The sequence below is a fragment of the Geobacillus thermocatenulatus genome (genome assembly GCF_002217655.1).
Classification (GTDB): domain Bacteria; phylum Bacillota; class Bacilli; order Bacillales; family Anoxybacillaceae; genus Geobacillus; species Geobacillus thermocatenulatus.
The window spans coordinates 519,044-576,270 of sequence record NZ_NEWK01000002.1 but is presented as its reverse complement, the minus strand read 5'-3'; the positions used below and the strand labels follow the sequence as shown (position 1 = coordinate 576,270).

Genomic DNA, 57,227 nt, shown 5'->3' with positions numbered 1-57,227 from the left:
CAAACGGCGGCCTGTTACGAATCGTAACGCAACTGTAATGCAACTGTAAAAAAGCTTGTCCCGCCTTACAGCGCCAATGGATGGACAGCCTCCGGCCGCTTTATGTGGAAAATATATACAGTGACGTTCCCTTCTTTGCCTGCTAATCTAGTAAACAGAAAAAAGCCAAAAGGCAACGATGAGGGGGATGCGCAGAGTGAAAAAGACGATTGCAGCGCTCGCGATCACTTGCTGTATGGCGTTAAGCTCTCATGGGCTGTCGGCGGAAGCGGCTGGCTCGTATACATACTATCAAGTGAAAAAAGGCGATACGTTGTCGAAGATCGCCAAACAATATCATACAACAGTGGCTTCACTAAAATCGCTGAACGGTTTAAAAACGGATATGATCGGCATCGGCGCGAAATTGAAAGTGCCGGCTGCGGCGAAGCGGTCGGCTTCGGCGCCGGCCAAGAAGAAATCGATCTCATTAAGCGCCGCTGACCGGAAGCTGCTCGCCCAGCTTGTGCAAGCGGAGACCGGTTCGAGCGAGCCGTTTGCCGGCAAGGTGGAAGTGGCGCTTGTCGTTTTAAACCGCACCAAACATCCGGAATTTCCAAAGACGGTGCGCGGCGTCATTTATCAAAAAACGGAATCTGGATACGCGTTTGTCCCAGCCAAAACGGGGAAATTGACCCGCATCCAGCCGACCAGGCAAGATTACGAGGCGGTCGACAAGGCGTTGGCCTTATTCCCAAACGATCGCCGCGGCTCGCTTTATTTCTACAATCCGAAAATCACAAAAGACAAATGGATGTTGTCGCGTCCGGTGACGATTCGCATCGGGCACCATGTCTTCACGAGATGAACGGGGTCGAATAAGGCCTCGTTCTTTTGTTTTGTGCATAGCGGCAGCCGGTGGTGACGCTTCTTGTGGTGCATGCCCAAGATCATTCATTTCATGACGGCGATCACGGTCAAGGATTTAGCCGCTGAATTCGTGGAGCTGTATGAAGCGCTCAAGCGGCAAGCAGCCGAATCATAATCGCCGTCGGCCGGCTTGTTCACCGGGTGAGGATGATTCGCTTCAACAGGAATGAACCCAAGGCGGGCGGCAACGGGATGTTCTAGCGGCCGCCCGTTTTTCTAATTTTACAATAATTTTATTATGTAAAAATAATGGCGCCAGCCGTTCAGCCCGCCCGGCTGCCGCCGGTCTCGGCTGAACGGAGAAGGAAAACTCCGCTTGTTTGCGTCACATATCGTGGCTTGTGTTGTGCTTTTGCCGTGTGTGATTGTGATTTTTCACTTTTTTCGAACCGTCAAGCGGCTCCGGCTGTCCAGGGTTGTCGCCTTTCAGGGCGTTTTTGCGCATATCTTTGCCGTCGTTTTTGTTCGTCATGTCCTGTCCCTCCTTTATCCGTTAGCATGTGGCGTTGTGTTTTCGCTTATTCGGCGCATAATTTGCGCTTGGTTTGAAACGATAAGTAGTGAGCGACTGCGATGACTGCGAAGGAGGGACGAGCCATGGTGTACCATAAAACGAAGCAAGAGGCGTTTCAAGCAGCGCAAAAGGCGACGATGGAAGCGAAAGAATGGCACGATCACTTGGTGCGTGATCAAGCCGACTACGGCCACCAGCTGGCCCATCTTCGGCAAGAAGTAAACGAGGCGTTCGCCCAAATTGAAAACGCGCTCGAAGTGGCCTCGGAAACGCAGCGCGTGCAGCTCGAAAAATTCCGCAACGATTTGCAGGCAATTGTGAATGAAGTGAATCAAAACGAGTAAGGGAATGCCGACGGCGGACATTCCCTTTTTGCCTGCTATGGCAGACCGGGATGGCGAAATGGCCGCCACACTATTGGTTCTTTTTTCGTTTTTTGTTGTTTTGGCGCTGTGCTTCTGTCAGCGGTTCATTGGAAAACTCTTCATTGTAGCCGGCGCCCATCCCTTGCGCTTTCGCAGCGTTCATGCCGGGGATGACGTGGTTCGCTTTCCGTTTGCCCATGTTTTGTTCACCTCCGCTTCTAGTTTGCGACGAAACGGCCGCCTTATTCCTCTTTTGCCGCCGTTAAGGAAGCCAGAGCCAGCCCGTGAGACACTGGAAATCATTATTTACAACTTGTGCTGTTCTATAATAAGATAAAGTCGTGCCGAACTTTATGGGGATTGGGAGAATTCATGCTATTTTTTCGACTTTTGTGCGAAAAAATAGTATAGTATTATTGTGAAGTGAAGGGGGTTATACATATGGCGAAACAAGATGTGTTCAACGCCCGCTCTTCATTCGAAGTCAACGGTAAAAAATACAATTATTACCGTTTGCAAGCGCTTGAAGAAGCGGGCATCGGCCAGGTGAGCCGCCTGCCGTACTCGATCAAAGTATTGCTTGAATCGGTGCTTCGCCAAGTCGACGGGCGCGTTATCACGAAAGAGCACGTCGAAAACTTGGCGAAATGGGGAACGCCGGAAATGAAAGACATCGACGTGCCGTTTAAGCCGTCGCGCGTCATTTTGCAAGACTTCACCGGCGTGCCGGCCGTCGTCGATTTGGCTTCGATGCGCAAAGCGATGGCGGATCTAGGCGGCGATCCGTACGAAATCAACCCGGAAATTCCGGTTGATCTCGTCATCGACCACTCGGTGCAAGTCGACCGCTACGGGTCAGACGATGCGCTCGAGTACAACATGGATTTGGAATTCAAACGGAACGCCGAACGGTACAAGTTTTTGAAATGGGCGCAAAAAGCGTTTGACAACTATCGCGCCGTTCCGCCGGCAACGGGGATCGTCCACCAAGTGAACTTGGAATATTTGGCAAGCGTCGTTCACGCGGTCGAAGGGGAGAACGGCGAGTACGAAGCGTTCCCGGATACGCTTGTCGGCACGGACTCGCATACGACGATGATCAACGGCATCGGCGTCCTCGGTTGGGGGGTCGGCGGCATTGAAGCGGAAGCCGGCATGCTCGGCCAACCGTCGTACTTCCCGGTGCCGGAAGTCATCGGCGTCCGCCTGACAGGCAAGCTGCCGGACGGAGCGACGGCCACTGACTTGGCGCTTAAGGTGACGCAAGTGCTCCGGAAAAAAGGCGTCGTCGGCAAATTCGTTGAATTTTTCGGACCAGGAGTGGCGACTTTGCCGCTGGCCGACCGGGCGACGATTGCCAACATGGCGCCGGAATACGGGGCAACGTGCGGCTTCTTCCCGGTCGACGCTGAAGCGCTTGACTATTTGCGCTTAACCGGCCGCGACGAACATCACGTTCAAGTCGTCGAAGCGTATTGCAAAGCGAACGGTTTGTTCTACACGCCGGATGCACCGGAGCCGGTGTTTACGGATGTGGTGGAAATCAACTTGTCGGAAATTGAAACGAACTTGTCTGGCCCGAAACGGCCGCAAGACTTGATTCCGCTCTCGAAAATGAAACAGTCGTTCCGCGACGCGGTGAAAGCGCCGCAAGGCAACCAAGGCTTTGGTTTGACGGAAGCGGACTTGGATCGGGAAATTACGGTCGAGTTAAACGGCGAACAAGTGAAATTGAAAACGGGCGCGGTCGTCATCGCGGCGATCACAAGCTGTACGAACACGTCCAACCCATACGTGCTTGTCGCCGCTGGTTTAGTGGCGAAAAAAGCGGTCGAAAAAGGCTTGCAAGTGCCGAAATACGTGAAAACGTCGCTCGCGCCGGGTTCGAAAGTCGTCACCGGCTACTTGCGCGATTCGGGCTTGCTTCCGTATCTCCAACAGCTCGGCTTCAACATCGTCGGCTACGGCTGCACGACATGCATCGGCAACTCGGGTCCGCTTGCGCCGGAGCTCGAAAAAGCGCTCGCGGAAAGCGATCTGCTCGTGACAAGCGTCCTGTCCGGCAACCGGAACTTTGAAGGCCGCATCCACCCGCTTGTCAAAGGCAACTATTTGGCATCCCCGCCGCTTGTTGTGGCCTATGCGCTCGCCGGCACGGTCGACATTGACTTGCTTAGCGAGCCGATCGGCAAAGGCAAAGACGGCAGCGACGTCTATTTCCGCGACATTTGGCCGTCGATGGAAGAAGTGAAAGACGTCGTCAAACGGGCGGTCGATCCGGAACTGTTCCGCAAAGAATATGAGCGCGTGTTCGACGGCAACCCGCGCTGGAACGCCATCGAAACGACGGACGAGCCGCTCTACCAATGGGATGAAAACTCGACGTACATTCAAAATCCGCCGTTCTTTGAAGGCTTGTCGCCGGAAGTGCGCAAAGTCGAACCTCTCACCGGCTTGCGCGTCGTCGGCAAGTTCGGTGATTCGGTCACGACTGACCATATTTCGCCAGCTGGGTCGATCGGCAAAAACACGCCGGCAGGCCAATATTTGATCTCGAAAGGCGTCGAGCCGAAAGATTTCAACTCGTACGGTTCGCGGCGCGGCAACCATGAAGTGATGATGCGCGGCACGTTCGCCAACATCCGCATCCGCAACCAAATCGCGCCGGGCACGGAAGGCGGCTATACGACGTACTGGCCGACCGGCGAAGTGATGTCGATGTACGATGCGTGCATGAGATACAAACAAGACGGCACCGGGCTTGTCGTCATTGCCGGCAAAGACTACGGCATGGGCAGCTCGCGCGACTGGGCGGCGAAAGGGACGTTCTTGCTCGGCATCAAAACGGTCATCGCCGAAAGCTTTGAGCGCATCCATCGCTCGAACCTCGTGTTGATGGGCGTCCTGCCGCTGCAATTCAAAGAAGGCGAAAATGCGGAGACGCTCGGCTTGACGGGCAAAGAAGTGTTCGAAGTCCACATTGATGAAAACGTCAAACCTCGCGATCTCGTCAAAGTGACGGCGACGAACCCGGATACGGGTGAGACAAAAGAATTTGAAGTGATCGTCCGTTTTGACAGCGAAGTCGAAATCGACTACTATCGCCACGGCGGCATTTTGCAAATGGTGTTGCGCGAAAAATTGGCGAAAGTGAAACAATAACGACAAAAAGCAGGCTTCCATACGGGAAGCCTGCTTTTATTTGGTGTTGAGCTTTTTCGCGGCGTTCTCAAGCTTGCTCTTTGGATCCGGGGTGAACGTTCCGTCTTGGCCAAAGCCTTGCGGGTTGACGCCCGGCGCCTTCGTGCCGCGGTTTCGGCCGCCGTTTTTCGCCATCGTTTTCACCTCCACTCGGATAGTATGGCCGATCGGGGTGAAAATATAAGCAAAGCACGGCCGACAAAGGAGAGAGAAACCATGAACAAAGGATTAAAAACGGCGCTCGCGACGATTGCACTGGCACAATTTTTAAAAATTCCGATCAAGCAGCTTGAGACAGGCCGGTGGGACTGGCGGCTCTTTTTCGAAACAGGCGGAATGCCAAGCTCCCACTCTGCCGGTGTTTCCGCCTTAGCGACATTGATCGCCCTCGAGCGAGGTGTGCGCACGATCGATTTTGCCTTGGCCGCGTTGTTTGGACTGATCGTCATGTACGATGCGCAAGGGGTGCGGCGCCAAGCGGGCGAACTCGCCCTTCGCTTGAACGAGCTTGCCGAGGAAGTGAAAAAGTTAGAAGGAGATCCAAAACAAACCGTTTATCACAAACGACAGCGGCAGCTGCGCGCCCGACTCGGGCACGAGCCGATCGAAGTCGTCGGCGGGGCGCTCCTTGGAATGGCGACTGGCGCAATTTCGCATTGGGCGTGCCGCCGCCGGCGAACCTTTTAAGTGGTGAAGGGAGGAGGCGTACGCGGATCGGAATAAGCGGGAAGCGAGGCGCCTAGCAGAAAAAAGCTGTCCCGCTTTTTAGGCGGGGCAGCTTCTGCCGCCGCTACGATGAGATGTTCCGCTTTTCCCGCCACCGTCTGCCCCAGAGGCGCATGCTTGGCAGTTCGGCGAACATCATGCCGGCCAAAATCGCAGCGCCGCCAAGCCAGGCCGATGGCGACAGCCGCTCTCCAGCCCAAAGGTAGGCGGTCAAAGCAGCGAACACCGGCTCCATGGCGAAAATCAGCGCGACATGGGCGGGAGTCGTATATTTTTGCACCGCCGTTTGGATGAGAAACGCCGCGGTCGTCGCCAGCAGCGATGTCACAGCGAGCGCCTCCCATACTTCCGGACGGCGGAGCACGGCTATGTTCCACATGTCGGCGGCATCTTCAAACCAAAAGGCAAAGAGGAAACAAAGCGCGGCGACGGTAAAAATTTGCACCATGGTCAACAGCATCGTCGAATGCTGAGAGGAATAGCGGCCGGTGACGATAATGTGCATGGCAAAGGAAACAGCGCAAAGAAAGACAAAGAAATCGCCCTGATTGAACGACAGCTCCGCTCCCCCTGTCAGCCAATACAGGCCGAACGCGGCAAGTGCCGCTCCAACCACCGCATTCACAGACGGTTTTTGCTTTAAGATCAAAAAGGAAAACAATGGAACGAGCACAACGCTCAGTCCGGTAATAAAGCCGGCTTTCGAGGAAGTGGTATAAAGCAGTCCGATCGTTTGGAATGCGTAGCCGCAAAACAGCCATAGCCCCATCCACGCCCCAGCGCCGATGACTCGCCATGACAACTGGCCGAAGAGTGGGCGGGAAGCGGCAGCGATCCAGGTGAGAAGCAACAAGCCGGCCAAACTGAAGCGAACGGCGTTAAATGACAACGGCTTCAAAAACGAGATGGCATTTTGGACGACGACGAACGTCGCCCCCCAGACGAACGTCACCATGAGCAGACTCAGATCGGCTATGGTTTGACGCTTCAATTCGAATCCTCCCTCTTCATATGCTTGCGCCCCATCTCATTTTGGGTGCTAGCCGCTAGTGTACCACAAGTAGGCCGAAAAAGATAGATATTTTGGAAAAAAGATGGGCGCCTGCGGCAAAATGGTTGATACAAGAAGAATTTGCGCATAATATTAGGTAATGAACAAGGGCGCAAGTGTGGTAAAATAAAAACCAGCTCCGATCATCGCCACGCGGAAGGGTGACAATGCGTTGGACGTACAAATCCACTGGACGTATATCACGCCGAAAAAACAAGAGGCGTTTCTTGTCTCCGATTGGGTCGATGCCAAAAAGGCGCTCGCCTTGGCGGATGATTTTGAAAAAACCGGGCGGACGAAAACAGTGGAGTTCGTCGATCGAAACGGCACGGTGTGGTCAAAAAAAGAGCTGCAAAAGCTGCTTGAGGAGATCGCCGGCGAGCCGCATGAGATCGTTGTGTATTTCGACGGCGGCTTTGACCATGAGACGTCCCAAGGCGGCGCCGGCGCGGTCGTATACTATAAGCAAAACGACCATCACTATCGGCTGCGCGCCAACCGCCGGCTTGGTGAAATCAAATCCAATAATGAGGCGGAATATGCAGCGTTTTGGTTTGTCATGCAGCTGCTCGAGGAACTTGGCGTTCATCATTTGCCGGTGACGTTCCGCGGCGACTCCCACGTCGTGTTAAAGCAGCTGTCCGGCGATTGGCCGTGTTTTGAGGACGATTTCAACATCTGGCTTGACCGCATTGAAGCGAAAATACGCGAGCTTCACATCGAACCGGCGTACGAGCCGATTTCGCGCAAACAAAATAAAGAGGCGGATTCGCTCGCCCGCCAGGCGCTTGAAGGGCAGATCATCACAAGCCGAACGGAATTGACAGGGAAAGGGTAAGGTCGTATGGGAAAGAAGCGGAACCGACGCAAAGAAATATTGGATCAAATCGCATGGCTGGAGGAAACGTACTGCGATGGCTGCTTTTTAAAAAGCACGTTCCGGAAAGAGTACGGCAAAACGTACGCCCAATCGTTTTGCATCCAGCAATGCACGGTTGGGGAACAAATGCAGCAGTACGGGGAGATGCTTCTATCAGCGCCGCCGCGTCCGCGTCGGTCATGAAGGAATTTTTTCAAGAGGCGGTTGGTGCGGGCGATCGGAGCCCCAATCTGCGCCTTCGCGAGCGTGGGGCGGTGCCGGCTGCGACCAGGCAAGCTTTGGCGTTTGAACGGAAGAAGCGGATGCGCTGCGAAGGCCGGTGATTGACAGAACATACGTTTTAACATAGAGAAACCTCAAAAGCAGTTCTTCTTTTCACTCCAAAAGGAAATCGCTGTTTGTCCTCCGCCTTAATAGATGCAATTTAACGTTTTCACATTTGCAGCTTTTACTGAGCATTGGATCGACTTCACGCCAAGGCGTGACGAAGGCAAGCAAAGGCTTGCCCTCGACAGTCGAAACATTGATAAGTGGCTTTTTTTTGTCAAAGAAAAGATATAACGTTTTGGTTGCATCTATATAGATGCAATTTGAAGCTTTACCATTTGCAACTTTTACCGAGTATTTGAACGACTGTCGGGCGACCGAACAACGCCGCTTAAAGACCCATATATGGGTCTGTGAAGCAGGCGGTTGTTCGGTCCTCCGTCACGCCAAGGCGTGACGGAGAAGCCTGTGGCTTTCCTCCGACAGTCGAAAAGAGGGCAACCGCTTTTCCGTCAAGGATATGGTAAACTTCTTCGTTGCATCTATATATATCGTTTTGCTGTTATTGCTGCGCCTCGCGAAGCTGGTGCTCGGCGCGGGCCAGTTTTTGTTCGCACTGGGCGAGAAAGTCGCCGTCGACGCCAGTCGCCTGTTGACGGGCGCGAGCGAGTTGGCCGCGGGCGTTTTCGATCGCTTCTTTAGCGTGGTTGAGCATCTCTGGATCGAGCTGCATCGTCGCTTGGCCGACCATTTTTTCCGCCGTTTCGACGAACATTTCCACTTGCTTTACGTCGTTGTATCCCGTATGTACGTCGGCATCGCGTCTGGCCATATGAACACCTCCCTTTCTTTATTGTTTACCGTTTGATGGAATCTATGCAAATCGCAATGAAAAAGGCACCCTGCTTAAACAGAGTGCCTCTCGTTCCGCTCCCGTTCTCTCGTCTATGTCAACGAAGTCTTATAATTTGACAACGTTTGCTGCTTGCGGTCCGCGGTTTCCTTGGACGATTTCAAACGAAACTTCTTGGCCTTCTTCTAACGTTTTGAACCCTTCACCTTGGATCGCCGTGAAGTGAACGAATACGTCGGAACCGCCTTCCACTTCGATGAAACCATAACCTTTTTCGTTGTTAAACCATTTTACTTTACCACGTTGCATAATACTGAATTCCTCCTAATACCTTTAGCCTGTTCGGCTAACCTCAAGATTTTTATCAAATAACAAAATATACTTCACAGCCATCCAAGATGCGTCTTCATGTTGAATGCTTGAAATATATTCTGTTATGTGATGACTTTACTATACACTATTCGGAGCTGCCGCGTCAAGCAAAAGAAAGGAAATTTCCGAAAAAAGTGGCTCCCCCGCTGAAAAAATGCCGTCCAGCAAAGGAAAATGGGCCGCTGGGGAGAAAAAAGTCATGAGCGGGCAACAACGGCCATACATTGGAATAGGAACGACGAAAAGGGGGAGAAGCGGATGTACCGCGGAAAAATCGCGGGAAAAGAAGTGATCGTTCGATTGGGCAACCGGGTCAGCCGCCGCTATTTCAGCGACAATAAAATTTACCACATGGTTCTTTCGTACGGAGAGTCGGCGTTTCGCAAAGGGCAGGATATGTTTTGCATTTACAACGATCGCGTCGGCTTGATTGTCGCCGAGGTCGAGCAACAGGACGTTCCTGTCATTCGAATCGATTACATTATCGAAAACGAAAATGTGTACGAATAATCAATTGACAGCGGAAGACGAATGCGGTAATCTCGAATGTAAGCGGTAACAAAACAAGCCGCATTCGTCCCTGCTTCTCCCAGGGGCAGACGTGCCGCGAGAGCATCGTCTGTTTCTTTTTTGGCTCGCGTTGAAACAGGCGGCTTCGTTTTTTCGTATGATGGTATGACAAGAGAGACAAAGAGGTGACTGCGGTGTTATTGCGCAAAATGATGTCAAGAGTCGGAGTCGGGTCGGCGCACGTCGACTTGATCTTGAATAAATCGTTATGGCGCCAAGGGGAAACGATCGAAGGGACCGTCCACATTTACGGCGGAACGGTGGAACAAAGGATCGAGCGGCTTGATGTGGAGCTCGTGCAAAAAACGATCGAAAACGGCAAGGAACTGGATGCCTTTGTCGCCGTCATTCCGGCGGCTGGAGCGTTTTCGATCAAGCCGGGCGAGAAAAAGGAGATCCCGTTTTCCTACACGATTCCGGAAACGTTGCCGCCATCGCGCCCCGGCCGGTCGTATCGGTTCATCACCCGCCTTCATATCGAAGACGCGGTCGACACGCTCGACTTCGATTATGTGCAAATTTTGCCGAAGAAATAGGTTGACAGCGTTTTCAACAGATGATATGCTAAAAGCAAGTTAATACGTTGTGGTGGAGAAGCGGAGACCCACACATATTCCTCGTTGATGAGCGGGGAAGTGTGTGGGTTTTTGCTTTTTCACCCAACGGTTCACCCTCCGGAGGGGCTGGACAAGCAGGAAATGACAGAAAACATCACGAAATGAAGAAAAGGAGGAAGAGAACAAATGTCGCCATTTTTAGGGGAACTCATCGGCACGGCCCTGCTCATCATTTTCGGCGCGGGTGTGTGCGCCGGGGTCAACTTGAAAAAATCATACGCGGCCAATTCGGGCTGGATTGTCATTACGATGGGGTGGGGGCTGGCGGTGGCCGTGGCCGTATACGCTGTCGGCCGGTATAGCGGCGCCCATCTCAATCCAGCGCTGACAGTGGCACTGGCCATAAGCGGCGATTTCCCATGGAAAGATGTGCCTGGCTATGTATTGGCGCAAGTGCTTGGCGCGATGGTTGGGGCTGCCGTCGTCTATCTCCACTATTGGCCGCATTGGAAGGAAACAGACGACCCGGGTGTCAAGCTTGGCGTGTTTGCGACGGGTCCGGCCGTGCCGGATGCGGCTGCCAACTTGCTTAGCGAGATCATCGGAACGTTTGTGTTGGTTTTGGCCATCTTGGCCATTGGCGCCAACCAATTCGCCGATGGACTCAATCCATTTATCGTTGGTTTTTTGATCGTGGCGATCGGCCTGTCGCTCGGCGGTACGACGGGATACGCCATTAATCCGGCCCGCGACTTTGGACCTCGCTTAGCCCACTTTTTGTTGCCAATCCCAGGGAAAGGGTCATCGAATTGGGCGTATGCGTGGGTGCCGATCGTCGGACCGCTGCTTGGGGGTGCGTTAGGCAGTTTGGTCTATAAAGCCGTTTTCTTGGGAAAACCGACAGGCGCATTATGGGGAGTGCTGGCGGCAACCGCAGCCGTTTTGGCGGCGGCGAAGATGACAAAAGGGAGGACGGCAAGCGCCGCAAGCCGCCGTTCTCTCTAGTTGGCGTACGGGGTTTGTAAGCAAATAAAGAAGAAGGGGGAAGAATGTCATGAATCAATACATTTTAGCCATCGACCAAGGCACAACGAGCTCGCGCGCGATTTTGTTCAATCAAAAGGGCGAAATCGTTCATATGGCGCAAAAAGAGTTTACGCAATATTTTCCGCAGCCCGGCTGGGTCGAGCACAACGCCAATGAAATTTGGGGATCGGTGCTTGCTGTCATTGCGAGCGTCTTGTCCGAAGCGCAAGTGAAGCCGGAACAAGTGGCAGGGATCGGGATTACGAACCAACGGGAGACGACGGTGGTGTGGGAGAAAGACACCGGCAACCCGATTTACAACGCCATCGTCTGGCAGTCGCGGCAGACGGCCGATATTTGCGATGAACTGAAGGCGAAAGGGTATGACCCGTTGTTTCGCAAAAAAACCGGCTTGCTTATTGACGCCTATTTTTCCGGGACAAAAGTGAAATGGATTTTGGACCATGTCGACGGAGCGCGCGAACGTGCGGAACGCGGCGAATTGCTTTTCGGCACGATTGATACGTGGCTCATTTGGAAGCTGTCCGGCGGCCGCGCCCATGTAACCGATTACTCGAACGCGTCGCGCACGTTGATGTTCAACATTCATACGCTCGAGTGGGATGACGAGCTGCTTGATATCCTAGGCGTACCGAAGGCGATGCTTCCCGAGGTTCGGCCGTCGTCGGAAGTGTACGCGAAAACCGCCCCTTATCACTTCTTTGGCGTCGAGGTGCCGATCGCCGGGGCGGCGGGCGACCAGCAGGCGGCCTTGTTCGGGCAGGCGTGCTTTACGGAAGGGATGGCGAAAAATACGTACGGCACGGGCTGCTTTATGCTGATGAATACGGGGGAAAAAGCGGTGCAATCGAAACACGGGCTGCTCACAACAATCGCCTGGGGGATTGACGGCAAGGTGGAATACGCCCTTGAAGGCAGCATCTTCGTCGCCGGCTCGGCCATTCAATGGCTGCGCGACGGCTTGCGGATGCTCAAAACCGCAGCGGACAGCGAAGCGTACGCTGAAAAAGTCGAGTCGACCGACGGGGTGTATGTCGTCCCAGCGTTCGTCGGCCTCGGCACCCCGTATTGGGACAGCGAGGTGCGAGGCGCGGTGTTTGGCCTCACGCGCGGCACGACGAAAGAGCATTTCATCCGGGCGACGTTGGAATCGCTCGCCTACCAGACAAAAGATGTGCTTGCCGCCATGGAAGCCGATTCCGGCATCTCGCTGACGACGCTGCGCGTTGATGGCGGGGCGGTGAAAAACAACTTCCTCATGCAGTTCCAGAGCGATTTGCTGGCCGTTCCGGTTGAACGGCCGGTCGTGAATGAAACGACGGCCTTGGGCGCAGCGTATTTGGCCGGATTGGCCGTCGGCTACTGGAACAGCCGGGATGACATCGCCGCCCAATGGCAGCTTGAGCGCCGCTTTGAGCCGAAGATGGATGATGACAAGCGAACGATGCTCTACGATGGCTGGAAAAAAGCGGTGCGGGCGGCGATGGCGTTTAAATGATGGAAAAGGGGCTGACCCAAAAGCGTCATTCCTCTCAAACGAAATACAACATATTGCGCATGATTCATTGTTTCGTGGTGATATATGGTGATGAGCAAGGGTGTCCCGATCCTTTTGGGACACCCCTTTTTGCTGTTTTGGCTTGCACGTTACGGGGGGGAAGAAAAATGAAACAGCATCGCCTTCCTCTGTTTGTCGAGTAAAGCCGAATTTTTTTCTGAATGCGCATTCAACAAGAAAAAAAGCTGAGCCTTTGAAACATCGATATGATAAAACAAAATAATGTTCTAAATAATCATATATGACAAGGATGGGATTACAAAAAAATGTTGAAAATACAAAAAATATCGTGTAATATTATCATAAAATTATATATAGTCTAAAATTTCGTTATACTAAATTTACTTAAAGGGGAAAGGTGCATTGAGCAAACAGCCGTTGTTGGAAATAGAACGACTGCGTGTCTCATTTCAAATCGAGGGCGCTTATTATGCTGCGGTGGACGATGTTTCTTTGGTCATTGAGGAAAACGAAGTCGTTGCCCTTGTCGGCGAGTCGGGGTGCGGAAAAAGCGCTCTCGCTCTTTCGATCATGGGGCTGCACCCGCCGGAGAAGACGAAAGTGGAAGGGCGTCTGCTTTTTAAAGGGACAAATTTGCTGTCGTTGTCTGTTTCTGAATTGAACCGGATTCGCGGCAAGGAGATCGGCATGATTTTTCAAGATCCGCTCACGGCGCTTAATCCGCTCATGACCGTCGGACGGCAAATTGAAGAAAGCATGAATTACCACTTGCGGCTGCCGGCGGAGGAAAAAAAGAAACGAACGATTCGACTTCTTGAGCGAGTTGGCATTCCCGAGCCGGAAAAAGTGTATCACCGTTATCCGCATGAACTGTCCGGGGGAATGCGGCAGCGGGTGGTCATCGCGATTGCCATCGCCTGCGAGCCGTCGCTTTTGATTGCGGATGAGCCGACGACGGCGCTTGATGTGACGATTCAAGCGCAAATTATGGAGCTGCTGAAAGAACTGCAGCGGCAAATGAAGACAAGCATTATATTGATTACTCACGATTTAGGGGTTGTCGCGGAAATGGCCGATCGGGTCGCCGTGATGTATGCAGGCGAAATCGTTGAGCTCGCGGATGTCGACACGATTTTCCACCGGCCGCTTCATCCATACACTCGCTCGTTGCTGCAGTCGATCCCGTCCGCACAAGTGAAAAAAGATCGTCTCCATGTTATTCAAGGGATTGTTCCGCCGCTGCATAAACTGCCTCGCCGAGGATGCCGTTTTCAACCGCGCATCAGCTGGATCGGGGCGGAACAGCACGAGCTGGAGCCGCAGCTGCGCGAAGTGGAGCCAGGACATTGGGTGCGTTGCACGTGCTATCGGCATTTTCACTTTCCCGATGATCAAATGACAAGAGAGGTTGATTACGGTGCTTCTTGACGTGCGGCATTTAAAGGTGCACTATCCGGTGCGCGGCGGGTTTTTTCGCCGCGTCGTCGACCACGTTAAGGCGGTTGACGATGTCAGTTTTTCGTTGAATCGAGGAGAGACATACGGGCTTGTCGGTGAATCAGGATGTGGAAAAACGACAACGGGGCGCACGATCATTGGCCTCATTCGAGCGACGGCTGGCGAGGTGCTGTTTGAAGGAACGGATTTAACGAAGCTGTCCCGCCGCCAGTTTCATCCATATCGCAAGGACATTCAAATGATTTTCCAAGATCCATATTCTTCGCTCAATCCGCGCAAACGTGTGCTCGATATCATCGCTGAGCCGCTGCGAAATTTTGAAAAGCTTTCGCCGCATGAGGAGCGAAAAAAAGTCCAATCCATTCTCGAACGCGTTGGATTAAGCGCTGATTCGATTTATAAATATCCACATGAGTTTTCCGGGGGACAGCGCCAGCGCATCGGCATCGCCCGTGCGCTGATGCTCAATCCGAAGCTGATCATCGCTGACGAGCCGGTGTCGGCGCTTGACGTGTCCGTACAGGCGCAAGTGCTGAATTTTATGAAGGACATTCAACAAGATTACGGTCTTACCTATTTGTTCATCAGCCATGACTTGGGAATCATTCGCCATATGTGCGACCGGATCGGCATCATGTACCGCGGCCGGCTCGTCGAAGAAGGGACGAGCGAAGACATTTTTGCGAATCCGCAGCACATTTACACAAAGCGTCTCTTGTCGGCGATCCCCAACGCCGATCCGCGCGAGCGCGGCAAACAGACGGCGCTGCGCCGCGAAGTGGAACAAGAATATGCGCAAGCGTATTCTCGCTATTTTGATGAAACCGGGCGAGCGTATCCGCTTAAGCCTATATCGCCCACCCACTCTGTGGCTATTCCATAAAGAGGGGAAGACAGAACGATGCTAAAGTTTATTTTGCGCCGAATCTTGATCATGATTCCGCAGCTGTTTTTGTTAAGCGTCCTCATTTTCCTGCTGGCGAAAGCAATGCCAGGTGATGCGCTGACCGGCCAGTTGGCGGCCAATCCGAAAATGGATCCGCAAACGCTTGAAGAAATGAGGGAAAAGCTCGGTCTTAACGATCCGGTACATATTCAGTATATCCGTTGGGTGAAAAACATGCTGCAAGGCGACCTTGGTTTGTCTTACACCCACCAGCAGCCGGTGACCGACTTGCTGGCTGGAAGAGTGGGGAATACCGTGCTGCTGTCGGCGGCTATTTTAGTGTTGACTTATCTTATCGCCATTCCGCTCGGCATTGTATCAGGGCGATGGACGGACACATGGGCTGACAAGCTGATCGTCGGCTACAGCTATATCGGTTATGCGACGCCGCTGTTTATCTTTGCGCTGATCATGCTGTTTGTATTCGGTTTTCATCTCGGCTGGTTTCCGACCGGGGGGAGCGTGGACATTCAAGTTGAAGAAGGAACGCTTGCCTACTATTTAAGCAAGTTGAATCATCTCATGCTTCCGGCTTTATCGGGCGCGCTCATCAACACAGTCGGCATTATTCAATATTTGCGAAGCGAAATCATTGATACGAAAGTGAAAGATTTCGTGAAAACAGCGCGCGCCAAGGGCGTTCCAGAACGCCAGATTTACTGGCGGCATATTTTGCGCAATTCGTTTTTGCCGATCGCAGCGTTTTTAGGCTATGAAATTACGGGTCTCATCGGCGGTTCCGTGTTTTTAGAGTCCATTTACAGTTATCCAGGGCTTGGACAGCTGTTTTTGCAGTCGATTATGCAGCGCGACTACAGCGTCGTAACGGCGCTTGTGATGATTTCCGGGGTGGCGACGCTTGTGGGGACCTTGCTTTCTGACATTATTTTAAGTGCGGTCGATCCGCGTATTCGCATTGAGTAAGGGAGGGGCGTAGAATATGAAAATTGAGGTGAACCGTCCTGCTCCAGTTGAAATAGCCGCTGAGAAAAGCCCTTCCGCTCTTTCGATTATGTGGCGGGAGCTCGTCCGCGATCGGTTGGCTCTTGTTTCGCTCATTATATTGTCTGTCATTTTGCTGATTGTCTACGGCGCTTCCATTTTTTTAGATCAAGAGGAAATTGTAAAGGTAGACTTTTTGGCTATTTATTCACCGCCATCGGCGGAACATTGGCTTGGCACCGATTATGGCGGACGCGATGTGTTCGGCCAGCTGATCATTGGAGCCCGCAATTCCTTTACGATCGGCCTGGCGATTACGCTGATCACAGGCGCGATCGGCCTTGTGGTAGGGCTTGTGGCCGGCTATTTCGGCGGCTGGATCGACAATGTCATCATGCGCATCATCGATTTTATTCTCGTCTTGCCGTTTTTAATGCTGGTGATCGTCTTTGTGGCCATCGTCCCGAAATACAATGTGGCGACGTTCATTTTAATTATGAGCGCGTTTTTATGGACGGGCAAAGCCCGGCTCATTCGCGCCAAGACGCTTGCTGAGCGGGAATTGGACTATGTCAGCGCATCCAAGACGCTTGGGACGCCGGATTGGAAAATCATTTTGTTTCAAATTTTGCCAAACTTAAGCTCCATTATCATCGTCAATTTGACGTTGAACTTAGCCGGCAACATCGGCATTGAGTCAGGTCTTACATACCTGGGGTTCGGGCTGCCGGAAAGCACGCCAAGCCTTGGAACGCTGGTCAGCTATGCGACCAATCCCGATGTGCTGCAAAACAAATGGTGGGTATGGCTGCCTGCATCATTACTCATTTTGGTGATGATGCTGTGCATAAATTTCATCGGCCAAGCGTTGAAACGCGCGGCTGATGCAAGACAACGATTAGGATAAAGGGGGAGAAAAACAGTGAAGCGAAAGTGGATGGCGGCGCTCGCCGCGCTCCTGCTCGTGCTGGCTGGGTGCACGGGCAAGTCGGAAACGACTGGCGGAAACAGCAACAAGGAAAAACCAGCAGCGCAAAAAGAAGACATCAGCAAATTCCCGATGACCGTGAAAAACGACGGGAAAATCATCGATGGGGGGGTGCTGAAGTACGGGCTTGTCTCCGATACTCCTTTTGAAGGGACGCTCAACCGCGCGTTTTATACAGGCGCGCCTGATGCTGAAGTTATGCAATTTTTTGATGAGTCTCTTTTCCGCACAAATGGTGACTATGAAATCACCAACGATGGAGCCGCGACATATGAACTATCGAAAGACAAAAAGACGATGACGATTCGCATCAAGGACAACGTCAACTGGCATGACGGCCAGCCAGTGACGGCCGAAGACTTAGAATACGCATACTTGGTCATTGGGCATAAAGATTACACAGGTGTTCGCTATGGGGATGCGCTTATTCAAGACATTGTCGGCATGGATGAGTACCATAGCGGCAAAACTGATAAAATCGCTGGCATTAAAGTGATTGACAAAAAGACGATGACGATCACATGGAAGCATGCAAATCCGTCTGTGTTAACCGGCATTTGGGCGTACCCGCTGCCGAAGCATTATTTGAAAGACGTGCCGATCAAACAGTTGGCGCAGTCGGATAAAATTCGAAAAAATCCAATCGGGTTTGGCCCGTTTAAAGTGAAGAAAATCGTTCCAGGCGAATCGGTCGAATTCGTCCGCAACGACGATTATTGGGCGGGCAAACCGAACTTGGATGGCGTCATTGTGAAAGTCGTCAGCCCGAAAGTGGTATTGCAAGCATTGAAAAAAGGGGACATCGACGTCGCCGATTTTCCAGCCGACCAATACGTGAATGCAAAAGGGACGAAAAACTTGCAATTCATCGGCAGGATCGACTTGGCCTACAACTATATCGGCTTTAAACTCGGCCATTGGGATGCGAAAAAGCAAGAAAATGTGATGGACAATCCGAAATTCCAGAACAAAAAGCTGCGCCAAGCCATGGCGTACGCCATCAACAACCAAGAAGTGGCTGATCGCTTGTACCACGGCTTGCGCTTCCCGGCGACCACGCTGATCCCGCCGTCGTTCCCGGGATACCATGACAGCTCAATCAAAGGGTACACGTATAATCCGGAAAAAGCAAAACAGTTGCTTGATGAGGCCGGCTATAAAGATGTGGATGGCGACGGCTTGCGCGAAGATCCGAACGGCAAAAAGTTTACGATCAACTTTTTGGCGATGAGCGGCGGCGATATTGCCGAGCCGTTGGCGAAGTTTTACATGCAATGCTGGAAAAACGTTGGCTTGGATGTCCAATTGGTGGACGGCCGTCTGGCGGAGTTCAACTCGTTCTATGACATGGTTGAAAAAGATGACCCGAAAGTGGATGTTTACGCTGCTGCCTGGGCAACAGGAACGGACGTTGACCCGTACGGCCTGTACGGCCGCAACGTCATGTTCAACTACTCCCGCTGGGTGAACGAGAAAAACGACGAGCTGCTCGAAAAGGGCCATTCCGAGCAGGCGTTTGATAAAGAATACCGCAGAAAAATTTACAGCGAGTGGCAAAAGTTGATGACTGAAGAAGTGCCGGTTATTCCGACATTGTATCGCTTTGGTGTTGTAGCAGTCAACAATCGCGTCGCCAACTTTACGGTTGACCCGAGCTCGAAGCTGACGTGGAAAGATGTCGGCGTCACGTCCGAGCAGCCAGAAGTGGCGGAATAAACAAAAAAGCGATTGCTTCTATGGGATTCGATATGGTAACATGAAAGACAAATGATCATATGGCTTATCAAGAGTGGGCGAGAGAACGGGCTTGATGACCCCACAGCAACCTGCCGCCGGCAAGGTGCTAACACCCGCAAAGCGGTTTCGCTTTGGATGATAAGAACGGCTGCCCCCTTTCGCATCATTCCGAGGCGGAAGGGGGTTTTTGTCGATGGGGGTGAAGCGGGAAACCGTGGAGAGGGACGCTTCCATCCGAGCTTGCATGGCCGCTCATCTCCGTGCCGCGGCGTTCGCCGTTCATGTCATGCGCTGCGTGCAGGCGGAGCTGATTCGGTTTGATCCCAAGGCGGCGGTGCATGTCGACCGCGGGGGGAAGTATATTCATTTGTATGGGGAAGCGCAGGGAACGGCGTTTTCTATTCTGCTGACCGACAGCGAGGCAGATGCATGGAAGGCGGACGGACCGTACGCCCTTGATCGCTACATATGGGCCGAACTTGCCAAAAAAGGGATTCGACCGATGCAATGAACGCCGTACTTGCAGACGGTGTTTTCCACTTCATGACAGAAAGGGAGACGCAACAGATGGCAGTCAAAAAATTTGAGCATGTCGGCATTCAAGTAAAAGACATCGAGGCATCAAAGGCATTTTACCAAAACGTCGTCGGCCTGGAGCTGCTTAATGAAATGATTCATACGAACGGAACAATGAAACTGGCGTTTTTAGGGATTGACGGCTCGATCATCGTCGAGCTGATCGAAGGATACAACCCGAACTTGCCGACGGAAGGAAAAGTGCACCACGTGGCGTTTACGGTCGAAGGCATCGAGCAGGAAAAAGAACGGCTTCAGTCGCTCGGCGTCCCGCTAGTGTGGGATGAAATTACAACGCTCCCAAACGGGGCGAAATACTTATTTTTCCTTGGCCCGGACGGCGAATGGATCGAGTTTTACGAGCCGGCGCAATGAACGAAGGGGGAGGCGGCCATAACCGATGGCCGCCTTTTGCCATGCAGGAAGGAAAATAGGGGGTGCACCCCGTATATATAAAAGGAGAGAGGAGGGAAAATGGATGGAGCCGCAAGTCATTCGCGCCATTCAAGACGACTACCCGGATGAATTCGCCTGGTGCTACGGCTGCGGACGGCTGAATGAGCAAGGCCATCATTTCCGCACCGGCTGGGACGGGGACAAAACGGTGACCGTCTACACGCCGCGCCCGGAACATACGGCGATCCCCGGGTTTGTGTACGGCGGGCTGATCGCCTCGCTCATCGACTGCCATGGCACCGGGTCGGCGGCGCTCGCCTTGCATCGGAAAAACGGCCATGAGCCGGGAAGCTGGGAAACGCCGCCGCGCTTTGTCACCGCGTCGCTTCATGTCGACTTTGTCAAGCCGACGCCGCATGGCGTGCCGCTTGTCGCCGTCGGAACGGTGACGGAGATTCACCCGAAAAAATGGCAAGTGGACACCGAGGTGTTCGCCAACGGTGAACTGTGCGCCCGCGGTCAAGTCGTCGCGGTCGTCATGCCGAAAACGTTTGTCCAGGGATGACAAGCAAACGAAAAGCGCCGGAGGGCGGCTGTTTTTGACAGCGCTTTCTCCGGCGCTTTGCTCGTTGCGCTCGATCCCGCTTGGGAAAAAGCGGACATCTTCACAAGTGACATGTCCATCCTTGGATGGCGGGGCGAAACAGGTTGCTGATCGAACGCTTCTAGGCATGGCTGCTGCCAACAGCCCGATTCAGTTGGACCGGTTTGGCGTCTGCCTCGGCGCCAGCGTTGCACCCCCCCTTCCATGACCGAAAGCGCTTTTTTACGGTTTATCCATAATCAGCACCGAGGAGGTCGCGCTCGCCACTTCTTTGCCGTCTTGCCGGACGACGGCAGTCACGTAGGCGACAGTTTTCCCGAACTTTTCCACTCTTGCTTCGATTTCAGCTTCCCCTGCCGCCGCGGGGCGGTGAAACGTCGTCTGCAAGTTGATGGAGGCGAGCAGTTGGTCATCGCGAAGCAAGGTGGTCACCGCATACGCCATGAGAATGTCCGCCGCCGCTCCGACGAACCCGCCCATAATCACCCCGTTGCCGTTGAGAAGCGATTCATGGATCGTCCATACCCCCTTCGCATAGCCGTCCCGTGCTTCCGCCAGGCGGACGCCGAGCGTCTCGTCGCACGGCGGCGGCGCGCTTTTTCCGGCAATGACGTCATGCAAGTTGGTAATTGGCTTCATCTCGAACATCCTTTCTGTCGTCCATTGCGTTTCCATGAAAATGGGGTCATTTTCATGCCCGGATGGAGGGCAAAACGCCGCTCGTGGATCGTTTCGGTGAACATCATGGATCCTAAAGCAGCGATTTTCATCGGGTGGTGAGCGAAATGAGCTCATGGATGTTTTATTCGCCAAACGGCGGCGATTTCCTCTTTTTCGTGCGCAAGGGAGGAGTACGGCAAAGCGGCGGCGAAAGAAACAAACAGCGGATGATGGAAAGGAGAGGGTCTTATGTATCAACCGCCAGACGCCGGCCGTTGGACCGGGCGGGTTGACAGCGTGAGCGATGAACGGGCGTTTCGCCTTCATCAGCGCATTCGCCTGCTCGACTTGTCCCAACCATTGGAGACAGCGGCAGAACGGGCGGCCGCGTTCATCGGGTTTGCGTGCGACGAAGGCGTGCGCCGCAACCAAGGACGCCAAGGGGCGAAAGAGGCGCCTGCCGCCGTCAAAGCCGCGCTCGCCCGCCTGCCTTGGCATCTTCCGGAAGGGGCCGCAGCGTACGATGCAGGCGATGTCGTTTGCGTGGACGGACATCTCGAACAGAGCCAAGCCGAGCTCGGAATAGCCATCGCCCGCCTCCTGCAACACAACATGGCTCCTATCGTGATCGGCGGCGGCCATGAGACGGCATATGGGCATTACTTGGGCGTCCGGGAAGCGCTTGGGACGGATGCCCGCCTTGGCATCCTCAACATCGATGCCCATTTCGACTTGCGGCCGTATGATGACGGGCCGACATCCGGGACGATGTTTCGGCAAATATTGGATCAAGACGATCGAGTGAGCTACTTCTGCCTTGGCATTCAGCGGCTCGGCAATACGGCGGCGCTGTTTGCGGACGCCGAGACGTATCGGTGCCGGTACATGCTGGAAGACGAGCTGACCGCAGGGTCGATCGAGGCTGCCTATGAACAAATTGAGAAATTTGCCGCCGATCATGATGCGGTGATGCTCACCATTTGCATGGACGCCATCAGCGCGGCCGCCGCGCCGGGGGTGAGCGCGCCGTCGCCGTTTGGGCTCGCCCCGTCTCTGGCGCGCGCGCTCATCCGCCGAATCGTTTCCCATCCGAAAACGATCAGCGTCGACCTTTGCGAAGTCAATCCACTCTTGGATGAAGGCGGAAAAACGGTGGCGTTGGCGGCCGCCTTTTGCATGGAGGCGCTCCTTCATTTTCAACGCTTGCAGCCAAGGCGGTGAGAACGTGAAATTGGTCATTGCCGAACGGGATGACAAAGAACGGGAAGCGATCCGCTGGCTCGTGTCCGCGTATTCCTTGCCGATTGAGCGGGTGTATACGGCAGCCACCGTGGAGGAGATGATGGCCGTCTTGGAGAGGGAGACGCCGGAGCTGTTGTACGTCGAACTCGACATGATTCCGTATGAACGATGGCCGCAGGCGACCGCCCACGTCCGCTTGTTTTGCCAACGGGTGATTGCCGTAACGGCCGAGGCGACGTTCGCGCGGGCGAAACAAGCCATCGACTGGCAATGCATCGATTTGCTTGTCAAGCCGCTTGAGCCCGCCAGGCTGAAGCAGGCGCTGCGGGCGGCGGCGTCGCGTTCCCCGGGACGCCCAGGCTTGCCGACGGGGTTGGACGCTCATCACGACGATTACCGCTCCTTGTTTTGCGATTTTCCTTCCGCGGCCTCCGCGCATGTATGGCTTGTGCAGGCGGAACAGCCCGCTTTGTCCCAGGAAGTGATCCGTTTTTTGACGGATTACCCCTTTCGCGGACGAGCGCGCGTCTTGCCGCTTACCGAGATGGCGGTCTGCTTGCTGTTTGATTTGCCGGGAGACGGGAAGGAAGAGGCGTGGAAGCTGCTGCGCGATTGGGAGGAAGATCATCATGAGCCGCTCGCGGTGGTGGCGATGCCACCTGATGGCCGGAGGACGGTGCGCGCGCAATACCAGGCGGCCCGCCGGCTGCTCGAGACGACGTTTTTCATTGGCTATCGCCAAGTGATCGCTCCTGCTTCGGAATGCGAACAGTGGCGTGAGCTCGATCCATTTTTGACGCCCGAGGAGCAGCGGCAATGGATCGAAATGCTCGAGCGATTCGACCACGAAGCGGTGAAACGATGGCTGCAGCGCGAATTTTCCCATTGGGCGCCGCCGTTTCCGAGTCCGGAGATGGTGCGGACGCGGTTGACAAGCATTTTGGCGCAAATTCGCCGCTTTATGAAAACGTACCGCCTGGACCGCGGCGGAACCGAACGCGAATATATGCGCATCTTTCAAGAAATTTTGTATCATCCCGTCTTGTACCGCATCGTTCAAGAATTGATTTTATTTTTATATCGGTTGTTCCACGAGGCCAAGCAGGCCGCGGAAGACGCGCGCGTCGACCCTGTGGAGCGCGGCCTCCGCTATATGGAGGCGCATTTTCGCGATCCGTCGCTTACGCTTGAGCGGGTCGCGGCCGCTGCCGGGCGCAGCCCCGCGTATTTCAGCCATTTGTTGTCGAAAAAGCGGGGCGTGACGTTTCGCCAGTGGCTGACGAATCGGCGGCTTGAGGAAGCGAAGCGGCTGCTTCGGCAGACGGACTTGTCGATCAAAGAAATCGCCGAACAAACCGGATTTCGCACCGCCCATTATTTGACGCGCGTCTTTAAAGCCGAACTGAACGAAACGCCGACCGCCTACCGCGACGAACAACGGCTGAAACCGTCATCGCCGCGGTAGGCGGTTTTGTCTATGACAAAGCGCAGCCTTGACGGATCGCGAGAGGGGCGGCGTATGTTTCAAAAGAAATGGATCGATATCGAAAAAAATGAACAGTTAAAACGGAAATGAAATAGAAAATTCAAAAAAATGTGATCGTTTTCAAAAGAAGCGCGCCTATCTTCTCCTTCTTTGCTCCCTTACAATCAAAAGCAAAGAGGGAAAAGGGGAGGATGACGATGACGGAGAAACGAACGATTGAGCCGCTTGCGGGCACCGAGCGGCGGGCGAAAGGATGGATTCAAGAAGCGGCGCTGCGGATGCTGAACAACAATTTGCATCCCGATGTCGCCGAGCGGCCGGAGGAGTTGATCGTCTACGGCGGCATCGGCAAGGCGGCGCGCAACTGGGAATGCTACGAGGCGATTGTGGACACCCTCCTTCGTTTAGAAAACGATGAAACGCTGCTCATTCAATCCGGCAAGCCGGTGGCGGTGTTTCGCACGCATCCGGACGCCCCTCGCGTGCTGATCGCCAACTCCAACCTCGTGCCCGCATGGGCGACGTGGGACCATTTCCATGAGCTTGACAAAAAGGGGCTGATTATGTACGGACAAATGACGGCCGGAAGCTGGATTTACATCGGCAGCCAAGGGATCGTCCAAGGAACGTACGAAACGTTTGCTGAAGTGGCGCGCCAGCACTTTGGCGGCACGCTGGCCGGGACGATCACGCTAACCGCCGGCCTTGGCGGCATGGGCGGGGCGCAGCCGCTCGCCGTGACGATGAACGGCGGCGTTTGCCTCGCTGTCGAAATCGATCCGGCCCGCATTCAGCGCCGCCTTGATACGAAATATCTCGACACGATGACCGACCGCTTGGAGACGGCGCTTGCGATGGCGAAACAAGCGAAGGAAGAGAAAAAAGCGCTGTCGATCGGCCTTGTGGGCAATGCGGCCGAGGTGCTGCCGCGTCTTGTCGAAATGGGCTTTGTGCCGGACGTCTTGACCGATCAAACGTCCGCCCACGATCCGTTGAACGGCTACATCCCGGCTGGCCTTACGCTTGATGAGTCCGCCGAACTCAGGGCGCGTGACCCGAAGCAGTACGTCGCCCGCGCGAAACAGTCGATCGCCGCCCATGTGCGGGCGATGCTCGCGATGCAAAAGCAAGGAGCGGTGACGTTTGACTATGGCAACAACATCCGCCAAGTGGCGAAAGACGAAGGGGTCGAGGAGGCTTTCTCCTTCCCAGGCTTTGTGCCGGCTTACATCCGTCCACTCTTTTGCGAAGGAAAAGGTCCGTTCCGCTGGGTGGCGCTCTCGGGCGATCCGGAGGACATTTTCAAAACCGATGAAGTCATTTTGCGCGAATTCAGCGACAACGAGCGGCTTTGCCATTGGATTCGCATGGCGCAAAAACGCATTCAGTTCCAAGGGCTGCCGGCGCGCATTTGCTGGCTCGGCTACGGCGAGCGGGCGAAGTTCGGAAAAATCATCAATGACATGGTCGCCCGCGGTGAATTGAAGGCGCCGATCGTCATCGGGCGCGATCATTTGGATTCCGGCTCCGTCGCTTCGCCGAACCGGGAGACGGAAGGAATGAAAGACGGAAGCGACGCCATCGCCGACTGGCCGATTTTAAATGCGCTGTTGAATGCGGTTGGCGGCGCGAGCTGGGTGTCGGTTCACCACGGCGGCGGCGTCGGCATGGGCTACTCGATTCACGCCGGCATGGTCATCGTCGCTGATGGAACGAAAGAGGCAGAAAAGCGGCTGGAGCGGGTGTTGACGACCGACCCCGGGCTTGGCGTCGTCCGCCACGCCGACGCCGGCTATGAGCTCGCCATTCGGACGGCGAAAGAAAAAGGCATCGATATGCCGATGTTGAAATAGAAAGGAGAACCGCCTATGCGTCCGCTTTTTATCCGCCGCGCCCGCCAGCTTGTGACGCTGGCGGGAGGCTCCGCGGCTCCGCTCGTCAAGGAGAAGATGAGCAATCTCGGCATCATCGAAAACGGCAGCGTCTGGATCGAAAACGGAGTGATTGTGGCGGTCGGCCCAGACGATGAACTGGCCCGTCGGTTTGCCGATCGGTTTTCCGAGGCAGAGGTCATCGACGCCAAAGGCAAAACGGTCACCCCTGGCCTCATCGATCCCCACACCCATCTTGTGTACGCCGGCAGCCGCGAACACGAGTGGACGATGCGCCTTCATGGAGCGACGTACATGGAGATCATGAACGCCGGCGGCGGCATTCACGCGACGACGAAGGCGACGCGCGAAGCGTCGGAGGAAGCGCTGTATGACGAAAGCAAGCGGCGGCTTGACCAGTTTTTGCTTCATGGGGTCACGACCGTCGAGGCGAAAAGCGGCTACGGCTTAAGCCTTGAGCACGAAATCAAGCAGCTTAACGTCGCCAAGCGTCTCGATGACACCCACCCGGTCGATGTTGTCTCAACGTTTCTTGGCGCCCACGCCGTTCCGCCCGAATGGAAGCACGACCCGGACGGGTACGTCCGCCTGATCATCGATGAGATGATTCCCGAAGCGGCCCGCCTTGGGTTGGCCGAGTTCAACGACGTCTTTTGCGAGCGCGGCGTGTTTACGCCTGAACAAGCCCGCCTCATTTTGGAAGCAGGGAAAGCGCACGGCTTGACGCCGAAAATTCACGCTGATGAAATCGAACCGTACGGCGGGGCGGAACTGGCCGCCGAAGTCGGCGCCATCTCCGCCGACCACCTGCTTCGGGCGTCGGACGAAGGAATCCGCCGCATGGCCGATGGCGGCGTCATCGGCGTCCTTTTGCCAGGCACCGCCTTTTTCTTAATGACAAAAGCCGCTGACGCCCGCCGTCTGATCGACGCTGGAGTCCCCGTCGCTTTGGCGACCGACTGCAACCCTGGTTCGTCGCCGACCGTCTCGCTGCCGCTTGTCATGAGCCTAGCCTGCCTGCATATGCGCATGACCCCGGCCGAAGCCATCGCCGCCGCCACGATCAACGCCGCCCACGCCATCGGCCGTGCGCATCTCGTCGGCAGCCTCGAGCCGGGGAAGAAGGCGGATTTGGTCATGTTCAACGTTCCGAATTACGTGCAGATCATGTACCATTACGGAGTCAACCATGTTGAGACGGTGATCAAAGGCGGGGAGGTGGTGGTGAAAGAAGGCAAGGTGTGCATCTGAAGGGAGGAATCGTCTTTCGCCAAAGCGTTTGGCGACCGGAAGCGGCTATGCTTCCGGCCGCGCAAGTTGGGGTAAAAAGAACAATGGGGGTGGGGGAGAATGAAAACGGATACAAATATAGCGCCATCCGTGCCGACGCCCACGCCGGCCAGCGGGGTATGGAAGTTTTTCGTCTTTAGTGCCATCGGCATTTTCGTATTTTTCGTCCCGGTGTCCATCAGCGGCACATCATCGATTTTGCTCGATCATATTGTGACATGGATCCGCACCCAGTTTTCAGCACTTGTTCCTTATTATGCTCTGATCGTGATCGCTCTCGGTGCCATTTATCCATTTTATAAAAAAACGTGGAACAAAGATGCCGTAACAGTCGTTTTTTCGCTGCTGAAAGTTGTTGGGCTGATTACGGCGGTCATGTTGGTGTTTCGCATCGGTCCGTCATGGTTGTTTCAGCCGAATATGGGACCATTCTTATATGACAAGCTCGTCATTTCCGTCGGACTTCTTGTGCCGATTGGCTCCGTCTTTCTCGCCATGCTCGTTGGCTACGGGCTTTTAGAATTTGTCGGCGTATGGATGCAGCCGATCATGCGTCCGATTTGGAAAACGCCGGGCCGTTCGGCGATCGACGCCGTCGCCTCCTTTGTCGGCAGCTACTCGATCGGTCTATTGATCACCAATAAAGTGTTCAAAGAAGGCAAATACACCGTGAAAGAAGCAGCGATCATCGCTACCGGCTTTTCCACCGTATCGGTGACATTTATGATCGTTGTCGCGAAAACATTGGGGCTCATGCCAATCTGGAACACGTATTTTTGGGTGACATTTCTCGTGACGTTTGCCGTTACAGCGCTTACCGCTCGGCTTTGGCCGCTGAGCCGCATGAGCGACGAGTATTACGACGGCAAAGGAGATCCCGAACAAAAAGTGACGGGAAGCTATATGAAGCAAGCTTGGTCTGAGGCGATGAAAGCGGTAGGACAGTCAAAAGGGATTGGGACAAACATAGGGGAGAACTTGCGCGATGGCTTCATCATGACGATGGGCATTTTGCCTTCCATTATGTCAGTCGGACTGATCGGGCTGCTGCTCGCTGAATATACGCCGTTGTTTGACTGGTTGGGCTACCTGTTCTATCCATTCACCCTTCTGTTGCAAATCCCTGAACCGTTGTTGGCTGCGAAAGCTTCGGCCATTGAAATCGCGGAAATGTTTTTGCCCGCTTTGCTTGTCACCGAAGCTCCGCTTGTTACAAAATTCATTATTGCGGTCGTATCCGTCTCGGCGATCCTATTCTTTTCCGCTGTCATTCCATGCATTTTATCTACAGAAATTCCGCTCAGCTTGCCGAGGCTGCTGGTCATCTGGTTCGAACGCACCGTCTTGACGCTCATCCTCACCGCGCCGCTCGCATATTGGCTGCTTTGACGGGAGCGCGGCGCTTCGATGAAAACGGACATCGATGGGGTGGCTGCGATTTTCAGGTTCGCCGCCATTCCATCAACCCGATTGAGAAGTTTCAGCGCCATGAAAGCCTGTCCACCTCCGAGACAGGCTTTCACAGCGTTTCCCGCTGCTGCTTTAACAAATCGCGAATCTCTGTCAATAGCTCCTCCTCTTTCGTCAGCGTCGGCGCGGTTTCCTTCACCTCTTCCTGCTTTTTCACCCGTTCATACAGCGTGTTGATCAATTTCACAAACAGGAAAATCGAAAACGCGATGATCAAAAAGTCGACGACCGTTTGGATAAACGCCCCATATTTCACTTCCGCTTTGCCGACTTTCCACGACAGGCCGCTGAAATTGATGCCTCCCAACAATAAGCCGACGAGCGGCATGATAATGTCATTGACGAGCGAAGACACGATTTTGCCAAACGCTCCGCCTATGATGACCCCGACGGCCAAGTCGATGACATTGCCGCGGACGGCGAATTTTTTAAACTCGTTCCACATGCCGATCTCCTCCTTATTGAAACGATTCGTTTGCATTATACCCGATCAGTGGCAACATGGAAACTTTCTGATTTAATTCATAGAAAAACAATCTATTTTATAGTATTATAAAGTAAGCTAATGAACAAACAGCAAAGGAGGAAGTGCACCATGGAAATGACTGCACAACAAGATGTTCGCGCGAAACAAGCAGCGAACGCCCCGAAACATCCGACTGCGTGGATGATTGCGGTCTCCATCCTCATATTGATCGGTGGCACGTTGTTCTTATATAGCTTCGTTTCTTGGCAACAGGCGCTTTTGTACGTGCTGGGAGCGTTTGGTGGATTTGTATTGTACCAAGCGCATTTCGGTTTTACTTCTGCATGGCGCAAATTCATTTTATACCGCGAGGGGGAAGGAATCCGGGCGCAAATGATAATGTTGGCGGCAGCCAGCGCGTTGTTTTTGCCGCTGCTCGTGAAAGGCTCGGCGCTCGGGCACCCGGTGTCAGGGTATGTATTTGGCGTGGGAGTATCGGTCATCGTCGGTGCTTTTCTGTTTGGCATCGGCATGCAGCTTGGCGACGGCTGTGCGTCCGGGACGTTGTACCATATCGGTGGGGGCGATGCGAACGGCATCGTGACGCTCATCGGGTTCATCGCTGGCTCCGTCATTGCGACGACTCACTTTGACGTGTGGGCGAAGATGCCGCAATGGGAGCCGTTCTCGTTCATTGGCGAGTTCGGCCCCTTGGGAGGGTTTTTGTTTCAGTTGGTTTTGCTTGCGGTCGTCTACTATGCGGTGACGGTGATGGAAAAACGACGCCACGGCCAACTCGTGGCCGCGCCGCTTGAGAACCGTCATGGCTGGAAAGCGATTTACAAAGGGCCATGGCCGCTTCTGGTCGGGGCGTTGCTCTTGGCTGTAACGAACGCACTTGTGCTGATGATTAGCGGCAAGCCGTGGGGCATTACGTCCGCCTTCGCCCTTTGGGGAGCGAAGTTTGTGCAGCTGTTTGGCATCGACCCGACCGCTTGGGCGTACTGGCAAGATGAAGCGAAACGGCAGGCGCTCGCGAATCCCCTCTACTACGATACAACGACCGTAATGGACATCAGCTTGATGGTCGGCGCCTTGTTGGCGGCGGCGCTCGCGGGCCGCTATACAAAACCCATTCAGTGGAAGCGTCCGACGCGCATGACGATCGGCGCGCTGATCGGCGGGCTGATGATGGGATACGGCGCCCGGCTGGCTTTTGGCTGCAATATCGGTGCGTATTTCGGCGGCATTGCCTCGTTCAGCGCCCACGGCTGGGCGTGGTTTGTCTTTGCTTTCCTTGGCAGTCTGATCGGCGTCAAACTGCGTCCGTATTGTGCGTACAAAAACTAAACGTTCGAACATCGGCATCCCGTCATGTTGGCGGGGTGCTTTCGTTATGCCGTTTTTGCCAGGCGGTATGTGGTACAATGGGTGGTGAGGCTTCGAAGCGTGCAGCTGTCCGCTTTTTTGAAATCGTTTTCTCCGTTTGGAAAGTGGCGGGATCGCGCGGCTGCGATCATTGGAAGAGGAGGGAAAAGGCATGCGACAAGCGGCCTCGATCGTCTGCATCGGCGGGGCGAACGTCGACCGGAAAGCACGGTTGCTCACTCCGTTTCGGCTCGGCACGTCCCATCCCGTCGTCACGACGCAAACCGCGGGCGGGGTGGCGAGAAACGTGGCGGAAAACTTAGGGCGGTTTGGCCATACTGTTTCACTCGTCAGCACCGTTGGCGATGATCGCGATGGACAGTGGCTCATTGACGTGACGAGTCGATATGTCAATACGAGCTTCATCATGCGAACGTCAAAAGCGAACACCGGGACGTATACAGCGGTGCTCGATGAATGCGGCGAGATGGTTCTCGCCTTGGCGGATATGGTCATTTATGATACAGTGGGAAAAGAATGGATGAAGCAGCGATGGCCCGAACTCGGCCCGATTTCAGCCGTCGTGCTTGACACGAATTTCCCGAAGGCTGTCATTCGTTTGGTGATCGAACAATGTCGCCAAGAGGATATCCCGCTTTGTGTGGTGACCGTGTCGGCTCCAAAAGTGAAGCGATTGCCTAGCGATTTGTCTGGTGTAACGTGGCTTATCACGAATGAAGCGGAGGCGAAGGCATTTGTGGGAAGCGACGGGCATACGGACGACATCATGGAAGCGATCCTTCACGCCGGCACCAAGAACGTTGTCATCACGAGCGGCGCAAACGGCGTTGCGTACGCCGCCAAGCAAGGGGAAACAGGGACGCTCGCGGCGCCAAAGGTGGATGTCGTTGACGCCACCGGAGCGGGCGACGCCTTTGCGGCTGGATTTTTGCACGGCGTCCTCGGAGGCCGTGCGATCGAAGACGCCTGCCGCTTCGGGATGAGCAATGCGGTGCTTACGCTGCAAACGGCCGAAACGGTGCATCCCGCTTTGAATGAACACCTGTTGCAAGCCGCCTATGCGCGGTATTTTTGCGAAGGGAGAACGAAGTGATATGCATGATTTTCTCGTCTTTTCCGAAGAAGTCGCTCAAGCTAAAGCAGAACAAAAACCGATCGTCGCCTTGGAATCGACGATTATCTCGCACGGCATGCCGTATCCGGAAAACGTGCAAACGGCGAAAGCGGTTGAACAGATCATCCGCGACCGCGGCGCCGTGCCGGCGACGATCGCCATTTTAAACGGAAACATCAAAATCGGGTTGACCGAAGACGAACTTGAACAGTTAGGTACAAGCCGCGATATTGAAAAAGTGAGCCGCCGCGACTTGCCGTATGTCGTCGCAAAAAAGAAACACGGGGCGACGACCGTGGCGGGGACGATGATTTGCGCCCAGATGGCGGGCATCCGCGTGTTTGCGACCGGCGGCATCGGCGGCGTGCACCGCGGCGCCGAACAGACGATGGACATCTCGGCTGACTTGCAGGAACTCTCGCGCACCAACGTCGCGGTCGTCTGCGCAGGGGCGAAATCAATTTTGGATTTAGGCTTGACGCTTGAATACCTCGAGACGCACGGAGTTCCGGTCATCGGCTATCAGACGGACGTCCTGCCGGCGTTCTATTCGCGGACGAGCCCGTTTCGCGTCGACTATCGCCTCGACAGCGCAGAAGAAATCGCTCAGTTCATCGAAACGAAATGGGGGCTTGGGTTAAACGGCGGTGTTGTGATCGCCAATCCTGTCCCAAAAGAAGAGGAGCTCGAGGAGTCGTATATCACCGCCATCATCGAACAAGCGCTCAACGAAGCAGAAAAGCAGCACATCACCGGCAAAGCGGTCACCCCGTTTTTGCTTGACCGTGTGAAAACGTTAACCGCAGGCAAAAGCTTAAAAGCAAACATCGCCTTAGTGAAAAACAACGCCGCCTTGGCGGCCGACCTTGCCCGAGAGCTTTCTTGATGCGAACGCTCCCGCCTTGATGGGAGGGCGGGGGCGTGATGGCGGTGGAGGATTTATCGAGCGTGAAGCAAATGGCGGATTTTTCGATCGTGCTGGGCGATTTTGACGGAGTGGAAGTCGACTGTTTCTTGTGTTTCAACTGGTTCGACGCGGATGTGGCCGAGTTTCGCTTCGAGCCGTTCGAACCGTTCGTTCACGGTGCGCTCCAACTGGGCGATCTGCCGCTCAAACCGTCCGTCCATCTCCTCGATGCGTCCGTCCATTCCTTTCATACGTCCGTTCATTCCTTCCATGCGTTTGTCCATGTCTTCGATGCGCTTGTCCATGTCCTCAATACGTTTGTTCATCGTGTTCGTTTGTTCGCTCAACGCTTGGACTTGGCGTTGGAGCGAGTCGAATTTCTCATGGAGCGCTTCGAACTGCTTGCGCATATCGGACGCGTACAAATCAAGCACTTGCAAAATTTGCGCCAATATCGTTTTTTCTTCCATCTCCTTCACCTCCTTCCACTCTAGTATATCAAACAAGCGAGTTTGCGAGAAGGAACAGCAGTTTCAAATCTGGCGGGATTTCCTTTATGATGGATAAAGGAGGGGCGCTGCTATGGCTGAAATGATCACTCATTCATCTTTTGCCACTGACTGGCTGCCGATCACCATCGTTGCGGCCGCTGTCGCTGTCAGTGTTTTCATTGCTATTCTTATATGTAAAGTAGGGTTAAAAAGAAAATCGTGAACCCTTTAAGGGGCTAGCTGAACGTTGACACCCAGCCGATACTACGGGCGAAATCGGCAGCGGGAAAAGTAGAAAAGTGCTGCGAAAAGCAAGTACACGTACTTTGGCTAAAAAAACAGCCTGCCTTCGCGCATGGAAGCGAGGGGCGGGCTTGTTGCTTAACAAAGACTTAAACTTATCTAAAAACGTTTACAAATAGTGTACAATGCTTATTCCCAAAATGGTGAAGTTGATTGATGCCAACCCGATATGGTATGTTAAAAGAAAGGTTAATAAAAATTAACGTTAATATCGAATTATGGATCTATTTTGGTTAAGAATAATTAACATAAAGGGGTGCGATGATGGAGATTAAACAAACGATCGCGAAAAATCTAAATCGGGTCAAAAACGAGTTGGGGTTGAAGAATCAAGATTTAGCCGAATTGATGGGCGTGACGAGACAAACGATTGCCAAATATTTAAAAGGGGAACAAATTCCTGACAGTGCAAAATTATTTCTTCTGTCGCGACACTTGAATATCCCGATGAAGGATTTGATCGTTTCTTCAGATGATCAGCGTGAACCAATATCTTCTTTCATGTTTCGCGCGGATAACCCTAAAGAAAACTTTCGTCTGATTGATCAAAATCAAGTGAATCGGATCATGGATGATTATTATGAGCTGCTTGCCTCTTTTGGAGAGGCTAGTGTTGCTTATTTGCCCCCAACGTATAAAGTAAAGCTCGTTGATCATGAGTTAACGGAGGAGCATAAAACCATTATTCGACAAGCAGCGGAACAAACGAGGAAAATGTTTGGCCTTGATCATGTGATCCCAAGCGATATTTATGCGGTTTTAGAGCGCCATGGTATACATGTCATCGCGTTGAAAACGATTGATAAAAAAATTGATGGTTTATCGGCTTACTCCGAGGAAAAAGGAGCTTTTATTTTCCTTAATGATCACGACGAAATACCTGAGGAACGAAAACGGTTCAGCGTCATTCACGAACTTGGCCATCTTATTTTTCATCGCGAGGAGTACCGAAGTGATCTTAGCTCTCTTACTTACAGCAGCGCAAGAAGGGAAATCAATGAAAAAGTCGCCACGTTGTTTGCAAGCTACTTTCTTATTCCTCGCGAACAGTTGCGGGAATATGCCTATTATTTTAAACGATATGTTACCCTTGAAACGATTATGGAGCTTAAGCGCCAATTTTTTGTCAGTGCTGAAGCCTTCATGAGGGCCTTATTGGATGAACAATACATTTCCGGAAGGACGTACGGCCATTTGCGAAAAACGTTGCGGGAGCAAGGATATAAAGAACAAGAACCCGCTCCAATCGAGTATATTCCCAAAAACCGCAAACTGACCTATTTTGTGAAACAGGCGTATTTTGAGGGGAGCATTACGATTAACAAAGTATGCGAAATCCTTGGATGCGATTTGCGGACTGCTAGAGAAATGGTCAAGGGATGGTATAAGGAGCATGGATGTTCAGAAAATACGGGGGCTTTATAAAAAGAGAGCGGTGGTGGACAACAATGTGTTAAACGATTTTTATGAGTTGGACAGGATGGATTTACTGACGAGAGTGTTTGGCCGAGTGTGTGTTCCCGAAAGTATTTTGTGGAATGAGACTCCTGACGATATCCGGACGGCTTTGCGACAAATCGATTATGAAACGGTCTCTTTGCATACGGAAGAGGGATACGGGCTCATGTATCAGCTGCTGACAGAATGGACAGGTTTGAGCGAATATGATGCAGAACTGATTGCCATTGCCGGTCAAGATATGATTGTATGCACATCGAATGAAAAAAGGATCATCAATGCATGTGAAAGTTATGGCATCGAATATACGGGAACTTTAGGAATTTTATGTTGCGCGTATGAGCGTCGGTTGATCGGACGGGAAGAATTCAAGGGATTGATTGACCGGTTGTTTTCCGATGAGTGCAGCTGCCACTTGCATCCGAGGTTGAAGAACCAAATTTATAAACAGTATCATTTGCAAGATGTGTAGCCGTGTTGAACAAGACTAGCGCCTTTTGCATTGAAATAGGGAACGGTCCTGTCTGGATGCGATTCAAGGACGGCCTTTCTTTGAGAACATTCCACGTCTTCCACCAAAAACTGGCCGCAAAGACCCATGTGGCAACGGGCAAACGTATAAAACGTGCTCCGGGCAGTAGCAACGCTGTTTTCGATCAAAGAAACAACCCGCCCTATGCGTTGAAGCAGGGAGCGGGCTTTCCGCTTAAAACGCCACCGCCATCAAGCTTAAGCTCCCATACTGGTACTCACGGAACAACGCGCGCGGCGCCCCGCCGCGATCGCCGGCCCCGTAGGCGATCCAGTACGGCGCGAGATGCTCGGGCGTCGGCACGGCCTGCTTGGCGTACGGCGCCTTGTTCTCATACTCGAACACCTCTTCACTATGGGCGGCGGATCGGCTGAGAAGCCAATCATCAAATGCGACGGCCCATTCGTCCGCCTCCGCATGCCCTTCCCAGCGGAGCGCCATCAAATTGTGCACCGTCCCGCCGCTGCCGATGATCATCACGCCCTCATCCCGCAGCGGGCGCAGCGCTTCCCCGAGCTGAAACAATTGCTTCGGCGTCCACCACGGCACGATCGACGCCTGCACAACCGGAATATCCGCTTTCGGAAATAAGCGGTCGAGCAGCACCCACGAACCGTGATCCAACCCCCGGGTCCGATCGACGGCCACTTCCGCCATGCCGCCTAGGCGCTCCCGCACGCGCTCCGCCCACTCGACCGACCCGCGCGCCGGATACACCACTTCATACAACTCGCGCGGAAATCCGGAAAAATCATAAATCATGTCATACGTCCCCTCAACCGCCGAAACCGTCGGTTGGCGCGTCACCCAATGTGCGGTAAAGACGACGACCGCCTGCGGGCGAATTCCTTCCCCGAGTTTGCCCAAAAACGCCGTGTACGCATTGTCCTCGATCGCCAGCATCGGCGAACCGTGAGCGAGAAACAGGGCGGGGGGTCTCATCGTTCTATTCCTCCCTTGCATCATATTGGAAGATCCGCTTGCGGCCTAGTGCCGCCTCCAAACGATTCGCCGAAAAACGGCGCCGGAATTTCTCATCCCTAGTGTAGCATAAACATCTTTTGCTCTTCTATGCACTCGCTTTCCTAAACCGTGCGATGGAGGTTTGAATCTTCTCGGGGGCGTTTCTGTCTCCCTTACGATGAGGAGCTTTTCCTTGCCTCCCGCCATATTCATCGCCGCCCAACCCGATCGGGCGTTTGGGGAGATGAAAGAGAGATATCACCAAGACGAATGTGTCCCTTCAACGCGCTTCTCCTCCGTGAATGCTCGAAAAAGCGGCTCTCTTACTAGTTAAGAGAGCTGATTTTTTAGTAGAATAGAAGAAAAATAGAAACGAAGAAAACATTTCGGCACGAAGGAGCTATTCTTATGTCATTGCACGATCTGTTCCGTGAAGTGATGGCCATCTACGAGCAAGACAAGCAGGAAAAACTGTCGAAAGAGCGGCGGACGTTTCAGTTAGTGACGCGGGCGATTCCAGAGGCGTTGAAAGCGCTGCCGTTTCTGCCGCCTGACCGGTATATGGTGAAAGGGTCGGTCGGTCAAGGGAATTGGACCGACGTGCCGTGGGTGGCGGTGATGGATCAAGAAGTGACGGATTCGACGCAGCGCGGCTATTATATCGTCTGCTTGTTCAGCGAAGATATGCGCCGCCTCTATTTGACGCTTGCCCAAGGAGTGACGGAGACGCCGAAAGACGAAATGGAGCGGGTGAAGCGCGGCATCCGCCAACTCATTCCTGCCGGAGAGCGCGTGCGGACGGATGATGACATCCGTCTTGGCGAAAGCAAACGGGCGAAAGACTACGAACGGTCGGTGGCGGCGTATATCGCCTATTCGTTTGACGATTTGCCATCCGATGAACAACTCGCGCGCGACCTCGAAACGATGATCGATTATTATCGACAGTATGTAGAGCGAACAGAACCAATGACACCGCCCGAGCAGGCCTTTTCCTATCGGGAGGCGGTTGAGCATATTCATTCATACATATCCGCCAAAGGTTTTTATTACACAAAAGAGGAAGTGGCCAACCTCTTTCTTTCATTAAAAACGAAACCGTTTGTCATCTTATCCGGCATTTCCGGAACGGGGAAAACGAAAATCGTTCAATGGCTCGCCGAGAGCGTCGGCGCCACGGAAGACAACGGCCGCTTCGCCTTGATCCCCGTCCGCCCGGACTGGAACGACGGCTCTGATTTGCTTGGCTATGTCGACATTAAAGGCGAGTTCAAGCCTGGGCCGCTTACGAACGTCATCATCGAAGCCGAGAACCATCCCGACAAACCGTATTTCGTCGTGTTGGACGAGATGAACCTCGCCCGCGTCGAGCATTACTTCAGCGATGTGCTGAGCGTCATGGAAAGCCGCCGCTGGGAAAATGGGCACATCACGTCGTCGCGGGTGCTGCCGAGAGAAAGGGCGGGGCGCGACCTTTTTCTCCCGCCGAACGTCTACATCATCGGCACGGTCAACATGGACGAGACGACCCACCCCTTCAGCAAAAAAGTGCTCGACCGCGCGAACACGATCGAGTTCAACCGCGTCCGTCTCGACCATCTCGACTTTTTGCGCGATGTGCCGACCGCGACGCCCCAACCTGTCGGGCAGGAGCTGTTCGCGGCGCGGTATTTGCATTTGAAAGATGTATATGCCGATTATCCAAAGCTGGTAGAAGACGCGACGAAACAGCTCGTGGACATCAACCGCATCCTTGAGCCGCTCGGGGCGCACATCGGCTACCGCGTCCGCGACGAAATTTGCTTCTACTTGGCCTACAATGAAGAAGGAAAGCTAATGGAATGGGACAAGGCGTTCGACTATTGCCTCATGCAAAAAATGTTGCCGCGCCTTTCAGGAAGCGACGCGCGGCTCGAGCGGGCGCTCAAAGAACTGTTTGTCCTTTGCGCCGGCTTCGAACCGGACGGGGACTACAGCGGCGCGCTTGATGTGTCGTACGCCCGCTATCCAAAAAGCGCGGAGAAAATTTGGCGCATGCTGCGGAGGTTGGAGGACGATGGCTTCACTTCGTTCTGGCTTGGGGCGTGACGACTATGAGCTCGTCCATATCGAAACGGAACAGCTCACGCTCGTAATCAAAGGAAAGCCGTACCACGAACAATACGAAGGGCTTAAGCAGTACCGCTGCCTCGATTTCCACGAGACGATGGAGTTTTTCGCAAGCGGCGAAGGGGTGCGAAGCGTCAAACTGTTTGACGTGGACGCGGGGGCGCTTGTCGACTGGTCGGGCGGCCACCGCCCGATTTTCTTTGAAAACGGCGTCTATCAGCTGCTTGTCGTTCCGAAAACCGACCGGGTGCTCTCCTTTTACCATGAGTCGCCAGCGCTGAGAAACGCCATCAGCCTGGTTGACATCGGCGGACAGGCGGTGTTGATGGGCAATCTCCACTTCCCGAATGAAGTTGGGCTGTCGACATTCGAAATCCGCGACGGCCACCGCTCGGTTTTGAACGTGACGATCGAAATTTTCCCGACGAAATTGACCTACAAACAAGACTACCAGCGGCTGCTTAATGAAGTGAGCGAAGAAATTTACAACTTGGCGTTTCACTTTATCAAGCGCACATACCAGCGGGCGAAGGCGAAGCGCAGCGGCGCGCCGTCCCGAAGCGAATTTTTCCGACTCATGGACGCGCATATCGGCGATTTTTTGCAGGCCATTCGCCATATCGAGCGGCAGCCGCACCATCAACTGTCGACCGTCCATGTGAGGGTGCGCGGCGACCAGCTCGGCCGTTTGGATGCGGCAGGACGGAATGATTTGCGCAAGCGGCCGCATGTGTTCCGCGATGTCAAAAGCGGCATCGACATCGGAGGGCGGACCGTCATGCCGCAATCCGGGCTCAAAGCGAAACAAGAACTGACGTACGACACGCTCGAAAACCGGTTCGTCAAATGGATGATGACGCGCCTTGTCGAGAAGCTGCGCGATTTGCTTGCACACATCGAAGCGAAACAAAAGCGGTATGAAGCGGAGCCAGACTCGGAGCTGCTTCAGCGGATCACGGCGATGATCCGCGCCCTCGAAACCCGTCTCCGCCACTCCTTTTGGCGGCCGATCGGGCGGCTTGACCGCTCTGTTGCGAGCCTCGTCCTGCAAATGGCGCCTGGATACCGCGACGCCTATCAGCTGTTTCTCCTCATCACCCGCGGCCTCGCCTTGCAGGGAACGCTGTACCGAATGTCCGTCAAAGACGTGGCGACGTTGTACGAGTACTGGACGTTTCTAAAACTCGGGCAGCTTCTCGGGAAAAAATACAGACTCATCAGTCAAAACGTCATCCAAGTGAACCGCTTGGGGCTGTTCGTCCATCTCGACAAAACCCGCTCCGCCAAGCAAGTGTACGAACATCCGCACACGGGCGAGCGCATCACGCTGACCTATCAGCCGTACGAAGGAAGGCTGCCGACCGTCCCGCAAATGCCCGACACGGTTTTGGCGATTGAAAAGAAAGGAAAAGACTATACGTTCAACTACATTTTCGACGCCAAGTACCGCCTTGATTTCGCCGTTTCCGGCAGCGCGTATGAAAAACGGTACGGAATGCCGGGCCCGATGGAAGACGACATCAACACGATGCACCGCTACCGCGATTCCCTTGTCGCCCGCCGCGGCGGCCCGTACGAGCGCACCGCCTTTGGCGCCTACGTGCTCTTCCCGTGGCATGACGAAGACAGCTACCAAGCGCACCCGCTGTACAAAAGCATCAACGACGTCAACATCGGCGGTCTGCCGTTTTTGCCGAACGCCACCCGCCTCGTCGAGCAGTTCATCGAGCGGCTGATCGAAAACAATCCTGAAGAACTGCAACAAGAAGGCATCCTGCCGCAAGGGATCATCGAAGAATGGCGGTCGGCGTTCGACGAGCATGTGCTTGTCGGCATGGTGCCAAGCGCGCGGCATTACGAAGCCTACGTGAAGCACCGCTTCTACCACATCCCAGTCAAGCAGCTGAAAAAAGGATGGCAAAACGCGCGCTACATCGCCCTTTACCCGAAACAAGGAGCCGCCCCGCAAAACGGGGTCACGTGCTTTGGCAAAATCACCGCCGTGAACATCGTCAAACGCTCGGCCATCGCCGAACTGCCAAAACGGAGCGATGACGAATACGTTCGCTTCGAAGTCGAAAGCTGGAACTTTCTCCAACACGTCATCCGCCCTGTCGGCTACGGCATCGCCGTTTATGCGATGACGACGCTCAACACGCTCAAGCAGGCGAAAGAACTGCCCGAACTGTTCATGAAATCAAGCGACGAAATCGCCCTTTGGCGCATCTTGCGGCGGCTGTCCGACCGCATCCGATTCGACCTGGACGCCCGCTACTTGGATCAGGCGTCCAAGATCACCGCATACCGCGTCAAAAACGTGTCCATCCGCCTGGAAAGCGGCCGTCTCATCATCACAAACGGCGCAAAGCACAAAACAATTCCCGCCGACCTGCTCCGCAAGCAGCCATCGGCCGTGTTTCGCGAAGTGGTGGGGATGATGGGGGAGGGGCGCGATCAGAAAATGAACCTGGAAAAGCCAACTTTGCGATGACATTGCACACCTCAAGCATTGTAGCATTCCCTCTGGGCGTTTATGAATATCGCTTTTACGGAAGCAAACGTTTTGATCCAAGTGACGATTGCGACAATGACGATACATTTGAATCAACGACAGTTGGGCAGAAACAAAACAGAAAATGGCGGCATATTGTTTTGGCAGTTTGGTTGGATCTGTAGTAAAATGAAAGTGCTCTTGCATGGGGGATCTCTCCTTTCGAATGATGGGTCACACTTTCATTCCAATGGAGATCCGCCAGCAAGGGCTATTTTTATGCTTGATCAAGTTTATCTAGCACCATGGGTTCAACTTGTTTGTCGAGTAATGTTGAATTTTTTGTAGCGATTCTTCTTGACTTTTTTTTTTTTTGGAAAATATAATTGTCAAAAAGCATGAGAGGGGGTGTATTTTCATGAGCGGAAAAATTATAGTTCGACAAAGGGGGTAGCTGTAATAATGGTTTGGCTTGTTTAATAAGTTGGGACCATTGAACAAGGAATGTTCATTGTTCATTTACGGGAAGTTGATTTGGAATTCGAACAAGCGATGATCCCTCAACCAATGTGAAAGATGCTGCGACGTTTACCTGCCCTCATATACATGCAACACCGAGAGTGAACTTTCCATTCATTACAAACTCTAAACATTGCAACAATTCCTCCAGACGCTCATGGATATACTCTAGGAACCGCTCAGTCGCTTGGATGATATCTCGAAATGAGATTGGAGTGGGATTTCTTTTATGAAGAAAACGATTTCGTTAGCAACCATTATTATATTATTATTATCTCTTGGCACTGTTACTAACGGTTTCTCGGATTATATTGAGGTGTATTCAATTGAAAAACACAAGGATAGCTTGCGTTTAACCTGGAAACAAATTTCTAATGCTAAGAAATATGTTTTATATGATAAAAATGGAGCAGTTTTGTATGAGGGAAATGAAAGGGAGTTTATTCACAAAAACCTAGTAATGGGTGAAATGTATGAGTATGTTTTAGCTGCCTTTGATAAAGACGATCGTTTATTGACTAAAATGAATATTATTACAAACACATTGCATCCTCTATCGAATGATAGTGTGAAGGTAGATATGTTTTTGAACGAAAGAATGATAAAAATTGATTGGTCAGATATACCACATATTCAAAATTATACAGTTTACCGTGATGGTGAGCCAATAATGATTGTTTCACAGAGTGAGTTTAAAGACTTTAATGTGTCTTTTGGTCGAGAATATATGTATACCATTGAAGGAATCGAAAAAGTAAAAAAATTTGACGAAGCAAAAGGCAAAGTAGTTGAAGATGAAAAAAATCATGTTATCCTAATCCCTTTGAAGCAAGTAATTGATAAGCGTAATACGCATTTTCAGGAATTCTCTAAGTCATTCTCAACATTTGCAGTTGAACCCGTAACTTCTTATCGCAATACTACATTCATTAAGCCGGCTAAAATATCTGCGCCAGACGGTTACTGCTATGGAGGAGATAGTCGCAATTTTTCCGCGTCTGCTAGCACATATCGTACTCGAATTGATCTTTCGATTTATTGGCGGGATGGGTCCTATGGATTTTCAAAATATACAAGAGATTCTATCCGTTATAATAAAAACGATAATGGCACATGCGGTTCAAATGAATTGGCAAGGCAAAATGCTGGGACATCAGGTATAACGGCTGTAAAGGAATGGATTACACCGGGCGAAGCACAGTTTCAAATTTCTCATTCTGTTGGATTGCCATTTTACATGGGGGCTCCACCAAATATTGATTACAGTTATAGTTTAAATATTCAAAAGAGTGGAGTTACTTATATTAGTGGCAGCCATGATCAGTATCCTTGGCATGAAATTTATAGATCAGATAACGGGGGAACATGGAAAACTCTGTATCAATTTGATCCTGATGTTGCAGGTACAAATGTCAATTATTTATTTCCTTGGTACCCCAATAAAAAAATCGCAGTGGGCAAGTAATTTTGCATTTAAATAAAGAATTTTCGATATTGATGCCCCGTTTTTAGCACCTGACAAGCGGGCACGTTGACAAGAGGGGTAAACAATGCCATGTAAAGCAAGATTGCAACTTTATATTTTAATAAGGGGATAGTATGAGTGAAAAAATTTTTTGTAGGGGTTTTGTGGGCGTTTGTCATGTTCACGCTGTCTCTCTCTTTGTTTAGTGATGTTGCCTTTGTCATTGCCATTTTACCGTTTGCGGCATTGGCTATTTTTCTTATATGCGCAGTGACAGAAGTGTTTGTTTCTTATTTTGAGAGAAGATGGGGAGTGAAGTGGGGGTGGACAGTTGTTTTAGGAATTGCAATGGTTGCGTCGCTTCCCTTTTATCCGTCTGTTGTCTTTATGATTCCCATTTATATTGGGGCAATGGGGTATTATGTAGGGAGGCGACTATTTTCTAAATTTTGTAGAATGCAAGGAAAAGCGTAATCACTCACTTTTTTGCACCCTCCCGACGAAAATCGGGAGGATTTTTTGCGCCCATCGTCGATGCCGTTTTTGCCGAACGCCACCCGCCTCGTCGAGCAGTTCATCGAGCGGCTGATCGAAAACAATTTTGGCATGTTTTTCTGGAATGTTTTAGCGACTGTAGATGAGCCAATTCACTAAAATAAAATGACAACCAAACAAAAAGGAGACATGAACCGGATTCCTTGGGTAAATATAGATGTGCTCAAAACCCATTCGCACAAGGGCGTTCATGTCTCATAAATCGTTGAGCACATCACCTAGGAATTGACATCTTCACGTTAGGGTTGCCGTCGCTGCTGTCCAAACCGGTCATCAAGCACCTCGTTCATATCGTCGATGTCTTGACCGGCGAAAGACCGGCCGAAGATGGATGAATACCGCGTTCGCCACATTCGGGGGATGAAACGGTATGGGGCGGCGGTGCTTTCCGACTGCATGTACAGCATCGCCGAATCTCAACAACCCTCTTTTCGACGAACGGGAACAGCTTCGATCGCAGAAAGGCCGCAGCGTCGTCGAGTTCCTTGATGACGCCACGATATTCCCGTTGGTGTGATCAAAAAACAGTTCCGTATCGTATAAGGGGTGTCCTGCTTGTGTTTCTAACAATAGAAATTACTGTAACGAAAAAGGCTCAACTAATGATTGCATATAAGTAGCATAAATGCTATCATTTTGTATAATAATTGGTAAAGGGTAGAGGATATTGTTTGAGGTAATATACACAGGAAATGTAAAGGAATTTGAAAATCATCTACTGAGTAAAGCCGAGCAAGAACTTAGACAAAAAGGTCGTCCGGGTATATGGTGTTATGTTGCTGATGTATATGCCAGGCAACTTACGATTATTCAACATCATCCATATCCTTCTGATCCAGAGGACAACAGCTTTCCGGATGATATCACCCCTCCGTCATTGAAACATCTTAGCGTGAATACTCGTTATGATCATTTTTACAGATGGGGGATAAGAGGTGGAAGAACTGGAAATCACAGAATTATATTTGCGATTCACAATTTTTCAAAAGTCATATTGCTTCATTATTTTGACAAGCAGTATAACGGAGCGATAAGACGAGAGGATATTGTGCCGGCTGAATCAGCATATGAACGTTATTGTGCTTTCGACCCTTGCCTTTATTAATGGACTGGGAGGGAAAAACAATGAGTGATTTTTTTAAGAAATATGCAGCCATTCGAGGCGAGCAACATGTTCAAAAACTTCGATTGGAAGGAACGATAGCTGCACAGATCAAAACAAGACGAAAGCAGCTGAATATGTCTCAACAGGAACTGGCAGATCGCATTGGAGTTCCAAAATCCACGATTGGGAGAATTGAATCGGGGCTTACAAGTCCTAGGGTAGAGACGCTTTTTAAAATTTCGCAGGCATTGAATACTCCTTTTATCATTGATGGTACAAGCAGACAGGATCATAACCTAAATGTTCGCGTTTAGCGCATAATAGGGAAATCGATGAGTTCTTTGATCAACTGAGAGTACATGTGAATTTTCCTCCGATGATTTGGCTCGGTCTCCTTTCCCATACGGGAAAATTCGCATTTTTTGTATCCTCTATTTTCCCAATGCGCACCTATCTTGCCGTAAATGATCAAGTACAACTTGTGGTGAAGAGCCGGAAAAGCTTAATCACTCACTTTTTTGCACCCTCCCGACGAAAATCGGGAGGATTTTTTGCGCCCATCGTTGATGGAGAGGCTGGATGTCTTGCTCCTTGACGTCGAGTTCGAAACAGAGTCCTCGTTCTTAAGTTGTGTCTATGATAATCAATCTATAGTTTCGACAAATTTCGGCAACATCCTACCAGTTGTTTTCGTAAAATAAAACCATAAAGAAAAGAAACAAGGAGCCATTCGTGCATGAAGACAAAAGGGATGATTGACAACAGACAAAACGGCCTAGTCGGCGATGCGTTGAAAGCGCATATCACAAAAGGCAGCAAACTATCGATTGCGGCGGCGCATTTTACAGAAAAAGCCGTCTGAAAGCACATGGTTTCAATCATGGGATGAAAGACGGTATTGCTCGGTAATCCCTTTTAATAGGATTGTTTAGAGCAACCTCTTTTGTCGTGTGAGTAAAATATTTGTGGGTGACATTCCGAAATGATCCCCTGACGAGGGTTACCAACTCTTATTCGTAATTCCTGTCGGGGCCACCCAGTGAAGCGTGGTAGAAGCCAAAACATGCAAAAAGGACTCTCTTCCTGTTATGATGGTGATTATCAGCATCAACCGAAAACAGGAGGGAGAGAGTCCATGAAACATTTTACTCCATGAAGGGACGGGGGACGTGTGGGAACGGTTTGAGGAGTGGCTGATGCAGGAATATGCCTATGATCCGTGCCGGGACCTGTTGGTCATCAACGGCGATGCGGCGTCGTGGATCACGGCCTGCCGAGAGTATTTTGGAAAGCGGGTGTGCTTTCAGCTGGATCGATTTCATGTGGCGCGGGAGCTGCGTCAGTGTCTGTCCGGCCATCCGCGTTGGCGAGAGGTGCGGAAGAAGCTGGCGAAACAAGACGAAGAAGGACTTCTCGTGGAGTTGAACAGCGCGATCGGCACGTTGAAGGACGAAGCGAAAGAACAGCAGCTGGCGACCATGATCGGCCGGATCGAGTCGATGCCGGGATGCATCCGGGACTACCGGGAGTGGCTGTCGGAGCAAGGGGTGGAGACGACCGGCATGCGTCCGATGGGCCACGTCGAGAGCGTGATGAGCCGTTAGCGGCAACATTACATAGCAGATTGATACGTGTATATGCATAAGCACGTGTATTAAATAAAAACGGTGGGGATATATATGCAAGACATTATAAAAAAAGAGCAGGAACGTTTAGATGCGACGATATCTGTTATTGATGAGCTGTTAGAAAAAAATAAACAAAACATGAATAAAACCGCAAAAGATGTTGTAGAAGCACAGCTTATTGCATATGCCAAGAAAGAAGTAAAAAAGCTTCAAGATATGCGTCCCAATCCATATTTTGGGCGATTGGATTTTGAAGATGAGTTTGGAAAAGAGACCATTTACATTGGAAAAAAAGGGATTGAAAAAGATGGAGAGTTGATTGTTGTTGACTGGCGGACGGATTTAGGAAGATTATATAATGCCTACCAAGGTGTGCAAAAGACTTTCCAAATCGGAAAAGAAAACAGACCGGTAACAATTCATGGAAAACGCGGTATCGTCATTAAAAACGGAAAAGTGATTAAAGTAACCGATATTGGAAAATCGGAAATCGTTGAAAATGAAAATGGAGAAAAAGTCAAATACATGGACGATTATTTAAAAGAAATTTTGACCAATACCGAAGAAGCTCACCGACTTCGGGATATTATTGCTAGCATTCAAGCCGAACAAGATGAAATTATCCGCCTGCCACTGAAAGATACGATTATCGTCCAAGGTGCGGCTGGAAGCGGAAAATCAACGATTGCACTGCATCGCATTTCATATCTTTTATATCAATATCACGAGCAAGTCAAACCGAAAGATATTCTTATTTTAGCGCCGAACGAGATTTTCTTATCCTACTATTAAAGATATCGTACCGGAAATCGAAATTGAGGGGATTGAGCAACGAACATTTTACGATTGGGCATCTACTTATTTTACCGATGTTCATGATATTCCTGACTTACATGAGCAATATGTACATATATACGGGTCAACGGAAAAAGAAGACTTGATAAAAATTGCTAAATATAAAGGATCGCTTCGATTTAAAAAGCTTCTAGATGACTTTGTTGAGTACATCGGCAATACGATGATCCCGCATGGGGACATCGTTATTGAAAGCGGGGTTATTCTTTCCAAAGAAGAAATTCATCAATTTTATCACGCAAAAGAACATTTGCCTCTCAATGTACGCATGAAAGAAGTAAAAGAGTTTATCTTAAATTGGAGCAATGAACAAATCAACATTCGCAAACAACAAATTGAAGACGAATTTGAGGAAGCGTATCGGAAATGGGTTGTAACGCTTCCGGAAGGAGAAGAAAGAAAAGCGGTATATGAGGCATTAGAAAAAGCGAAACAATTGCGAATGAAGATCTTTCAAGAGAAAATGCAGCATGAAATCTCGCTTATTGTGAAAAAGATGGAAAATATTCCTGCGTTGTTAATGTATAAATCGGTGTTCCAGAAAAAAGTATTTGAGAAATTTCATCCGGATATCGATGAAGAATTGCTAAGTCTTTTACTGAAAAACGGAAGACAAATTAAACAGGAACGTTTTATGTATGAAGATATTGCCCCGCTCATTTATTTAGATCTCACATTTCGCACCCCAGCAGTGCAGAAACAAAGGATTTTTTATTCATTTTTTTAAAATATTTTTTGAGCCAACACAACAAGCGATGGCAATCCTTTTTTTACCATCGCTCATCATTCCTTATGAGGGTGTTGGAGTGGACGCCGCTTCCGGCTGATATGGCCGGCCGGACGGTGGAGGAGCTTCTTGAGGTGTACCGGCAAAGCGAAGGGATGAAATGCCCGCAGAAGGCCAAAATTCAGGCGTTGATCAACGCCGCGAAGGACTCGATTGGGGTGACGGAAGGGGCAACGATGGCCCGGTTTGAGATCGCCGCGCTCGTCCGCCGATACCGTCAATTGGAGGCGGAGATCGCCGCACTGGACGCCGAGTTGAAGGCATTGGTTCAAACGACGATGGAGTATCAATGGTTGAAAACGGTCGACGGGTTGGGAGACGCCACGATCATCGACCTGCTGGCGGAGATCGGCAGCTTCGCCCATTATCGGGACCCGCGCCAATTGGTGAAGTTGGCGGGCCTGACGCTCAAGGAGAACTCCTCCGGCCAGCGCAAAGGGCAAAAGCACATCTCCAAACGGGGACGGAAACGGCTGCGCTCGGTGCTGTTTCGGGCGATGATTCCGCTGATCCGGCACAACGAGGCGTTTCGCGAGCTGCATGAATATGACACGACCCGCCCCGTCAACCCGCTGACCGGAAAGCAGTCCATCGTCGCCTTGTGCCGGAAGCTGTTGAATGTGCTGTTTGCGATTTGTACGAAGAAACAAGCGTTTGACGCGGAGCGAATGAAGCAGGACATCTTGTCCCAAGTGCAACGGGCGGCCTAAGGCCTCCCCCTGCGAACGGAAGAATCGTTGGACAACGAGATGACACCGGAGAAGCTGGCGTGATTTCATCCATTCGACCTTGAGTCCCTAAAGGAGCTTGGCCGGCCTCCGCCTGATGACGAGACCGAACGAGGGAATGTTGGCGCCAAGACGCCCGGAGACATGGGAGGGTTCGTCCTCATCAGCGACGCGGAGATCCAAAGGGTGCATCAAATATGCTTCCCCCGCGGAAGGAAAATATACCCAGCCGTGGCCGCGAAGCGCACCCTAGGTCTGTAAGATATCCACAAAACTGAAAAAGGATGTAAGAGATTTTGTCGAAAAATATTTTTTGGACACCCCTGAGAGGCCGAAAAGCCTTGATACATCAACATTTCTAGAGGGAGGAACTCGAATGTCAAAATGGTGGATGATCCGCGCGGGCGATCGCAATGAACTGATTCCGCTTTGGCTGGAAAAGGGCATCGCATCGATCGGTTGGGCGAGATTGGGCGATCCGAAGCGCTTTCGGTCGAAAGAACAGCTGCAGCGAAAGGCGGATGAAGTGTTTGCCGAGTCAAAACCAAAATCGAGAACGAGTTGGGTGAATCAAGTATGGCGGTTTGCCCATGAAATCAAAAAGGTCGATCGAGTGATCACATATTCAAAAGAGAAAAGGGAGTACATTGTTGGAACCGTGACAGAAGAGCATCGTTACGATCCCTCCATCGGGCATCCCTATTATCCGAACATCATCCGGGTAAAATGGGAAAATGCGACAGTTCCAAGGGATTCGCTATCAGACGGAGCGAAGAACAGTTTAGGTTCGACGCTGACGGTGTTTCGAGTGGACGAATGGGGCGATGAAATCGAGCAGCGTTTACACAGTGAACCATTCTCAAAACCTCAACATGAAGAGGGGGAAACGGAAGAAATCGTTGAAGACCTTGTTGATGATGATCCAAGACAAAGTGGACAAGCTTGATCCGTGGCAAATGCAAGATTTAGTGGCGGGCTTGCTTCAAGCAATGGGGTACAATGTGCAAGTGAGTCCGAAAGGCCCTGACGGCGGTGTGGATGTGCTCGCCTATAAGGACGCGTTTGGCTTTGAAAAACCTGTAATCAAGGTGCAAGTGAAGCATCGCAAAAGCGCCGCCTCGGCTCCGGAAATCCAGCAGCTTCTCGGAGCCAACCCGATTGATGCCAATTGCCTGTTCGTCTCCACAGGTGGTTTTACTTCCCATGCAGAGGCAGTCGCCAAACATAATTCCGTGAAACTGATTGATTTAGAAGAATTGGTCAACTTGATTGTCCATTGGTACGAGAACATGCCCAGCGATGCGAGAGCGCTGCTTCCGCTGCAGAAAATGTATGTGCCCGAATAAAAGCCGTTTGGGGCCGATTTCCTAGTTGCTCGAGGTTTTCCCGATTAAGCGAGTTGATTTTTGTTTAGCCTTTATGCCAAGGCAGGGATTTCGTCGTATTGACTTGGATGGAACACACAAGCGAAAAACGGAGAGCTTTTCCCAGCTCTCCATTTTTTCCTCCATGCAGGATTTCGACCTTATGTTCACGAATAGTATTCCTTATGTTGGTTTCTTTCGTGAGGAACCGTTCTTTCCACGATGGGAACGATTCCGCCAAGGATGTTGATGATGACAAACGGCCAACCGTTCGTCGTGCAGATGGTGCTCCCTAAGGACGCTGATCAAGTTGCGGTGTTTGCAAGGGCGGTGGCACGAGAAGGTCGTCTTGCCTGCGATCAGGGAAGCAGCGGTTCAAGGCTGCGGCGAATCCCATCGCTTCGCGTTGCCGTGCAGACGGGGCGCCTCGTAGAAATGCGGGGGCAATGGCGGTGTGTGGTGATAAAGATGACATTTCTATGAGGGATGAGTGGTGTCAATCGTCACCTATACGTTCTATTCGATTGTGTCGGAACGAAGCGGGATTCGTCTGATGGATGCGGATTGGAGCGACCAGTGGGGATGGATCGTGGTGCAAAGAAGCCGTCGGCGGTTGGAGTGCGTCGCGAATGGAACCATTCTCCATCCGGACGTCTCGGTGCGCTTTCCCATTATTCGCTGGGTCGACAGTGAGCGGTTTTTGCTGGCGGATGCGAGAAGTGACGGAATGAGCCATAATGTGTTTTTGGTAGATCTGTATGGAAATGTACAACATTCCTTTTGCGGCGGCGATGGGATTGAAGACATAGCGGTGGGAAAAGAAGGGATCTGGATCAGCTACTTTGATGAAGGCGTGTTTGGCAAAGGAGTTTCGGCGGAAGGATTGGTTTTGTTTCGATTGGACGGTTCCCCGATATTCCAATATCATTCCCATTTGACAGACCGCCCCATGATCATTGACTGCTATGCGATTTGCAAAGGGAGATCCTCGACATTATGGCTTTTTCCTTATGACGATTTTTCGCTGATTCATTTGGACCCCTGCGCAAAAACCATGCAAAGATATGAAGTGCCTGAACCGTTGCACGGATCGACAGCTCTATGTGTTAGGGGAAAATATGCGTATTTTTGCAACAGCTATCATTCAAAGGAGAAACTGTACAGCTGGGACATCGGAAACGGAAAGCTGGAGAAAATCGGGCGTATTCAAGGGGTTGCTAGGGGACTGGGGCCAAAGGAAACGAGCCACTTTATAAGTGTCGACGGTGATTCAGCGAGTGTGCATACGATCATGAATCCATCGGAATATGAATATTCAGCGCCACATTTCGCACCTTCTTGACAAAAATCGGGAGGATTTGTTCATTCCGATGTCGAATGAATCCTTGACACGCAAGGGGAGCAAAGAGGGTTGCACCTATGGACATTCGCATTCGCTAAGATCTTGGTCTTCCACCATTGATTGACCGGCTGGGTGCGGTGGACTCTCAATGCCAACCTCGTGCTGGTGCTGGCGTTCAGTTGCTCACAAAGTCCTTTGTTCTTCCTCTTGTTAAGGTGCGAAATGTGAGCTGGAAAGTCGGTGAGTATATGGTTGCCTAGTTACCTTTTGCCTTGGGAAAACTGATGGGTGACCAGCTTTTGATATAAACGATGGGTAGCCAGCAATAATTCATGGTTTCCCTGTCCAGTAATGCGCCCGTCTTCGACAACGAAGATCGTGTCTGCATTGGTGACGGTAGAAAGCCGATGGGCAATAATCAACGTCGTTCGACCTTTCATCACGTTTTTCAGCGCTTCTTGCACTAGGCTTTCTGAGTCGCTGTCCAAGTTAGAAGTGGCTTCATCTAATAGCAAGAGTTTTGGGTTTTTTAAGATGGCTCGAGCAATCGCAATACGTTGTCTCTGCCCTCCTGAAAGCTTGATCCCTCGTTCGCCGACTTCTGTTTCATAGCCATTCGGCAATTTTTGAATAAATTCGTGAGCGTTGGCCAGCCGAGCGGCCTGTTCGATTTCTTCATGCTCAGGCATGCTTTCTAATCCATAACAAATATTTTCCCGAATGGTGCTTGACAAAATGGGAATATCTTGAGAAACGTAGCCAATCGCTTGCCGCCATTTTTGTAAATCGATTTCATGGATAGGTACGTTTCCTAACAAGATTTGTCCTTCATCTGGCAGATAAAAGCGTTCAATCAGTGAAAAAATGGTTGTTTTTCCGCCGCCGCTGGGGCCAACAAAAGCGTAAATTTTGCCTGGCTCAATAGTAAAATGAATGCCTTTTAGCACCGGTTTATCTTGATGATAAGAAAAGGAAACATGTTTGAACTGCAATGTTTGATTGAAGTCGGGTTCTTTTTGTGAGCCCAGCAGTTCCCGTTGCTCTTGAAAGATTTCATTAATCCGCTCTGTAGCCCCCAATGCTTTTTGAAAGGTGGTGAAAAAGGAAGCTGTAGCAGTGAAAGGCATGACAATTTGAAAAATATAAATGATGATGGCCGCAAGCTCTCCCGCCGTCAAATGCCCAGATGCAACCCGGGCGCCGCCATAACCGACAATGATCACGACAACGAGCATCATGACGGTGGCAATCATCGGTGAGATGACTGCATAGACTTTCGCTTCTTTCAAACCGAAGTTCATTAAATTTTTGATCTCTTGATCTCCTTTTTCTGCTTCCATGTGTTGACCATTATAAGATTTCACGAGACGGATATCTTGCAAGATCCGGCCAAGATGTCCCGAAAACTTGGCCAGTTCATCTTGCGTGCGCAAAGAAATTTGATGCATCTTTCTTCCCAACGGCATGATGATGAGCATAGCAGCGGGAACGGCCAAAAAGATAAAGAGAGTAATTCGCCAATCAATCATAATCAGTAAAATGATGGAACCGATCACAGAGACAATGCCACTAAAAAATGTGACGAGATGGTTGGAAATAAGCAATTTGATGACTGCTGTATCTTGCGTAATGCGGCTCATCGTTTCCCCCGATTCATAGCGGTCAAAAAAGGAAACAGGCAAATGAAGGATGTGGTTCCATAATCGACTTCGAATCTGGGCTACTAGAGCTTCTCCGGCATACGACATGAGATAAAACGAGATGCCGCCTGTCGCCGTTTGAACGAGAAAAGCAGATAAGAGCCAAAAAATTTGTTGCCACTTCATTCCGCCATGGGCTAAGAGATCAATAAAGTCTTTCGCAAACAGGGGGATGATCAACCCAGCCCCGCTTTCAATCAATCCAAGAATGAGGGCGAAAGCAATGAGCGATTTGTTCAATTTTCCTTGTTTGAGCAAATACCAAAATGGTTTCGGACTGCCTTGTTTCGTTTCGATCCTATTTTTCATATCCACTGTTCTCTCCTTCCTTTGATTCCTTCATATCTATACCCATGTGCTCAAGACGTTGCATGTAGTCATCCATCGCTTGTTCAAGCCACTGCTTCTCTTCTTTGGAAAAGGGGAGGGGACTAAGGACATCCCATTCTTCATTCCACTCAAAAGAATCCCATTGGTTCTGGTTAAGTAGCTCGGTAATCTTTTCAACGGTCTCCAAGCTCAAAAGACCAAAAGTAGAGCGCAGGAACGTTTCAATCATGTGCTGTACGTCAGGGTGGTCGGTGGGGAGTCCGTACAGTTCGTGAACTTGTTTGACGAATTGGGCATAGGATTTGATCATTTCGTTCTCTTTTTGCTTGAGTTCTTCATTATGGAAGATGGCATCAACCGTTTCTTGGTCTAGGTATTGTGTCATCAATCGTTTTTGATCATCTTCTGTTTGAATGCTGCGGATTAAGCTCATCAAGAGAAGGCTGTCAATTTCTCCTTCTTCCTCTAAAAGGGTGATGGCATATTCAATGGCTTGAATGGATCTTTCTAACTGTCTTCGTTTCTGTTCTAGCATGTTTTTTTCTAGCATCAACGTTTCTTTTAAGGTAAGGTCGTATGTTGGTTGGTGAATATATTGTCGAATCTCTTCCAAGCTAAGCCCAATAAACTTCAAACTCATAATTTTGTGCAATTGAAGAATGTCCTCTTCCGTATAGATTCGATGTCTTGATGACGGATCTTTCGTTGGCTGCAGCAGTCCAATTTCATCATAATACCGCAATGTCCGGATGGATACACCTGTCTTTTTGGTGATTTCGCCGATCGAATACGTCTCCATGACAGTTGTCCTCCTTCTTTCTTTTGCTAGTCTCTCCCTTATCATACACCCTAACGCAACTGGAGGTTCAAGAGGGAATTGTTTAAAAGAAGGCGGATCGCTCCGCCTTTGTGCATGGATTGATGCAATTTTGCACGATATAAAATACCTGAATCCGTGATACAGACGCGTTCAAACTGCCAAGAAAACTTGATCAATCAACAAATATTGCGAATGTCGCAATTTGACGAAAAAACGATGTAGGAAAATTCCTCCTTTTGTCGAAGTGAGTAGGGGGAAGGAGGAATGTTATGTGCAAGGTACATATTTTTTGGGATAATAGTAATATTCATATTGTTGGTCGCAACCATGTCATGAAGGAGTTTGAACCAGGGGAAGATCAAAAATTATTTAGAAGCTATTTTAAGAACCTATTTTTGTTGGCACATAGGAATCGTCCGATTGGCAGTGCTTATGTTGTAGGAAGTATTCCCCCTCCAAATTCTAATTTGTGGGATCACGTTCGACGGTTAGGCGTTACGTTAGAGTTACTTGAACGTTCAGCTTCAAATAAAGAAGTGGGGGTTGACCAAACACTTCAAGTCTCGATGTTTAGAGAAGCTGCAAAAAATAATGGACATGATCATACATTTGTTGTGTTGACAGGTGATGGAGCTGGGAAGAAGTTGGGTCAAGGATTCTTAAATGATTTGGAACTAATCAAGAATATGGGTTTTAATGTGGAGGTAATATCGTGGGAACATGGAACACATAAAGATCTAAAGGGATTTGCTGAAGACAATGGTTTATTTATTCCGCTTGAAGACTTTTATTACAATGTGACTTTTATAAAAGGAAAACGAAGAGCTGATGAAAGTCTCGATTTTAGCAAAATTACAAAATTAATTGTGGATGAGCAAAATCAATAGATTGTCATTGATCCAAAACGTACATCGGATGTTGCGCGGACATTTGAGTCGATTGACCATCAAGTGGACACAGACGGCAATGTGAAGCCAAAGCTGGAGGGCAAAAACACCCATATGATCGATACAACATGTGCTTGACAAGCAAAAGAAGACACTTGAATTGTATCTTCATATCATCAAATGGAGGTGTATTTGTATGTCTACTTTTGGAAAATCGAAACTGAATGTATTGATTTGCACAATTGGTTCTAACCCACTCCCTATTTATGTCACAACTCAGTATTTAATGCAAGAAAATCGGAATGACGTAGACGAATTGCCTAAGCCCGACCGCCTTCTTTTTGTTCATACTAAAAATACAAAACACGTTTTTACAAACTTAAAAAATAAAATCGGCGTTTTAAATAGGATCATTGGCATTGATTTAGGAGGCGGAGAACGGGACAGGGACGAAGTGATGAGCAAATTGACGAATGAACTTTCTAAATTGGAAGATAGTTGTGGTATCAACAGCATTCATTTATTTTATACGGGCGGAACCAAACCGATGTCTGTTTTTAGCTTTTTGGCTGTTGAGGAATTTGCAAGAGAGAGAAACATTCGAACAATCTATAGCGATTTGCATCCCGATTATGCGCAAATTACAGTAGGAAGAAAGGTGTTTCCTTTTTCGGACGGAAAGGATTTGAGAGACTACATCCATCTTACCATTAAAGATCTTTTCGAGCTTCATAATATGCAAATATCACAACAAGGGAAAAGTCAGATGACGTTTGAGCAGGTAGATATTATTCGATTTGCCAACAGAATAATCGATATTATTAACGATTCATCATATAGTAGCTGGCGCGACAGCTTGAATAAGCTGAAAAAGGTGAGTGAAAAAAAAGATTTGAGACGAGAAGATATTGAGAAAAAACGCGCGGATTATGAGAATGTCCGGAAAGAGTTAAAAGATGTTTTTCCGATTCATTGGTCTCAGGCATCTAAATCGGTAAAATCATTCAGAGAAACTGTTGAATTTCTTCACGGAAAATGGCTAGAAGAATATGTGATTTATGCCATCGAGAAAATCAAGAGCGACGTGAGTTTATCAGAAGTGCGCCAAGGGATCGAAGCAAGATACGAGCGTCGTCCTTGTGAGCTTGACATTGTAGCGATGAAGGGGTATCAAATGTATTTGTTTTCCTGCACGACTTCCTCTAAGATAAAAACCGTGAAAGGAAAAGCCTTTGAAGCGCTCTATCGTGCAGAACAACTAGGAGGAAGTCATGCGAAAGTTGTCATGGTAAGCATGCTCCCCTCTAAAGGCAAGGGGATGGAAGGCAGTGAGTCTTGCAACGATAATTTGGAAAAAGACCTAGCTTCGTTTAATGCGCAGTACGAAAAGAAAGTGTCTTTGATCGGCAGGGAAGAATTAAAGGACTTTGAAACATTAACTCAAAAACTAAAAGATATTTTTTGTTCGTGATAAGATAGGAACATCGAGGAGATGATGAACATTGTCTTTCGTTTTGTCTATGTTTGATATTAACGGAATTCAAAAGTATGTGTTCCAATCCAACCGTTTACAAGAGATTGTTGGAGCTTCAACGTTAGTTGAACAATCGTTATCAGAGTTTTTGTTGGATTCCATTCGCGAACAAATCCCACAGGGGCAATATGTTGTTGATTGGAAACAAGCTGCTGATTTTTCGTTTTTGAACGATGACAGAATTCGTTGTGAAATTATATACGTTGGAGGGGGGAATGCGCTGGTTGCGTTTAGGGAGAAAGAGGACGCCAAAAGGGTTACAAGACGCTTTTCTCTCATGTTATTGGAAAAAGCCCCTTCTTTAACGTTTACAGTGGTTCATGAGGTGGTTGAAGGGAAAAATTTCAATCAAGATCGCAAAACAGTCACAGCCGCCTTATTGAGAAAGAAAAGTGAAATGATTCCTCCTGCTAAGATGGGAGGGATCTCGATTACGCAATTGGACGATTCCACGTTCCACCCTATTACACATCATCATCCTAAGTATGGTTTTGTGACAGTGGAAAATCTGCGTAAGAGAGAGGCTTTTCTCCAAAAGAAAAGTGTATTGCCAGTTGATGAGTTTCAAATCCCGCTTGAATTCGATGACTTAGGTAGAGAAGAAGGAGAAAGCCATATAGGGATTGTACATATAGATGGCAATTCATTTGGAAGAATGTTAAAAGATCTTCTTGAAGGAGAGAAGAGTTATGAGCATGCAGTTAAAAAAATGCGGAATATTGCCGCCAAAATAGATGAGATCTATAAAAAGACATTTATAGAGGTTGTTGAAGTATTAAAAAGCAACTTCCGAGATGGAAGAATCGGTACAATTCAACTGAAGAAAAAGGAAGAGCAATATTGTCTGCCTATTCGTGATATTGTGCT

Annotated in this window: 56 protein-coding genes, 6 pseudogenes and 1 riboswitch (1 of these 63 cut by a window edge); of the genes and pseudogenes, 49 read left to right on the top strand and 13 right to left on the bottom strand. The window is 50.9% G+C overall.

The window, feature by feature from the left end; all coding sequences use genetic code 11:
* Window positions 1-178: 178 nt before the first annotated feature.
* Window positions 179-847 carry a cell wall hydrolase gene (locus tag B9L19_RS11740; protein ID WP_172643522.1) on the top strand — a complete coding sequence of 223 codons (669 nt, stop codon included), beginning with the start codon at window positions 179-181 and terminating at the stop codon, window positions 845-847.
* A 53-nt stretch (window positions 848-900) separates the two neighbouring features.
* Window positions 901-1,024 (top strand): annotated as a pseudogene (locus B9L19_RS11735) (PTS lactose/cellobiose transporter subunit IIA); the annotation flags it as partial.
* Between the two features lie 210 nt (window positions 1,025-1,234).
* Here B9L19_RS11735 and B9L19_RS11730 read toward each other — a convergent pair.
* Window positions 1,235-1,381: a small acid-soluble spore protein P gene (locus B9L19_RS11730; protein ID WP_082131202.1), complete on the bottom strand. Its 147-nt coding sequence runs from the start codon at window positions 1,379-1,381 to the stop codon at window positions 1,235-1,237.
* Window positions 1,382-1,506: 125 nt separating this feature from the next.
* On the opposite strand from B9L19_RS11730, the gene B9L19_RS11725 reads away from it, so the two are divergent.
* Window positions 1,507-1,767 (top strand): hypothetical protein, encoded by a 261-nt coding sequence (locus B9L19_RS11725; RefSeq protein ID WP_047753319.1) that lies wholly within the window; start codon window positions 1,507-1,509, stop codon window positions 1,765-1,767.
* 70 nt (window positions 1,768-1,837) lie between these two features.
* Here B9L19_RS11725 and sspO read toward each other — a convergent pair whose 3' ends face one another.
* Window positions 1,838-1,987 (bottom strand): small acid-soluble spore protein SspO, encoded by a 150-nt coding sequence (gene sspO / locus B9L19_RS11720; protein ID WP_020959472.1) that lies wholly within the window; start codon window positions 1,985-1,987, stop codon window positions 1,838-1,840.
* Window positions 1,988-2,229: 242 nt separating this feature from the next.
* Here sspO and acnA point away from each other — a divergent pair, with 242 nt between their 5' ends.
* Window positions 2,230-4,950, top strand: coding sequence for an aconitate hydratase AcnA (gene acnA / locus B9L19_RS11715; RefSeq protein WP_025951181.1), 2,721 nt, complete (start codon window positions 2,230-2,232; stop codon window positions 4,948-4,950).
* 36 nt (window positions 4,951-4,986) lie between these two features.
* Here the strand turns inward: acnA and sspL are convergent, their stop codons facing one another.
* Window positions 4,987-5,124, bottom strand: a complete 138-nt coding sequence (gene sspL, locus B9L19_RS11710) for a small, acid-soluble spore protein L (protein WP_047753318.1) — start codon at window positions 5,122-5,124, stop codon at window positions 4,987-4,989.
* 81 nt (window positions 5,125-5,205) lie between these two features.
* On the opposite strand from sspL, the gene B9L19_RS11705 reads away from it, so the two are divergent.
* Entirely contained in the window at window positions 5,206-5,676 is a 471-nt protein-coding gene (locus B9L19_RS11705; RefSeq protein WP_025951182.1) for a divergent PAP2 family protein, read from the top strand.
* Between the two features lie 103 nt (window positions 5,677-5,779).
* On the opposite strand, the gene B9L19_RS11700 is transcribed toward B9L19_RS11705, so the two are convergent.
* The gene (locus tag B9L19_RS11700; RefSeq protein ID WP_047753317.1) at window positions 5,780-6,706 is read right to left on the bottom strand and encodes a DMT family transporter; all 927 of its coding nucleotides are present in this window, start codon (window positions 6,704-6,706) and stop codon (window positions 5,780-5,782) included.
* A 232-nt stretch (window positions 6,707-6,938) separates the two neighbouring features.
* Here B9L19_RS11700 and B9L19_RS11695 point away from each other — a divergent pair, with 232 nt between their 5' ends.
* Together B9L19_RS11695 and B9L19_RS11690 are read left to right on the top strand one after the other, a co-directional pair.
* The gene (locus tag B9L19_RS11695; protein WP_025951184.1) at window positions 6,939-7,604 is read left to right on the top strand and encodes a ribonuclease H family protein; all 666 of its coding nucleotides are present in this window, start codon (window positions 6,939-6,941) and stop codon (window positions 7,602-7,604) included.
* Between the two features lie 6 nt (window positions 7,605-7,610).
* Window positions 7,611-7,829 carry a zinc-finger domain-containing protein gene (locus B9L19_RS11690; RefSeq protein ID WP_025951185.1) on the top strand — a complete coding sequence of 73 codons (219 nt, stop codon included), beginning with the start codon at window positions 7,611-7,613 and terminating at the stop codon, window positions 7,827-7,829.
* 646 nt (window positions 7,830-8,475) lie between these two features.
* On the opposite strand, the gene B9L19_RS11685 is transcribed toward B9L19_RS11690, so the two are convergent.
* Both B9L19_RS11685 and cspD read right to left on the bottom strand, forming a co-directional pair.
* Window positions 8,476-8,745, bottom strand: coding sequence for a DUF2564 family protein (locus B9L19_RS11685; protein WP_025951186.1), 270 nt, complete (start codon window positions 8,743-8,745; stop codon window positions 8,476-8,478).
* Between the two features lie 129 nt (window positions 8,746-8,874).
* The gene (cspD, locus tag B9L19_RS11680) at window positions 8,875-9,075 is read right to left on the bottom strand and encodes a cold-shock protein CspD (protein WP_003251474.1); all 201 of its coding nucleotides are present in this window, start codon (window positions 9,073-9,075) and stop codon (window positions 8,875-8,877) included.
* Window positions 9,076-9,396: 321 nt separating this feature from the next.
* Here cspD and B9L19_RS11675 point away from each other — a divergent pair, with 321 nt between their 5' ends.
* The 13 genes from B9L19_RS11675 (at window position 9,397) to B9L19_RS18740 (ending at window position 20,686) form a co-directional block, all read left to right on the top strand.
* Window positions 9,397-9,648 (top strand): hypothetical protein, encoded by a 252-nt coding sequence (locus B9L19_RS11675; protein ID WP_013145664.1) that lies wholly within the window; start codon window positions 9,397-9,399, stop codon window positions 9,646-9,648.
* A 194-nt stretch (window positions 9,649-9,842) separates the two neighbouring features.
* A complete protein-coding gene (locus B9L19_RS11670) occupies window positions 9,843-10,244 on the top strand; it encodes a sporulation protein (RefSeq protein WP_025951187.1) in 402 nt (133 codons plus the stop codon).
* Between the two features lie 207 nt (window positions 10,245-10,451).
* A complete protein-coding gene (locus B9L19_RS11665) occupies window positions 10,452-11,270 on the top strand; it encodes an MIP/aquaporin family protein (protein WP_047753316.1) in 819 nt (272 codons plus the stop codon).
* A gap of 49 nt (window positions 11,271-11,319) precedes the next feature.
* Entirely contained in the window at window positions 11,320-12,810 is a 1,491-nt protein-coding gene (gene glpK / locus B9L19_RS11660; protein WP_025951189.1) for a glycerol kinase GlpK, read from the top strand.
* A 423-nt stretch (window positions 12,811-13,233) separates the two neighbouring features.
* A complete protein-coding gene (locus B9L19_RS11655) occupies window positions 13,234-14,259 on the top strand; it encodes an ABC transporter ATP-binding protein (protein ID WP_047753315.1) in 1,026 nt (341 codons plus the stop codon).
* Entirely contained in the window at window positions 14,249-15,172 is a 924-nt protein-coding gene (locus B9L19_RS11650; RefSeq protein ID WP_025951191.1) for an ABC transporter ATP-binding protein, read from the top strand. The genes B9L19_RS11655 and B9L19_RS11650 overlap by 11 nt, the downstream gene beginning before the upstream one ends.
* Before the next feature lie 18 nt (window positions 15,173-15,190).
* Window positions 15,191-16,159 carry an oligopeptide ABC transporter permease gene (gene opp4B / locus B9L19_RS11645; RefSeq protein WP_025951192.1) on the top strand — a complete coding sequence of 323 codons (969 nt, stop codon included), beginning with the start codon at window positions 15,191-15,193 and terminating at the stop codon, window positions 16,157-16,159.
* 16 nt (window positions 16,160-16,175) lie between these two features.
* Complete coding sequence (locus B9L19_RS11640) at window positions 16,176-17,084, top strand: ABC transporter permease (RefSeq protein ID WP_025951193.1); 909 nt, start codon at window positions 16,176-16,178, stop codon at window positions 17,082-17,084.
* Between the two features lie 15 nt (window positions 17,085-17,099).
* Window positions 17,100-18,881 carry an oligopeptide ABC transporter substrate-binding protein gene (gene opp4A, locus B9L19_RS11635; protein WP_025951194.1) on the top strand — a complete coding sequence of 594 codons (1,782 nt, stop codon included), beginning with the start codon at window positions 17,100-17,102 and terminating at the stop codon, window positions 18,879-18,881.
* A 61-nt stretch (window positions 18,882-18,942) separates the two neighbouring features.
* Window positions 18,943-19,047: riboswitch (SAM riboswitch) on the top strand.
* Between the two features lie 48 nt (window positions 19,048-19,095).
* Window positions 19,096-19,413 carry a hypothetical protein gene (locus B9L19_RS11630; RefSeq protein ID WP_047753314.1) on the top strand — a complete coding sequence of 106 codons (318 nt, stop codon included), beginning with the start codon at window positions 19,096-19,098 and terminating at the stop codon, window positions 19,411-19,413.
* A 56-nt stretch (window positions 19,414-19,469) separates the two neighbouring features.
* Entirely contained in the window at window positions 19,470-19,853 is a 384-nt protein-coding gene (locus tag B9L19_RS11625; RefSeq protein ID WP_047753313.1) for a VOC family protein, read from the top strand.
* A 103-nt stretch (window positions 19,854-19,956) separates the two neighbouring features.
* On the top strand, window positions 19,957-20,439 hold the full coding sequence (locus tag B9L19_RS11620) for a PaaI family thioesterase (protein WP_047753312.1): 483 nt from the start codon (window positions 19,957-19,959) through the stop codon (window positions 20,437-20,439).
* A 34-nt stretch (window positions 20,440-20,473) separates the two neighbouring features.
* Entirely contained in the window at window positions 20,474-20,686 is a 213-nt protein-coding gene (locus tag B9L19_RS18740) for a hypothetical protein (protein ID WP_128733430.1), read from the top strand.
* A gap of 14 nt (window positions 20,687-20,700) precedes the next feature.
* Here B9L19_RS18740 and B9L19_RS11615 read toward each other — a convergent pair whose 3' ends face one another.
* A complete protein-coding gene (locus tag B9L19_RS11615; RefSeq protein ID WP_025951197.1) occupies window positions 20,701-21,117 on the bottom strand; it encodes a PaaI family thioesterase in 417 nt (138 codons plus the stop codon).
* Between the two features lie 270 nt (window positions 21,118-21,387).
* Here B9L19_RS11615 and hutG point away from each other — a divergent pair, with 270 nt between their 5' ends.
* The 5 genes from hutG (at window position 21,388) to B9L19_RS11590 (ending at window position 28,437) form a co-directional block, all read left to right on the top strand.
* Entirely contained in the window at window positions 21,388-22,359 is a 972-nt protein-coding gene (gene hutG, locus B9L19_RS11610) for a formimidoylglutamase (RefSeq protein WP_025951198.1), read from the top strand.
* Between the two features lie 4 nt (window positions 22,360-22,363).
* Window positions 22,364-23,845 carry a response regulator transcription factor gene (locus B9L19_RS11605; protein ID WP_047753311.1) on the top strand — a complete coding sequence of 494 codons (1,482 nt, stop codon included), beginning with the start codon at window positions 22,364-22,366 and terminating at the stop codon, window positions 23,843-23,845.
* Between the two features lie 218 nt (window positions 23,846-24,063).
* Window positions 24,064-25,719 (top strand): urocanate hydratase, encoded by a 1,656-nt coding sequence (gene hutU, locus B9L19_RS11600; protein ID WP_425268982.1) that lies wholly within the window; start codon window positions 24,064-24,066, stop codon window positions 25,717-25,719.
* A 15-nt stretch (window positions 25,720-25,734) separates the two neighbouring features.
* On the top strand, window positions 25,735-27,009 hold the full coding sequence (hutI, locus tag B9L19_RS11595; protein WP_025951201.1) for an imidazolonepropionase: 1,275 nt from the start codon (window positions 25,735-25,737) through the stop codon (window positions 27,007-27,009).
* Window positions 27,010-27,108: 99 nt separating this feature from the next.
* Entirely contained in the window at window positions 27,109-28,437 is a 1,329-nt protein-coding gene (locus tag B9L19_RS11590) for a YjiH family protein (protein ID WP_047753307.1), read from the top strand.
* Between the two features lie 130 nt (window positions 28,438-28,567).
* On the opposite strand, the gene mscL is transcribed toward B9L19_RS11590, so the two are convergent.
* Window positions 28,568-28,963 (bottom strand): large conductance mechanosensitive channel protein MscL, encoded by a 396-nt coding sequence (gene mscL, locus B9L19_RS11585; protein ID WP_015374498.1) that lies wholly within the window; start codon window positions 28,961-28,963, stop codon window positions 28,568-28,570.
* A 150-nt stretch (window positions 28,964-29,113) separates the two neighbouring features.
* On the opposite strand from mscL, the gene B9L19_RS11580 reads away from it, so the two are divergent.
* The 3 genes from B9L19_RS11580 to B9L19_RS11570 all read left to right on the top strand — a co-directional run bounded on the left by B9L19_RS11580 (window position 29,114) and on the right by B9L19_RS11570 (window position 32,373).
* On the top strand, window positions 29,114-30,334 hold the full coding sequence (locus B9L19_RS11580) for a YeeE/YedE family protein (protein WP_047753306.1): 1,221 nt from the start codon (window positions 29,114-29,116) through the stop codon (window positions 30,332-30,334).
* A 190-nt stretch (window positions 30,335-30,524) separates the two neighbouring features.
* Complete coding sequence (locus tag B9L19_RS11575; RefSeq protein WP_047753305.1) at window positions 30,525-31,466, top strand: carbohydrate kinase family protein; 942 nt, start codon at window positions 30,525-30,527, stop codon at window positions 31,464-31,466.
* A 1-nt stretch (window position 31,467) separates the two neighbouring features.
* A complete protein-coding gene (locus B9L19_RS11570) occupies window positions 31,468-32,373 on the top strand; it encodes a pseudouridine-5'-phosphate glycosidase (RefSeq protein WP_047753304.1) in 906 nt (301 codons plus the stop codon).
* Between the two features lie 53 nt (window positions 32,374-32,426).
* Here B9L19_RS11570 and B9L19_RS11565 read toward each other — a convergent pair whose 3' ends face one another.
* The gene (locus tag B9L19_RS11565; RefSeq protein WP_025951206.1) at window positions 32,427-32,864 is read right to left on the bottom strand and encodes a hypothetical protein; all 438 of its coding nucleotides are present in this window, start codon (window positions 32,862-32,864) and stop codon (window positions 32,427-32,429) included.
* 112 nt (window positions 32,865-32,976) lie between these two features.
* Here B9L19_RS11565 and B9L19_RS19595 point away from each other — a divergent pair, with 112 nt between their 5' ends.
* The 3 genes from B9L19_RS19595 (at window position 32,977) to B9L19_RS11555 (ending at window position 35,118) form a co-directional block, all read left to right on the top strand.
* The gene (locus tag B9L19_RS19595; protein ID WP_256363781.1) at window positions 32,977-33,108 is read left to right on the top strand and encodes a hypothetical protein; all 132 of its coding nucleotides are present in this window, start codon (window positions 32,977-32,979) and stop codon (window positions 33,106-33,108) included.
* A 344-nt stretch (window positions 33,109-33,452) separates the two neighbouring features.
* Window positions 33,453-34,613 (top strand): helix-turn-helix domain-containing protein, encoded by a 1,161-nt coding sequence (locus tag B9L19_RS11560; protein WP_047753303.1) that lies wholly within the window; start codon window positions 33,453-33,455, stop codon window positions 34,611-34,613.
* 13 nt (window positions 34,614-34,626) lie between these two features.
* A complete protein-coding gene (locus B9L19_RS11555; RefSeq protein ID WP_223810896.1) occupies window positions 34,627-35,118 on the top strand; it encodes a PIN domain-containing protein in 492 nt (163 codons plus the stop codon).
* Between the two features lie 234 nt (window positions 35,119-35,352).
* On the opposite strand, the gene B9L19_RS11550 is transcribed toward B9L19_RS11555, so the two are convergent.
* Window positions 35,353-36,120 carry a DODA-type extradiol aromatic ring-opening family dioxygenase gene (locus tag B9L19_RS11550; RefSeq protein WP_047753302.1) on the bottom strand — a complete coding sequence of 256 codons (768 nt, stop codon included), beginning with the start codon at window positions 36,118-36,120 and terminating at the stop codon, window positions 35,353-35,355.
* Window positions 36,121-36,549: 429 nt separating this feature from the next.
* On the opposite strand from B9L19_RS11550, the gene B9L19_RS11545 reads away from it, so the two are divergent.
* Both B9L19_RS11545 and B9L19_RS11540 read left to right on the top strand, forming a co-directional pair.
* A complete protein-coding gene (locus B9L19_RS11545; protein ID WP_047753301.1) occupies window positions 36,550-38,229 on the top strand; it encodes an MrcB family domain-containing protein in 1,680 nt (559 codons plus the stop codon).
* Window positions 38,198-40,741, top strand: a complete 2,544-nt coding sequence (locus B9L19_RS11540) for a restriction endonuclease-like protein (RefSeq protein ID WP_047753300.1) — start codon at window positions 38,198-38,200, stop codon at window positions 40,739-40,741. Before B9L19_RS11545 ends, B9L19_RS11540 begins: the two co-directional genes overlap by 32 nt.
* A gap of 78 nt (window positions 40,742-40,819) precedes the next feature.
* On the opposite strand, the pseudogene B9L19_RS18735 reads toward B9L19_RS11540, so the two are convergent.
* Window positions 40,820-40,948, bottom strand: a pseudogene (locus B9L19_RS18735) (IS982 family transposase); the annotation flags it as partial.
* Between the two features lie 541 nt (window positions 40,949-41,489).
* Between B9L19_RS18735 and B9L19_RS11535 the strand changes: the two are divergent.
* The 12 genes and pseudogenes from B9L19_RS11535 (at window position 41,490) to B9L19_RS11480 (ending at window position 51,089) form a co-directional block, all read left to right on the top strand.
* A complete protein-coding gene (locus tag B9L19_RS11535; RefSeq protein ID WP_047753299.1) occupies window positions 41,490-42,725 on the top strand; it encodes a DUF3238 domain-containing protein in 1,236 nt (411 codons plus the stop codon).
* A gap of 138 nt (window positions 42,726-42,863) precedes the next feature.
* On the top strand, window positions 42,864-43,199 hold the full coding sequence (locus B9L19_RS11530) for a hypothetical protein (protein ID WP_025951211.1): 336 nt from the start codon (window positions 42,864-42,866) through the stop codon (window positions 43,197-43,199).
* Window positions 43,200-43,244: 45 nt separating this feature from the next.
* Complete coding sequence (locus B9L19_RS19590; protein ID WP_256363779.1) at window positions 43,245-43,379, top strand: hypothetical protein; 135 nt, start codon at window positions 43,245-43,247, stop codon at window positions 43,377-43,379.
* Window positions 43,380-43,947: 568 nt separating this feature from the next.
* Window positions 43,948-44,385: a hypothetical protein gene (locus tag B9L19_RS11520; RefSeq protein WP_241772002.1), complete on the top strand. Its 438-nt coding sequence runs from the start codon at window positions 43,948-43,950 to the stop codon at window positions 44,383-44,385.
* A 20-nt stretch (window positions 44,386-44,405) separates the two neighbouring features.
* On the top strand, window positions 44,406-44,699 hold the full coding sequence (locus tag B9L19_RS11515; protein ID WP_023634085.1) for a helix-turn-helix domain-containing protein: 294 nt from the start codon (window positions 44,406-44,408) through the stop codon (window positions 44,697-44,699).
* A gap of 422 nt (window positions 44,700-45,121) precedes the next feature.
* Window positions 45,122-45,247 carry a hypothetical protein gene (locus tag B9L19_RS19585; RefSeq protein ID WP_255404861.1) on the top strand — a complete coding sequence of 42 codons (126 nt, stop codon included), beginning with the start codon at window positions 45,122-45,124 and terminating at the stop codon, window positions 45,245-45,247.
* A 286-nt stretch (window positions 45,248-45,533) separates the two neighbouring features.
* A pseudogene (locus B9L19_RS11510) lies at window positions 45,534-45,986 on the top strand (UPF0236 family transposase-like protein); the annotation flags it as partial.
* A 78-nt stretch (window positions 45,987-46,064) separates the two neighbouring features.
* A complete protein-coding gene (locus B9L19_RS11505; protein WP_089113948.1) occupies window positions 46,065-46,805 on the top strand; it encodes a UvrD-helicase domain-containing protein in 741 nt (246 codons plus the stop codon).
* A 145-nt stretch (window positions 46,806-46,950) separates the two neighbouring features.
* Window positions 46,951-47,595 carry a hypothetical protein gene (locus B9L19_RS11500; protein WP_089113947.1) on the top strand — a complete coding sequence of 215 codons (645 nt, stop codon included), beginning with the start codon at window positions 46,951-46,953 and terminating at the stop codon, window positions 47,593-47,595.
* Between the two features lie 65 nt (window positions 47,596-47,660).
* Window positions 47,661-48,365: pseudogene (locus B9L19_RS11495) on the top strand (transposase); the annotation flags it as partial.
* 394 nt (window positions 48,366-48,759) lie between these two features.
* Window positions 48,760-49,729: pseudogene (locus B9L19_RS11490) on the top strand (restriction endonuclease).
* Between the two features lie 511 nt (window positions 49,730-50,240).
* Entirely contained in the window at window positions 50,241-51,089 is an 849-nt protein-coding gene (locus B9L19_RS11480) for a TetR family transcriptional regulator (RefSeq protein WP_167372755.1), read from the top strand.
* Between the two features lie 260 nt (window positions 51,090-51,349).
* Here B9L19_RS11480 and B9L19_RS11475 read toward each other — a convergent pair whose 3' ends face one another.
* Together B9L19_RS11475 and B9L19_RS11470 are read right to left on the bottom strand one after the other, a co-directional pair.
* Entirely contained in the window at window positions 51,350-53,098 is a 1,749-nt protein-coding gene (locus B9L19_RS11475; protein ID WP_025949148.1) for an ABC transporter ATP-binding protein, read from the bottom strand.
* Window positions 53,088-53,918, bottom strand: coding sequence for a MerR family transcriptional regulator (locus tag B9L19_RS11470; RefSeq protein ID WP_025949147.1), 831 nt, complete (start codon window positions 53,916-53,918; stop codon window positions 53,088-53,090). The genes B9L19_RS11475 and B9L19_RS11470 overlap by 11 nt, the downstream gene beginning before the upstream one ends.
* Window positions 53,919-54,208: 290 nt before the next feature.
* On the opposite strand from B9L19_RS11470, the gene B9L19_RS11465 reads away from it, so the two are divergent.
* The 4 genes and pseudogenes from B9L19_RS11465 to B9L19_RS11455 form a co-directional block, all read left to right on the top strand.
* On the top strand, window positions 54,209-54,826 hold the full coding sequence (locus tag B9L19_RS11465) for an NYN domain-containing protein (protein WP_025949146.1): 618 nt from the start codon (window positions 54,209-54,211) through the stop codon (window positions 54,824-54,826).
* Window positions 54,827-54,964: pseudogene (locus tag B9L19_RS19830) on the top strand (PBSX family phage terminase large subunit); the annotation flags it as partial.
* A gap of 58 nt (window positions 54,965-55,022) precedes the next feature.
* Window positions 55,023-56,297 (top strand): Card1-like endonuclease domain-containing protein, encoded by a 1,275-nt coding sequence (locus B9L19_RS11460; RefSeq protein WP_089113944.1) that lies wholly within the window; start codon window positions 55,023-55,025, stop codon window positions 56,295-56,297.
* 31 nt (window positions 56,298-56,328) lie between these two features.
* On the top strand, window positions 56,329-57,227 hold the 5' portion of the coding sequence (locus B9L19_RS11455; RefSeq protein ID WP_047753283.1) for a Cas10/Cmr2 second palm domain-containing protein. It continues 697 nt past the right edge of the window; 899 of the gene's 1,596 nt are visible here — the first part of the coding sequence; it begins with the start codon at window positions 56,329-56,331; its stop codon lies off the right edge, out of view.

Excerpts from the sequence above, each read along its gene's own strand:
- B9L19_RS11740 (WP_172643522.1), top strand. The coding sequence starts at position 179 with ATGAGGGGGATGCGCAGAGTGAAAAAGACGATTGCAGCGCTCGCGATC.
- B9L19_RS11730 (WP_082131202.1), bottom strand. The coding sequence starts at position 1,381 with ATGACGAACAAAAACGACGGCAAAGATATGCGCAAAAACGCCCTGAAA.
- B9L19_RS11725 (WP_047753319.1), top strand. The coding sequence starts at position 1,507 with ATGGTGTACCATAAAACGAAGCAAGAGGCGTTTCAAGCAGCGCAAAAG.
- sspO (WP_020959472.1), bottom strand. The coding sequence starts at position 1,987 with ATGGGCAAACGGAAAGCGAACCACGTCATCCCCGGCATGAACGCTGCG.
- acnA (WP_025951181.1), top strand. The coding sequence starts at position 2,230 with ATGGCGAAACAAGATGTGTTCAACGCCCGCTCTTCATTCGAAGTCAAC.
- sspL (WP_047753318.1), bottom strand. The coding sequence starts at position 5,124 with ATGGCGAAAAACGGCGGCCGAAACCGCGGCACGAAGGCGCCGGGCGTC.
- B9L19_RS11705 (WP_025951182.1), top strand. The coding sequence starts at position 5,206 with ATGAACAAAGGATTAAAAACGGCGCTCGCGACGATTGCACTGGCACAA.
- B9L19_RS11690 (WP_025951185.1), top strand. The coding sequence starts at position 7,611 with ATGGGAAAGAAGCGGAACCGACGCAAAGAAATATTGGATCAAATCGCA.
- B9L19_RS11685 (WP_025951186.1), bottom strand. The coding sequence starts at position 8,745 with ATGGCCAGACGCGATGCCGACGTACATACGGGATACAACGACGTAAAG.
- cspD (WP_003251474.1), bottom strand. The coding sequence starts at position 9,075 with ATGCAACGTGGTAAAGTAAAATGGTTTAACAACGAAAAAGGTTATGGT.
- B9L19_RS11675 (WP_013145664.1), top strand. The coding sequence starts at position 9,397 with ATGTACCGCGGAAAAATCGCGGGAAAAGAAGTGATCGTTCGATTGGGC.
- B9L19_RS11665 (WP_047753316.1), top strand. The coding sequence starts at position 10,452 with ATGTCGCCATTTTTAGGGGAACTCATCGGCACGGCCCTGCTCATCATT.
- glpK (WP_025951189.1), top strand. The coding sequence starts at position 11,320 with ATGAATCAATACATTTTAGCCATCGACCAAGGCACAACGAGCTCGCGC.
- opp4B (WP_025951192.1), top strand. The coding sequence starts at position 15,191 with ATGCTAAAGTTTATTTTGCGCCGAATCTTGATCATGATTCCGCAGCTG.
- B9L19_RS11640 (WP_025951193.1), top strand. The coding sequence starts at position 16,176 with ATGAAAATTGAGGTGAACCGTCCTGCTCCAGTTGAAATAGCCGCTGAG.
- B9L19_RS11630 (WP_047753314.1), top strand. The coding sequence starts at position 19,096 with ATGGGGGTGAAGCGGGAAACCGTGGAGAGGGACGCTTCCATCCGAGCT.
- B9L19_RS11625 (WP_047753313.1), top strand. The coding sequence starts at position 19,470 with ATGGCAGTCAAAAAATTTGAGCATGTCGGCATTCAAGTAAAAGACATC.
- B9L19_RS11620 (WP_047753312.1), top strand. The coding sequence starts at position 19,957 with ATGGAGCCGCAAGTCATTCGCGCCATTCAAGACGACTACCCGGATGAA.
- B9L19_RS11615 (WP_025951197.1), bottom strand. The coding sequence starts at position 21,117 with ATGAAGCCAATTACCAACTTGCATGACGTCATTGCCGGAAAAAGCGCG.
- hutG (WP_025951198.1), top strand. The coding sequence starts at position 21,388 with ATGTATCAACCGCCAGACGCCGGCCGTTGGACCGGGCGGGTTGACAGC.
- hutU (WP_425268982.1), top strand. The coding sequence starts at position 24,064 with ATGACGGAGAAACGAACGATTGAGCCGCTTGCGGGCACCGAGCGGCGG.
- hutI (WP_025951201.1), top strand. The coding sequence starts at position 25,735 with ATGCGTCCGCTTTTTATCCGCCGCGCCCGCCAGCTTGTGACGCTGGCG.
- B9L19_RS11590 (WP_047753307.1), top strand. The coding sequence starts at position 27,109 with ATGAAAACGGATACAAATATAGCGCCATCCGTGCCGACGCCCACGCCG.
- mscL (WP_015374498.1), bottom strand. The coding sequence starts at position 28,963 with ATGTGGAACGAGTTTAAAAAATTCGCCGTCCGCGGCAATGTCATCGAC.
- B9L19_RS11580 (WP_047753306.1), top strand. The coding sequence starts at position 29,114 with ATGGAAATGACTGCACAACAAGATGTTCGCGCGAAACAAGCAGCGAAC.
- B9L19_RS11575 (WP_047753305.1), top strand. The coding sequence starts at position 30,525 with ATGCGACAAGCGGCCTCGATCGTCTGCATCGGCGGGGCGAACGTCGAC.
- B9L19_RS11570 (WP_047753304.1), top strand. The coding sequence starts at position 31,468 with ATGCATGATTTTCTCGTCTTTTCCGAAGAAGTCGCTCAAGCTAAAGCA.
- B9L19_RS11565 (WP_025951206.1), bottom strand. The coding sequence starts at position 32,864 with ATGGAAGAAAAAACGATATTGGCGCAAATTTTGCAAGTGCTTGATTTG.
- B9L19_RS19595 (WP_256363781.1), top strand. The coding sequence starts at position 32,977 with ATGGCTGAAATGATCACTCATTCATCTTTTGCCACTGACTGGCTGCCG.
- B9L19_RS11560 (WP_047753303.1), top strand. The coding sequence starts at position 33,453 with ATGGAGATTAAACAAACGATCGCGAAAAATCTAAATCGGGTCAAAAAC.
- B9L19_RS11550 (WP_047753302.1), bottom strand. The coding sequence starts at position 36,120 with ATGAGACCCCCCGCCCTGTTTCTCGCTCACGGTTCGCCGATGCTGGCG.
- B9L19_RS11545 (WP_047753301.1), top strand. The coding sequence starts at position 36,550 with ATGTCATTGCACGATCTGTTCCGTGAAGTGATGGCCATCTACGAGCAA.
- B9L19_RS11540 (WP_047753300.1), top strand. The coding sequence starts at position 38,198 with ATGGCTTCACTTCGTTCTGGCTTGGGGCGTGACGACTATGAGCTCGTC.
- B9L19_RS11535 (WP_047753299.1), top strand. The coding sequence starts at position 41,490 with ATGAAGAAAACGATTTCGTTAGCAACCATTATTATATTATTATTATCT.
- B9L19_RS11515 (WP_023634085.1), top strand. The coding sequence starts at position 44,406 with ATGAGTGATTTTTTTAAGAAATATGCAGCCATTCGAGGCGAGCAACAT.
- B9L19_RS19585 (WP_255404861.1), top strand. The coding sequence starts at position 45,122 with ATGAAGACAAAAGGGATGATTGACAACAGACAAAACGGCCTAGTCGGC.
- B9L19_RS11505 (WP_089113948.1), top strand. The coding sequence starts at position 46,065 with ATGCAAGACATTATAAAAAAAGAGCAGGAACGTTTAGATGCGACGATA.
- B9L19_RS11475 (WP_025949148.1), bottom strand. The coding sequence starts at position 53,098 with ATGAAAAATAGGATCGAAACGAAACAAGGCAGTCCGAAACCATTTTGG.
- B9L19_RS11470 (WP_025949147.1), bottom strand. The coding sequence starts at position 53,918 with ATGGAGACGTATTCGATCGGCGAAATCACCAAAAAGACAGGTGTATCC.
- B9L19_RS11465 (WP_025949146.1), top strand. The coding sequence starts at position 54,209 with ATGTGCAAGGTACATATTTTTTGGGATAATAGTAATATTCATATTGTT.
- B9L19_RS11460 (WP_089113944.1), top strand. The coding sequence starts at position 55,023 with ATGTCTACTTTTGGAAAATCGAAACTGAATGTATTGATTTGCACAATT.